Annotated in this window: 54 protein-coding genes, 1 pseudogene and 1 riboswitch (2 of these 56 running past the window's edge); of the genes and pseudogenes, 45 read left to right on the top strand and 10 right to left on the bottom strand. The window is 45.3% G+C overall.

Annotated elements, in window-relative coordinates; all coding sequences use genetic code 11:
* The 3 genes from AB1I50_RS11025 to gpmI form a co-directional block, all read left to right on the top strand.
* Nucleotides 1-131 carry the final stretch of a phosphoglycerate kinase gene (locus AB1I50_RS11025; RefSeq protein ID WP_407724047.1) on the top strand. The gene continues 1,078 nt to the left of window position 1, outside the view, so the window shows 131 of its 1,209 coding nt (coding positions 1,079-1,209); the start codon falls outside the window, past its left edge; the stop codon is at nt 129-131.
* Nucleotides 132-305: 174 nt separating this feature from the next.
* Nucleotides 306-1,073 (top strand): triose-phosphate isomerase, encoded by a 768-nt coding sequence (gene tpiA, locus AB1I50_RS11020; RefSeq protein ID WP_407724046.1) that lies wholly within the window; start codon nt 306-308, stop codon nt 1,071-1,073.
* Between the two features lie 135 nt (nt 1,074-1,208).
* Nucleotides 1,209-2,729 carry a 2,3-bisphosphoglycerate-independent phosphoglycerate mutase gene (gpmI, locus tag AB1I50_RS11015; protein ID WP_407724045.1) on the top strand — a complete coding sequence of 507 codons (1,521 nt, stop codon included), beginning with the start codon at nt 1,209-1,211 and terminating at the stop codon, nt 2,727-2,729.
* Nucleotides 2,730-3,291: 562 nt separating this feature from the next.
* Here the strand turns inward: gpmI and AB1I50_RS11010 are convergent.
* Nucleotides 3,292-3,870 (bottom strand): helix-turn-helix domain-containing protein, encoded by a 579-nt coding sequence (locus AB1I50_RS11010; protein ID WP_407724044.1) that lies wholly within the window; start codon nt 3,868-3,870, stop codon nt 3,292-3,294.
* Nucleotides 3,871-4,024: 154 nt separating this feature from the next.
* On the opposite strand from AB1I50_RS11010, the gene AB1I50_RS11005 reads away from it, so the two are divergent.
* The 23 genes and pseudogenes from AB1I50_RS11005 (at nt 4,025) to AB1I50_RS10895 (ending at nt 27,720) form a co-directional block, all read left to right on the top strand.
* The gene (locus tag AB1I50_RS11005; RefSeq protein WP_407724043.1) at nt 4,025-5,758 is read left to right on the top strand and encodes an ABC transporter ATP-binding protein; all 1,734 of its coding nucleotides are present in this window, start codon (nt 4,025-4,027) and stop codon (nt 5,756-5,758) included.
* Nucleotides 5,758-7,497: an ABC transporter ATP-binding protein gene (locus AB1I50_RS11000; protein ID WP_407725344.1), complete on the top strand. Its 1,740-nt coding sequence runs from the start codon at nt 5,758-5,760 to the stop codon at nt 7,495-7,497. Before AB1I50_RS11005 ends, AB1I50_RS11000 begins: the two co-directional genes overlap by 1 nt.
* Nucleotides 7,498-7,545: 48 nt before the next feature.
* Nucleotides 7,546-8,352, top strand: coding sequence for a hypothetical protein (locus AB1I50_RS10995; RefSeq protein WP_407724042.1), 807 nt, complete (start codon nt 7,546-7,548; stop codon nt 8,350-8,352).
* A gap of 297 nt (nt 8,353-8,649) precedes the next feature.
* Nucleotides 8,650-9,132 (top strand): transcription elongation factor GreA, encoded by a 483-nt coding sequence (gene greA, locus AB1I50_RS10990; protein WP_407724041.1) that lies wholly within the window; start codon nt 8,650-8,652, stop codon nt 9,130-9,132.
* A gap of 30 nt (nt 9,133-9,162) precedes the next feature.
* A complete protein-coding gene (gene lysS / locus AB1I50_RS10985; protein WP_407724040.1) occupies nt 9,163-10,647 on the top strand; it encodes a lysine--tRNA ligase in 1,485 nt (494 codons plus the stop codon).
* A 250-nt stretch (nt 10,648-10,897) separates the two neighbouring features.
* A complete protein-coding gene (locus tag AB1I50_RS10980; protein ID WP_201427068.1) occupies nt 10,898-11,644 on the top strand; it encodes an alpha/beta fold hydrolase in 747 nt (248 codons plus the stop codon).
* 266 nt (nt 11,645-11,910) lie between these two features.
* A complete protein-coding gene (locus AB1I50_RS10975) occupies nt 11,911-12,477 on the top strand; it encodes a GrpB family protein (RefSeq protein ID WP_407724039.1) in 567 nt (188 codons plus the stop codon).
* A 25-nt stretch (nt 12,478-12,502) separates the two neighbouring features.
* A pseudogene (locus AB1I50_RS10970) lies at nt 12,503-12,589 on the top strand (adenylate kinase); the annotation flags it as partial.
* A 12-nt stretch (nt 12,590-12,601) separates the two neighbouring features.
* Complete coding sequence (locus AB1I50_RS10965) at nt 12,602-13,366, top strand: MBL fold metallo-hydrolase (RefSeq protein WP_407724038.1); 765 nt, start codon at nt 12,602-12,604, stop codon at nt 13,364-13,366.
* Between the two features lie 47 nt (nt 13,367-13,413).
* Nucleotides 13,414-14,055 carry a CatB-related O-acetyltransferase gene (locus AB1I50_RS10960; RefSeq protein ID WP_407724037.1) on the top strand — a complete coding sequence of 214 codons (642 nt, stop codon included), beginning with the start codon at nt 13,414-13,416 and terminating at the stop codon, nt 14,053-14,055.
* Between the two features lie 43 nt (nt 14,056-14,098).
* On the top strand, nt 14,099-14,533 hold the full coding sequence (locus AB1I50_RS10955) for a C-GCAxxG-C-C family protein (RefSeq protein ID WP_407724036.1): 435 nt from the start codon (nt 14,099-14,101) through the stop codon (nt 14,531-14,533).
* A 401-nt stretch (nt 14,534-14,934) separates the two neighbouring features.
* Nucleotides 14,935-15,810 carry an AraC family transcriptional regulator gene (locus AB1I50_RS10950; RefSeq protein WP_407724035.1) on the top strand — a complete coding sequence of 292 codons (876 nt, stop codon included), beginning with the start codon at nt 14,935-14,937 and terminating at the stop codon, nt 15,808-15,810.
* 509 nt (nt 15,811-16,319) lie between these two features.
* Complete coding sequence (locus AB1I50_RS10945) at nt 16,320-16,457, top strand: hypothetical protein (protein WP_407724034.1); 138 nt, start codon at nt 16,320-16,322, stop codon at nt 16,455-16,457.
* A gap of 43 nt (nt 16,458-16,500) precedes the next feature.
* Entirely contained in the window at nt 16,501-17,115 is a 615-nt protein-coding gene (locus AB1I50_RS10940; protein ID WP_407724033.1) for a class I SAM-dependent methyltransferase, read from the top strand.
* 352 nt (nt 17,116-17,467) lie between these two features.
* Complete coding sequence (locus AB1I50_RS10935) at nt 17,468-18,676, top strand: zinc-ribbon domain-containing protein (protein ID WP_407724032.1); 1,209 nt, start codon at nt 17,468-17,470, stop codon at nt 18,674-18,676.
* Nucleotides 18,677-18,689: 13 nt separating this feature from the next.
* Nucleotides 18,690-18,869 carry a hypothetical protein gene (locus AB1I50_RS10930; protein ID WP_201428413.1) on the top strand — a complete coding sequence of 60 codons (180 nt, stop codon included), beginning with the start codon at nt 18,690-18,692 and terminating at the stop codon, nt 18,867-18,869.
* A 530-nt stretch (nt 18,870-19,399) separates the two neighbouring features.
* On the top strand, nt 19,400-20,224 hold the full coding sequence (locus AB1I50_RS10925) for a ParA family protein (protein WP_186833873.1): 825 nt from the start codon (nt 19,400-19,402) through the stop codon (nt 20,222-20,224).
* Nucleotides 20,181-21,125, top strand: a complete 945-nt coding sequence (locus AB1I50_RS10920; RefSeq protein WP_407724031.1) for a ParB/RepB/Spo0J family partition protein — start codon at nt 20,181-20,183, stop codon at nt 21,123-21,125. Before AB1I50_RS10925 ends, AB1I50_RS10920 begins: the two co-directional genes overlap by 44 nt.
* A gap of 196 nt (nt 21,126-21,321) precedes the next feature.
* Entirely contained in the window at nt 21,322-25,521 is a 4,200-nt protein-coding gene (locus AB1I50_RS10915; protein WP_407724030.1) for a SpaA isopeptide-forming pilin-related protein, read from the top strand.
* Nucleotides 25,522-25,664: 143 nt separating this feature from the next.
* Nucleotides 25,665-25,988 (top strand): hypothetical protein, encoded by a 324-nt coding sequence (locus tag AB1I50_RS10910; RefSeq protein ID WP_407724029.1) that lies wholly within the window; start codon nt 25,665-25,667, stop codon nt 25,986-25,988.
* A complete protein-coding gene (locus tag AB1I50_RS10905) occupies nt 25,988-26,224 on the top strand; it encodes a hypothetical protein (RefSeq protein ID WP_407724028.1) in 237 nt (78 codons plus the stop codon). The genes AB1I50_RS10910 and AB1I50_RS10905 overlap by 1 nt, the downstream gene beginning before the upstream one ends.
* Nucleotides 26,205-26,774, top strand: coding sequence for a hypothetical protein (locus AB1I50_RS10900; RefSeq protein WP_407724027.1), 570 nt, complete (start codon nt 26,205-26,207; stop codon nt 26,772-26,774). Before AB1I50_RS10905 ends, AB1I50_RS10900 begins: the two co-directional genes overlap by 20 nt.
* Entirely contained in the window at nt 26,764-27,720 is a 957-nt protein-coding gene (locus tag AB1I50_RS10895; protein WP_407724026.1) for a hypothetical protein, read from the top strand. Before AB1I50_RS10900 ends, AB1I50_RS10895 begins: the two co-directional genes overlap by 11 nt.
* A 531-nt stretch (nt 27,721-28,251) precedes the next feature.
* On the opposite strand, the gene AB1I50_RS10890 is transcribed toward AB1I50_RS10895, so the two are convergent.
* Nucleotides 28,252-28,488, bottom strand: coding sequence for a hypothetical protein (locus AB1I50_RS10890; RefSeq protein WP_407724025.1), 237 nt, complete (start codon nt 28,486-28,488; stop codon nt 28,252-28,254).
* Nucleotides 28,489-28,558: 70 nt separating this feature from the next.
* Between AB1I50_RS10890 and AB1I50_RS10885 the strand changes: the two genes are divergently transcribed.
* The 19 genes from AB1I50_RS10885 (at nt 28,559) to AB1I50_RS10795 (ending at nt 52,138) form a co-directional block, all read left to right on the top strand.
* Entirely contained in the window at nt 28,559-28,912 is a 354-nt protein-coding gene (locus AB1I50_RS10885; protein ID WP_186833881.1) for a TnpV protein, read from the top strand.
* Complete coding sequence (locus tag AB1I50_RS10880; RefSeq protein WP_407724024.1) at nt 28,840-36,642, top strand: helicase-like domain-containing protein; 7,803 nt, start codon at nt 28,840-28,842, stop codon at nt 36,640-36,642. The genes AB1I50_RS10885 and AB1I50_RS10880 overlap by 73 nt, the downstream gene beginning before the upstream one ends.
* 16 nt (nt 36,643-36,658) lie before the next feature.
* Nucleotides 36,659-36,994, top strand: a complete 336-nt coding sequence (locus AB1I50_RS10875) for a DUF3848 domain-containing protein (RefSeq protein ID WP_186833912.1) — start codon at nt 36,659-36,661, stop codon at nt 36,992-36,994.
* A gap of 5 nt (nt 36,995-36,999) precedes the next feature.
* Nucleotides 37,000-37,962, top strand: a complete 963-nt coding sequence (locus AB1I50_RS10870; RefSeq protein ID WP_407724023.1) for a DUF3991 domain-containing protein — start codon at nt 37,000-37,002, stop codon at nt 37,960-37,962.
* The gene (locus AB1I50_RS10865) at nt 37,963-38,706 is read left to right on the top strand and encodes a DUF3846 domain-containing protein (protein WP_407724022.1); all 744 of its coding nucleotides are present in this window, start codon (nt 37,963-37,965) and stop codon (nt 38,704-38,706) included.
* Between the two features lie 136 nt (nt 38,707-38,842).
* Complete coding sequence (locus AB1I50_RS10860; RefSeq protein ID WP_407724021.1) at nt 38,843-38,989, top strand: DUF3789 domain-containing protein; 147 nt, start codon at nt 38,843-38,845, stop codon at nt 38,987-38,989.
* Nucleotides 38,973-39,311 carry a plasmid mobilization protein gene (locus AB1I50_RS10855; RefSeq protein WP_407724020.1) on the top strand — a complete coding sequence of 113 codons (339 nt, stop codon included), beginning with the start codon at nt 38,973-38,975 and terminating at the stop codon, nt 39,309-39,311. The genes AB1I50_RS10860 and AB1I50_RS10855 overlap by 17 nt, the downstream gene beginning before the upstream one ends.
* Nucleotides 39,302-40,678: a relaxase/mobilization nuclease domain-containing protein gene (locus AB1I50_RS10850; protein ID WP_407724019.1), complete on the top strand. Its 1,377-nt coding sequence runs from the start codon at nt 39,302-39,304 to the stop codon at nt 40,676-40,678. The genes AB1I50_RS10855 and AB1I50_RS10850 overlap by 10 nt, the downstream gene beginning before the upstream one ends.
* Nucleotides 40,662-41,477: a PcfB family protein gene (locus AB1I50_RS10845; protein ID WP_407724018.1), complete on the top strand. Its 816-nt coding sequence runs from the start codon at nt 40,662-40,664 to the stop codon at nt 41,475-41,477. Before AB1I50_RS10850 ends, AB1I50_RS10845 begins: the two co-directional genes overlap by 17 nt.
* A 5-nt stretch (nt 41,478-41,482) precedes the next feature.
* Nucleotides 41,483-42,373, top strand: coding sequence for an LtrC-like protein (locus AB1I50_RS10840; RefSeq protein WP_407724017.1), 891 nt, complete (start codon nt 41,483-41,485; stop codon nt 42,371-42,373).
* 16 nt (nt 42,374-42,389) lie between these two features.
* Nucleotides 42,390-42,587 (top strand): hypothetical protein, encoded by a 198-nt coding sequence (locus AB1I50_RS10835; RefSeq protein WP_407724016.1) that lies wholly within the window; start codon nt 42,390-42,392, stop codon nt 42,585-42,587.
* Nucleotides 42,577-44,418: a VirD4-like conjugal transfer protein, CD1115 family gene (locus AB1I50_RS10830; RefSeq protein WP_407725343.1), complete on the top strand. Its 1,842-nt coding sequence runs from the start codon at nt 42,577-42,579 to the stop codon at nt 44,416-44,418. Before AB1I50_RS10835 ends, AB1I50_RS10830 begins: the two co-directional genes overlap by 11 nt.
* Complete coding sequence (locus AB1I50_RS10825; RefSeq protein WP_407724015.1) at nt 44,387-44,749, top strand: glutamyl-tRNA amidotransferase; 363 nt, start codon at nt 44,387-44,389, stop codon at nt 44,747-44,749. The genes AB1I50_RS10830 and AB1I50_RS10825 overlap by 32 nt, the downstream gene beginning before the upstream one ends.
* Before the next feature lie 62 nt (nt 44,750-44,811).
* Nucleotides 44,812-45,648 carry a VirB6/TrbL-like conjugal transfer protein, CD1112 family gene (locus AB1I50_RS10820; protein ID WP_186833921.1) on the top strand — a complete coding sequence of 279 codons (837 nt, stop codon included), beginning with the start codon at nt 44,812-44,814 and terminating at the stop codon, nt 45,646-45,648.
* Nucleotides 45,649-45,834: 186 nt separating this feature from the next.
* The gene (locus AB1I50_RS10815) at nt 45,835-46,200 is read left to right on the top strand and encodes a PrgI family protein (RefSeq protein ID WP_407724014.1); all 366 of its coding nucleotides are present in this window, start codon (nt 45,835-45,837) and stop codon (nt 46,198-46,200) included.
* On the top strand, nt 46,193-48,523 hold the full coding sequence (locus AB1I50_RS10810) for a VirB4-like conjugal transfer ATPase, CD1110 family (protein ID WP_407724013.1): 2,331 nt from the start codon (nt 46,193-46,195) through the stop codon (nt 48,521-48,523). The genes AB1I50_RS10815 and AB1I50_RS10810 overlap by 8 nt, the downstream gene beginning before the upstream one ends.
* Nucleotides 48,524-48,539: 16 nt before the next feature.
* A complete protein-coding gene (locus AB1I50_RS10805) occupies nt 48,540-49,379 on the top strand; it encodes a class B sortase (protein WP_407724012.1) in 840 nt (279 codons plus the stop codon).
* A 12-nt stretch (nt 49,380-49,391) separates the two neighbouring features.
* A complete protein-coding gene (locus tag AB1I50_RS10800) occupies nt 49,392-49,760 on the top strand; it encodes a cysteine-rich VLP domain-containing protein (RefSeq protein WP_407724011.1) in 369 nt (122 codons plus the stop codon).
* Nucleotides 49,761-49,879: 119 nt separating this feature from the next.
* The gene (locus AB1I50_RS10795) at nt 49,880-52,138 is read left to right on the top strand and encodes a phage tail tip lysozyme (RefSeq protein ID WP_407724010.1); all 2,259 of its coding nucleotides are present in this window, start codon (nt 49,880-49,882) and stop codon (nt 52,136-52,138) included.
* A 352-nt stretch (nt 52,139-52,490) separates the two neighbouring features.
* On the opposite strand, the gene AB1I50_RS10790 is transcribed toward AB1I50_RS10795, so the two are convergent.
* The 8 genes from AB1I50_RS10790 to AB1I50_RS10755 form a co-directional block, all read right to left on the bottom strand.
* The gene (locus AB1I50_RS10790) at nt 52,491-52,556 is read right to left on the bottom strand and encodes a hypothetical protein (RefSeq protein WP_407725342.1); all 66 of its coding nucleotides are present in this window, start codon (nt 52,554-52,556) and stop codon (nt 52,491-52,493) included.
* A gap of 164 nt (nt 52,557-52,720) precedes the next feature.
* Nucleotides 52,721-53,146, bottom strand: a complete 426-nt coding sequence (locus AB1I50_RS10785; protein ID WP_407724009.1) for a very short patch repair endonuclease — start codon at nt 53,144-53,146, stop codon at nt 52,721-52,723.
* 10 nt (nt 53,147-53,156) lie between these two features.
* Nucleotides 53,157-54,116 (bottom strand): DNA cytosine methyltransferase, encoded by a 960-nt coding sequence (locus tag AB1I50_RS10780; RefSeq protein WP_407724008.1) that lies wholly within the window; start codon nt 54,114-54,116, stop codon nt 53,157-53,159.
* An 11-nt stretch (nt 54,117-54,127) separates the two neighbouring features.
* Nucleotides 54,128-55,543: a protein NO VEIN domain-containing protein gene (locus tag AB1I50_RS10775; protein WP_407724007.1), complete on the bottom strand. Its 1,416-nt coding sequence runs from the start codon at nt 55,541-55,543 to the stop codon at nt 54,128-54,130.
* Between the two features lie 2 nt (nt 55,544-55,545).
* Nucleotides 55,546-56,637, bottom strand: coding sequence for a DNA cytosine methyltransferase (locus tag AB1I50_RS10770; protein WP_407724006.1), 1,092 nt, complete (start codon nt 56,635-56,637; stop codon nt 55,546-55,548).
* Nucleotides 56,624-56,812 (bottom strand): DNA-binding protein, encoded by a 189-nt coding sequence (locus AB1I50_RS10765; protein WP_407724005.1) that lies wholly within the window; start codon nt 56,810-56,812, stop codon nt 56,624-56,626. Before AB1I50_RS10765 ends, AB1I50_RS10770 begins: the two co-directional genes overlap by 14 nt.
* An 86-nt stretch (nt 56,813-56,898) precedes the next feature.
* Nucleotides 56,899-57,198 carry a hypothetical protein gene (locus AB1I50_RS10760; protein ID WP_407724004.1) on the bottom strand — a complete coding sequence of 100 codons (300 nt, stop codon included), beginning with the start codon at nt 57,196-57,198 and terminating at the stop codon, nt 56,899-56,901.
* A gap of 85 nt (nt 57,199-57,283) precedes the next feature.
* Nucleotides 57,284-57,370, bottom strand: a riboswitch (SAM riboswitch).
* Between the two features lie 32 nt (nt 57,371-57,402).
* A protein-coding gene (locus AB1I50_RS10755) for a hypothetical protein (RefSeq protein WP_407724003.1) crosses the window boundary here: on the bottom strand, nt 57,403-57,671 show its 3' end. 835 nt of this gene lie beyond the right edge of the window; 269 of the gene's 1,104 nt are visible here — the last part of the coding sequence; the start codon falls outside the window, past its right edge; it ends in the stop codon at nt 57,403-57,405.

Below are 57,671 nucleotides of genomic sequence, written 5' to 3'. Positions count from 1 at the left end.
ACTCCGCTGCGGCTGTTATTCAGCTCGGCTTCGCTGACAAGATGAGCCACATCTCAACAGGCGGCGGCGCTTCTCTCGAATACCTCGAGGGCAAAACCCTCCCGGGTATCGCGGTTATCGCTGACAAATAAGCAACGGCGGGTCATAACATTGTATTGAATTACACAATCGTAGGGGCGGACCCATGTGTCCGCCCTTATGAGCAAAACGTTATATAAACCGGGCGGACGCATAGGTTCGCCTTACATAATCATTAACAACGCATAATGCCAACAACATTATTATTCGAGAAAGGAATTATAATTATGGATAAAGCAAAAAGAAAAGCTATCATCGCCGGCAACTGGAAGATGAACAAAACTCCTTCCGAGGCTACAGCACTTCTTAACGAGATCACTCCCCTTGTAAAGGACGCTGACTGCGAGGTTATCGCATGCGTTCCTTACGTTGACATTGCCGCTGCAGTTGAGGCTGCAAAGGGCACAAACGTTAAAATCGGCGCAGAGAACTGCCACTGGGCAGAGAGCGGCGCTTTCACCGGCGAAATTTCAACCGGTATGCTCAAGGAAATCGGCGTTGAGTACGTAGTTCTCGGTCACTCCGAGAGACGTCAGTACTTCGGTGAGACCGATGAGACCGTTAACAAGAGAACAAAGGCTGCTCTTGCTGCAGGCTTAAAGCCCATCGTTTGCGTAGGCGAGCTGCTTTGGGAGCGCGAGTGCGACATCACTGAGGAAGTTATCGCGCGTCAGATCAAGCTTGACCTTTGGGATGTTACCGAGGACGAGCTCAAGAACGTTGTTATCGCTTACGAGCCTGTTTGGGCTATCGGCACAGGCAAAACCGCTACATCAGACCAGGCTGAGGAAGTTTGCGCATTTATCCGCGCTCAGCTTGCTAAGCTCTACAACCAGGCTGCCGCGGACGCTGTTACAATTCAGTACGGCGGTTCTATGAACGACGGCAACGCCGACGAGCTTCTCTCAAAGACAAACGTTGACGGCGGACTTATCGGCGGCGCTTCGCTCGTAGCCGAGAAATTCGCGGCTATCGTTAAGGCGGCTTCTAAGTAAAACTTTTAATAACAATGTAGGGGCGGACCTATGTGTCCGCCCGTTCAGCACCGGCGTTTTATTTTTCGGGCGGACACACAGGTCCGCCCCTACAAGAACACCATACTTTGTGTTGAAAACGGAAAGGAAATTCCAATGAAAAAACCTATGCTACTTATGATTCTTGACGGCTTCGGCGTGGGCAAAAAGGGCGAGGAAAAGGCTAACGCCATTCTTGCCGCAAACACCCCGAATATCGACAAGCTCTTTGCCGAGAATCCGCTCACCCAGATCGGCGCTTCGGGTATGGACGTTGGTCTGCCCGACGGTCAGATGGGTAACAGCGAGGTCGGTCACACCAACATCGGCGCAGGCAGAATCGTTTATCAGGAGCTCACAAGAATTACCAAAACAATAAACGAGGACAAGCTTAAGGACAACGAGGCTATCGTTGCCGCTATTGACAACGCCCTGAACAAGGGCACGGCGCTCCACCTTATGGGCTTGCTCTCCCCCGGCGGCGTTCACAGCCATATGACTCACCTCTACGGCATCTTGGAACTCGCCAAAAAGAAAGGTCTTAAGGACGTTTATATTCACGCTTTCCTCGACGGACGTGACGTTCCGCCCTCATCGGCGGCTGGCTACATCGAGGAATGTATGGCCAAGCTCGACGAAATCGGCGTGGGCAAAATCGCTACCGTTATGGGACGTTACTACGCGATGGACAGAGACAACCGCTGGGAGCGCGTAGAAAAGGCGTATGCCGCTATCGTTTACCGCGAGGGCGTGGAGGCTGAGTGCCCCGTTTGCGCGGTTAAAAAGAGCTACGAGGACGGCGTTACCGACGAGTTTGTAATTCCTGCCGTTATCAAGGGCGGCAAGGCGCTCGAGGCTGACGACAGCGTTATTTTCTACAACTTCCGCCCCGACAGAGCGCGTGAAATCACCAGAACTCTTGTTGACCCCGACTTTAACGGCTTCGAGAGAAGAAACGGTATGTTCCCCCTGTACTATGTATGTATGACGCAGTACGACGCTACAATGCCGAATGTTGAGGTTGCGTTTAAGCCGCAGACCTTGGTTAACACCATGGGCGAATACATCAGCTCGCTCGGTATGAAGCAGCTCAGAATTGCCGAAACCGAGAAGTACGCTCACGTAACCTTCTTCTTCAACGGCGGCGTTGAGAAGCAGTACGACGGCGAGGACAGAATTCTCGTTAAATCTCCCTCAGTCGCTACATACGATTTGCAGCCCGAGATGAGCGCTTATGAGGTTACCGACAAGCTCATTCCCGCGATTGAGAGCGGCAAGTACGATATGATAGTGCTCAACTTCGCAAACTGCGATATGGTAGGTCATACAGGTGTATTCGAGGCAGCTGTTAAGGCTGTTGAAGCGGTCGATACCTGCGTAGGCAAGGTTATTGACGCTGTGCTCGCTCAGGGCGGCGCGGCTATAATCACCGCTGACCACGGCAACGCCGACAAGATGATTGACGAGGACGGCGAGCCTTTCACGGCTCACACCACCAACCCCGTTCCCTTCTGCGTAATCGGTTACGACTGCAAGCTCCGCGAGGGCGGTGTTTTGGCTGATATCGCGCCGACAATGCTCAAGATTATGAACCTCGACCAACCCGAGGAAATGAGCGGAAAGTCGATTATAATTTAAGTTAAGTTAAGCTTTAGGGCGGACGGTTTGTCCGCCCTGTTTTGCTGTCAACGGAATTCAGGTGACTTGCGGTGAGTTTGCTTTTAAAAAGCCACCGTAAAAGTCACCACAAATGGCAATCATTGGCATATCAGCGTTATAAACCAAAATGCATACATATAATTTACACCGTAGGGGCGGACCCGTGTGAAATTCCCCTGTCAGGGGAAATGTCGCGTAGCGACAAAAGGGTTGCCGTCCGGCTACGGACGCCCGCAGGACAGGAACAAATCATTTAATTTTTAATGTGCTTTTGTGTGTTGAATTTTACGTTCGTTTATCGCGAATAAAACGGATTGTGTGATTAACACGGTTCACGTTTCCCGGGCGGACACACGGGTCCGCCCCTACGAATGTAACGGAAAGGTTGGCATTATCGGAAACGTCTGCCCCCTCCGTCATTTCGCAAAGCGAAATGACACCTTTTTCTGGCGAAAACGGCAACCTTAGCACGTCGGCAACCCTTTTGGGCTTCGCCCATTTCCCCTACGAGGGGAATCACCTTTTGTCGCTACGCGACATTTCACCTTTTTATTCCGAATGCCTTTTCCTCCCAGCCTTCTTCGTCCATAAAGTCCAAGGTATCAAACTTCATAACATCTTTCAAATCATAGCTGCAATTTCTTCTCGATTTCGATTCGCGACGATTATAATTATACTTGTTATTTTTGTTTTCTTTGTTTTTATTGTTATCTGTTGTCAACTGCCTGTCGTCAGATTGCTGTTCGTTTGCCGTGGGATTGTCAGTCTGCTTGTCGATTTGCTTGTCAATCAGCTTGTCATTTTGCTGTTCACTGTCATAGTTCAATACCGTTATTATGCGGTTTTTGCTGCTTGATTTATTCGACAGATAGCCTGTCTCGACAAGCTTGTCAATCGCGGTTCTGACCTGGCGAACGCTTAACCCTGTTTCCTCGGAAAGAGTATTAATGCTCGTCACAAACTGACCTCTTTTAAGCTCAATGCCTCTCCACTTTGTATCGGAGTAATTTGCCCTCAGGCGGCAATGGCGGTAAAGGTGCATTGTGTTCGGCTCGGTGTACCATTCGTTATTCATTATTTCTCGCGGCTCAATTACAAAGCCAATATTTTTTGTATTCATTTTATCTCCTTGGTTACATAAATTTAAAAGGCCTTTCACTTATGCTTCCAAATCGGGAAAAATTGCAGTGTTTTATGCAATTTTTAAAAAATAATTTAAAAATTTCTTTTTTTGATGTATAATAACCGTAGTAAAATTGTTTAGGAATGAAAAAATGTTTAAGCTCAGAAGATTTTTGGCTGACTATAAAAAAGAATGTATTATCGGTCCGTTGTGCAAGCTGTTCGAGGCTATACTCGAGCTGTTTGTTCCGCTGGTTATGGCGAACATTATTGACGTCGGGATAAATCAGCTGCACGACAAGGGCTATGTGATAAGGATGGGATTTGTACTTGTCGGGCTCGCCGCAACGGGACTGACAAGCGCTTTGTTCTGCCAGTATTTTGCGAGCAAGGCGTCCCAGGGCGCAGGCACAAAAATCCGCCGCGCGCTGTTTGAGCACATCAACTCGCTCTCCCACTCGGAAATTGACAGGCTGACAACCCCCTCGCTTATCACGAGAATTACGAACGACACAAACCGCGTTCAACAAAATATCGCAATGATTATCCGACTGCTCACGCGCGCGCCGTTTATTATTATCGGCTCGCTCGTTATGGCGATGACTATTAATCTAAAGCTTTCGCTTATCTTCTTCGGCGCGGCTGTGCTGATTGGTCTTACGCTGTACCTTGTGATGACAAAGACCATACCGATGTTCGGCGCAATTCAGAAAAAGCTCGACGGTATCGGTCTGCTCACGCGCGAGAATTTATCGGGCAACAGGGTTATCAGGGCGTTCTCGCGGCAGAAAAGCGAGTGTGAGCGCGTAGACATTGCCACCGAGGATTTGGCGAAGGCTTCAATCAGGGTGAGCAGGATTTCCGCGCTGCTCAACCCCGTCACCTACGCCGTCACTAATATCGCGATTATCCTGATTATCTGGTTCGGCGCGGTCAACGTAAATGTCGGTGAGATGAGCACCGGCGATATCGTGGCGCTCGTCAGCTATATGACGCAGATTTTGCTCGCAATGATTGTTGTCGCGAACCTTGTTTTGCTGATGACTCAGGGCAGCGCTTCGGCGGCGAGGATTAATGAGGTGCTCGAAACCGAGCCCTCGGTTAAGGAAAAGACAAAGGATTATATTTCTGTAAAAGAAAATAGCCCCAAAATAGAATTCAAAAATGTAAGCTTCAGCTATCCCGGCGGCGACGACGAGCTGACGGACATAAGCTTTAAGATTAAACGCGGTCAAACCGTGGGAATTATCGGCACGACAGGCTGCGGCAAAAGTACGCTTATCAGCCTTATTCCGAGGTTTTACGACGTTAAAAGCGGCGCGGTCGAACTTGACGGCGTTGACGTGCGCGAGTATCCGTTTGAACAGCTCAGGGAGCAAATCGGCATTGTTCCGCAAAAGAGTGTGCTGTTCAGCGGAACTATCCGCGACAACCTAAAGTGGCGCTCTCAGGGCGCTGACGATAATGAGCTTTGGGAAGCGCTTAAAACCGCTCAGGCGTATGATTTTGTCTCTAAGACCCCACAGGGACTTGACAGCAGGGTTGAGCAGGGCGGCAGGAATTTCAGCGGCGGTCAGCGCCAAAGGCTTTGCATTGCGAGGGCGATTGTCGGCAAGCCGAAGCTTTTGATTTTGGACGACAGCTTTTCGGCTCTCGACTTTGCGACCGACGCAGCTCTGCGGCAGGCTCTTGCACAGAGCAAGGGCGATTCTACAGTGTTGATTGTCACCCAGCGGTGCTCTACAATTAAAAACGCCGATTTAATTTTGGTGCTCAGCGACGGCGAACTGGCAGGCGCGGGAACTCACGACGAATTGTTCGAAAGCTGCCGCACCTACCGCGAGATTTACCTATCTCAGCAGCACGAAAAGGAGGCGCAAAAATGATGAAAAACGCTTCCTCTTTTATGAGAGTTATCCGCCGTATGCGACCATACTACGGCTTACTTTTGCTATCGCTTTTATTCGCGGTCATCAGTGTATCGCTCACGCTTTTGATACCCGTACTTGTCGGCAGCGCGATTGATAACATCATCGCAGAGGGCAACGTAAACTTTGCCGAAGTCGCAAAAACGATTGCGCTTATCGGCGCTTCGCTGCTCGGCGTGAGCGTGTTCCAATGGCTGATGACTCAGCTGATTAACACAATCAGTTTCCGCGCTGTCAGGGATTTGCGGCGCGATATTTTCAGAAAAATCAACTCCGTGCCCCTCTCCTACATCGACTCGAACCCTCACGGCGACCTTATCAGCCGTGTTATAAACGACATCGACGCTGTGGGCGACGGACTTACTCAGATATTTTTACAGCTCTTTTCGGGCGTTGTGACCATCATCGGAACGCTGATTTTCATGGTGAGCATTGACGCTTGGATTGCCCTTGCGGTTGTGGTTTTAACTCCGCTATCGCTGTTCGCGGCGACGTTTATCGGCAGGCTTATGCACCGCCGCTTTACCGAACAGCAGCTGCTAAACGGCGAGATTTCCGCCTACGTCAACGAGCACGTCGGCAATCAGCAGCTTGTAAAGGCTTTTTCGTACGAGGATGAAGCCTGCGAGGGCTTTGACAGGCTCAACAAAAAGCTCTTTGTGTCGGGCTTTAAGGCGCAGTTTGCAGGCGCTCTTGCCAACCCGACGACGAGGTTTGTAAACGCTATGGTTTACGCCGCGGTCGGAATTTTCGGCGCGGTTTCGGCAATCTCGGGCGGACTGACGGTCGGTCAGCTTTCGGCTTTTCTGACCTACGCCAACCAGTATACCAAGCCGTTTAACGAGGTCACGGGCGTGCTCACTCAGCTGCAAACCGCCTTTGCCGCCTCGGACAGAGTTTTTGAGGTGCTCGACGCGCAAAGCGAGCCCGACGACAGCAGGGCAAATTCCGCTCCCGAGCCGTGCAGGGGCAACGTTAAATTTGACGATATAAGCTTTTCATACACCCCCGACAAGCCGCTTATCAAAAACTTTTCACTCGATGTAAAAAGCGGCAGTCACGTGGCGGTTGTCGGCCCGACGGGTTGCGGAAAAACCACGCTTATCAACCTGCTTATGCGGTTTTACGATGTGAACAGCGGCAGGATTTTCCTCGACGGCGAGGATATCTCACTGATGAAGCGCGACGAGCTAAGAAGCTGCTTCGGTATGGTTTTGCAGGACAGCAAGCTGTTCAGCGGCACGATTATGGAAAACCTGCGTTACGGTGCGGAAAACGCGACCGACGAACAGGTAATTTCCGCGGCAAAATCCGCCCACGCACACAGCTTTATCCGCCGTATGCCGCAGGGCTACAACACTGTTATCGGTGAAGAAGGCAGCAACCTCAGCGTAGGTCAGCGCCAGCTTTTGTGTATTGCGAGGGCAATGCTGACTAACCCGAGCGTGCTGATTTTGGACGAGGCGACGAGCTCGATTGACACCCTGACCGAAATCCGCGTTCAAAAGGCGTTTGCCGAGATGATGAAGGGCAAGACGAGCTTTGTTGTCGCCCACCGCCTGTCCACAATCAAGGACAGCGACGTTATTTTGGTTATGCGCGACGGCAATATCGTCGAGCAGGGCAGGCACGACGAGCTGCTCGAAAAGGGCGGTTTTTACGCCGAGCTGTATAACAGTCAATTTGCCAAAGCTTAATTTCATAATTATAATCCCTCCCGTCATATCTATTACGGGAGGGATTTTTTGCTCACTTCACTAAACGTCATTCCGTTTGACAATAAAAATAAATTTATCAAAATCTTCAACAGTATCCGCGGAGATAAAGTAAAATCGGCTGTTGTCCGCGGCGGCGGTATCGCGGTAAATCAGCTTACATACTACAGCAGGAGCGGTAAAATCAAGCCCGGAAAGCTGTTACGCGCTCTCGGCGGAGAGAAGCTTATTCTCGCGGATGAAAACGTCGCCATGCCCGAGGGCTTGACGCGGTTTTGCTCGAACAATTTTTCAGAACGGCTTTGCGTGAATATGGCGCTCGGCGTGCTGAGGAAAATTAAAAATCCGCTTGACTTAAAGCTCGGGATTTTCGACCCCGAGGCGCACTCGCCCGACCTTTTGTTTGAGGCGCTTAAGCTCTGCCGAAATCCCGTTACCGTGACCTTCGACCTTCTCCCCTACGACAGAATTCGCAGGATGGCGCTTTCCGAGCTCGGCGCTTCGGCTGTAATCACGCGCAGGACAAGCGAGCTTTTGAACTGCGATTTTGTCATCGCCCCGACAAAAATCTGCGCTTATATTCCAATAAAGAAAAATGCTGTCCTGCTGACCGCAGGCAAGCCTTATGTTCGGCTGTTCGGGGAGATTTATCACAGCTACGCCGTAACCCTGCCCGAGGTATTTGAAAAGCTGAAGCCCGACGGACTGAGCGCGGAATACTTCGGCTCGGCGCTGTACACGCTCTGCGGCTTTTATCAGCTCGGAAGCCTTGTGCCGCTGAGCTGTTACGGAGAAACGGGCGGTCAAACGGTAGGCTCACTTGCGGAGAATATTTAAGTAATATGTAATAAGGAATAAGGAATAAGAAAATTTAGCGGAAATGTATGTTTATAATCGTAGGGGCGTTCTTAGCACAACGGCAACCCTTTTGTCACTTCGTGACATTTCCCCTGATAGGGGAATTTCCCGTTTTGACGGTGGAGGCTTTAAATGTGGGCAAACGTTTCCGATAAATATATTAAACTCTAAACTCTAAAACACTGTGCCAAAATCCTTGACATCAGCGCTAAAAAAGCCTATAATAATTAAGTATGCACAATAATCAATTACAAGAAAAATCAGGAGGAATTTACCATGGCACAAAAACCTACTATGCTTACTATTGAGAGCCATAAAAAGCTTGAGGACGAGCTTTCGGAGCTTATTAACGTTAAACGTAAAGAAATTGCCGAGAAAATCAAAGTTGCGCGTTCGTTCGGCGACCTCAGCGAGAACAGCGAGTATGACGACGCTAAAAATGAGCAGGCGATTTTGGAGGCGAGAATCACCACAATCGAGTCTATCCTTAAAACCGCCGTTATCATCGACGAGAGCGAGACCTCAACCGAGAACGTTCACCTCACATCTAAGGTTAAGATTGAAATGCTCGAGAGAGGCATGCAGGCTGAGTACACAATCGTAGGCTCGGGCTCTAACGAGGCTGACCCCGGTCAGGGCAAAATTTCGGACGAGTCACCCATCGGCGCGGCTCTTATGGGCAAAAGCGTTGGCGACGTTGCCGAGGTAGAAACTCCCGGCGGAGTGCTCACCGTAAAGGTTTTGGAAATCAGCAAGTAATTTACGAAAATCCCGAAAGGAAGTAATTTTATGGATAACAAGCCGAATCAGGCTAATACAAGCGACGTTATTCAGGTCAGATACGACAAGCTTAACGCGCTCCGCGAGGCAGGCAGAGATCCGTTTGTAATCACCACAAGCGACCGCGACTGCCTTACCGAAACTATCAAGAATAACTTTGAGGAATACGAGAACAAGGACGTTTGCGTTGCCGGCAGAATTATGTCTAAGCGCGGCAAGGGTAAGGTTTCGTTCCTCGATTTGCACGATAAGTCGGGCAAAATTCAGATTTTTGCCAAGTTTGACGACCTCGGTGAGGAGGAGTACGGCTTCCTCAAAAAGTGGGATATCGGTGATATCGTTGAGGTCAAGGGCTTTGTTTTCAAGACCAAGATGGGCGAAATCTCGGTTCACGCAACCGCTGTAAGGCTCCTTTCAAAGTCTCTTAAGCCCCTTCCCGAGAAGTATCACGGACTTACAAACACCGACCTCAGATACCGTCAGCGCTATGTTGATTTGATTATGAACCCCGAGGTTAAGGACACCTTTATCAAGCGTTCGCAGATTATCAGCTCAATCCGCCGCTACCTTGACGGTCAGGGCTTTATGGAGGTTGAAACCCCCATGCTCGTTTCAAACGCCGGCGGCGCCGCGGCAAGACCGTTTATGACGCACTTCAACGCGCTTGACGAGGACTTAAAGCTCAGAATTTCGCTGGAGCTTTACCTTAAAAGACTTATCGTCGGCGGACTTGAAAAGGTCTACGAAATCGGCAGAGTTTTCCGCAACGAGGGCGTTGACACCAGACACAACCCGGAGTTTACGCTGATGGAGCTTTATCAGGCGTACACCGACTACAACGGTATGATGGACTTGACCGAAAACCTTTTCCGCCACGTTGCACAGGAGGTGCTCGGCACCACTCTTATAACCTACAACGGAACCGAGATTGACCTCGGCAAGCCGTTTGAGCGCATTACAATGCTCGACGCGGTTAAAAAGTACGCAGGCGTTGACTTTAACGAAATTCACTCCGACGAGGAAGCAAAGGCTGTTGCCAAGGAGCACCACGTTGAGTTTGAGGACAGACACAAGAAGGGCGATATCCTCAGCCTGTTCTTTGAGGAATTTGCCGAGGAGCATATGATTCAGCCGACCTTTGTTATGGATCATCCGATTGAGATTTCTCCCCTGACAAAGAAAAAGCCCGACAATCCGGACTATGTTGAGCGCTTTGAAATGTTCATTAACGGCTGGGAGATGTGCAACGCTTACTCCGAGCTTAACGACCCGATCGACCAGCGCGAGAGATTTAAGGCGCAGGAGGAGGCTCTTGCCCAAGGCGACGAGGAAGCCAACACCACCGACGAGGACTTCCTTAACGCCCTCGAAATCGGTATGCCCCCCACAGGCGGCATAGGCTACGGAATCGACAGACTCACAATGCTGCTAACAGACTCCGCCGCTATCAGGGACGTATTGCTCTTCCCGACAATGAAATCCTTGGATAAGTAACACCCCAAAACCCCAGTGTTTATGCGGGTTTCGAGAGTTGCGATGTCTCGGATTTACGCCATTTACGCCAAACTTACGCCAAATGATGCAGAAAGTTGTGCAGAGCGTAATCAATCGCATATTTTAATGAATTTGACCTTGATGGATTCGTTTTCATCAAGGTCTTTTTTTGTTTGACGGATAGACAAAATCAGGCTGAAATGATATAATTATAGCAAGACAAATCGGAATAAACCGAGGTGCGAGAACCATGAAATTTCAGGAATATGGGCTGAAACATAAAGACGCGGTCATTCTGCTCCACGGAGGTGGATTATCATGGTGGAATTATCGGGAAGTGGCATTGCTTCTACAGGGGGAGTATCATGTCATCCTTCCGATTCTGGACGGACACGCCGGGAGTGATCACCCTTTTACTACGATTGAAGAAAATGCGTCCGAGATCATTGAATTCATTGATGAACAATTAGATGGCTCTGTATTACTGATAGGAGGTCTTTCTTTGGGCGGACAGATTCTGCTTGAAATGCTGTCACAACGCAAAGATATTTGCTCCTATGCTTTGGTTGAGAGTGCATCTGTCATTCCGTCAAAACTGACAAATGCGTTGGTTTCCCCGACATTCGGCAGCAGTTATTGGCTAATCAAGAAAAGAAGCTTTGCAAAGCTTCAGTTTCAATCTCTGCACATTAAGCCGGAACTCTTTGAGGACTATTACAGGGACACTTGCCGGATAAAAAAGCAGGATATGATTGCTTTTCTAAAAGCAAATACGTCCTACTCTCTGAAAGATGCTTTCAGAGAATCGTCTGCTGAAATTCACGTTTATGTTGGAGCAAAAGAAACAAGAGAAATACTGCGTTCGGCAGAAGTCATTTGTAAAATGCGCCCCTCCTGTAGAATGAACTGTTTAGACGGTCTTAAACACGGAGAGTATTCAATGAATCACGCAGCTCAATATGCAAATGCCATACGACAAATTGTTCAGGGCAGATAAAGTCTGATTTACAGCATTAATCTATACTATAGCAGGCAGCCTTATGTGAGGTTGCCTGATTTTTTATGCCCAAGAACGAATTGCAAACTTCGATTTTCTCCTGTTTCTCATATAATATAGGTAAGATAAACAATCGCATATTTTAATGAATTTGACCTTGATGGATTCGTTTTCATCAAGGTCTTTTTTGTTTGACGGATAGACAAATTCAGGCTGAAATGATATAATGATAGAAAGATAAATCGGAATTTATGGAGGCTTTTGGCATGGGAAAAGATTTATCTAAAATAACATTGGAAGAGTTATGGGCATTGTTTCCCATCTTTCTTGTGCCGCACGATGATCGGTGGAAAGATAGCTTCAATGAGATCAGGCAAACGCTGACCGGTCTTTTAGCTGCTCAGCCTGTTGTGCGGATCAGTCATATCGGAAGCACCGCCATTCAGGGAATATGGGCTAAAAATATTGTTGATGTGATGATTGAGATTCCTCAAAGCGCTGACATGAAAGATATAGCACAACTATTGGAACAGAGCGGTTTTACCGTCATGTACGCCGAGGCAAACCGGATTTCACTTAATAAGGGATATACTGAAAACGGATTTGCGGATAAAGTATATCATATCCATCTGCGGTACACCGGGGACAATGATGAACTGTACTTTCGTGATTATTTGAACGAGCATCCTGCCGTGGCAAAAGAATACGAAACCTTGAAGCTCCGGCTTTGGAAACAATATGAGCATGACCGGGATGCATATACAGATGCGAAGACGGATTTCATCTCCAAATGGACGGCAGAAGCACGAAAGGAATATGGAGACCGATACTGACATATTTAATCTTGACGAGAAAAAAATGATCATACTGATTACGGGTGCATCTCACACTGGAAAAACGCTTCTGGCACAAAAGATGCTCGAAAAATACAAATATCCGTATTTAGGAGACTGATTTATGAATGGCTGGTTTACCATTGAGAAAATCGACACACAAACATTTGCCATAAGCGAATATCAGCACTACGAAGAAACGCATTGCTACTTGCTTTGCGGTCAGAACAAGGCGGCGCTAATCGATACCGGTCTCGGCGTTTCAAACATCAAATGCGTTGTCAATCATCTGACGACGTTGCCTGTTACCGTATTTACCACCCACGTCCATTGGGATCACATCGGTGGGCACAAACACTTTGCCCGCATTGCAGTCCATGAGGCGGAAATAAACTGGATCGACGGTAGCTTCCCATTACCGTTGGAAGCAGTGAAGGCCCAACTGACAAAATTACCCTGTGCATTCCCGGAGGATTTCGATGTAGATGCATATCGGTTATTTCAAGGCACACCGCAGATTCTTTTGCATGACGGTGACTGTTTTGATTTGGGCGGACGAACGATCCGGGTGCTGCACACGCCGGGACACTCTCCCGGACACTGCTGTTTTTACGAGTTGGAGAAAAGGTACCTGTATTCCGGCGATCTGGTTTACAAAGGTTGTCTGGACGCCTTTTATCCAAGCACAGACCCGTTGCTTTTTTATCAGTCAGTAAAGCGTCTGTTGGAGCTTGATGTTAACCGCGTTTTCCCCGGTCATCATGACATGGAGATACCCGTTTCACTAATTGGTGAGATCAATGAATGTTTTTCGCAGATTGAGCAGAACGGGCAATTGAAACAAGGAAAGGGATTGTTTGATTTCGGTGACGTTAAAATCCATATCTGAGTGACAAACAACATCAATTAGATAAATCGGAATTTAGGAGTAATCAAATGAAAGACGGAAAAACACCAAATCCAAATGCCATTCACCCGATCAAGGGTTATGATAAAGAAATCTATATCAAACCGACAATCAAAAACCCCAACATTATTGTCGGGGACTTCTCCTATATCGCTGATTCGGATTTTGAAAGCCATGTTACACATCATTACGAATGGAACGGTGATAAACTCATTATAGGCAAGTTTTGTCAAATCGCATCGGGGGTTGAATTCGTTATGAATGGTGCAAATCATCAAATGAACTCTGTATCAACTTTTCCGTTCTATACACTGGAAGGCTGGGATATGAAACCGCCTGCAATAGCTGATATGCCGTTAAAAGGTGATACGGTTGTGGGTAATGATGTTTGGATAGGACAGAACGCAACGATATTGCCCGGTGTTAATATTGGTGACGGTGCTATCATTGGTGCAAACAGCGTTGTTGGAAACGATGTTGCTCCATATACGATAGTAGCAGGAAACCCGTCAAAGGTGCTTCGTAAACGATTTGACGATGAAATGATTGAATTGCTGCTCAAAGTCAAATGGTGGGATAAAAGCATTGAAGAAATTGATTCACTTATTCCTATTCTAACTTGCAGCGACATTGAGAAATCCAAAAGAAAAATCAAAGACTTGTTAGTATAAATTCTGATTTACAGCATTAATCTATACTAAGGAGAGGATTTAAATGACACACGAAGAAAAAGCGTTATCCTATTTCAAAGATAAATTTCATTGCTCACAGTCTGTTCTTGCCGCATATGCCGACGAGCTCGGATTAACGGAAGAACAAGCGTTGAAAATCGCCGCCTGCTTTAACGCAGGAATGAGAAAAGGCGAGGTGTGCGGAGCTTGTTCGGGAGCGTTGATGGTTCTCGGTATGATGTACGGTCAAGCCGATAAGGACGATCTCGACAGTCGAAACAAAACCAATCAGATGACTAACCGTTTTCTGGATCGCTTTAAGGAACTAAACGGAACATATATCTGCAATGAGATACTCGGCTGTGATATTACCACGCAGGAGGGAGTAGAATACGCTGTAAAGCACGAATTATTCACCACGACCTGCAGAGATATGGTAGCGCTTGCCGTTCAGGTTCTGGAGGAAATCATTGAATGAAAATGATATAATAATCAAAAGAAAAATCGGTATTTGTAGGAGAACCGGAATGGATACAATTAAGAAAATAGGACTAAACTCCAATCAATTATGATAAACCTGGTCATACAAATGTTATCGTGAAAGCTAAGTTCTATATAGTAAGAATGCTTCAGACGAGCCTCGGTAAACAGAATCCCGAATACACCGACTTTAAGTATTGGAATGAGAACGGCTGGATCGGTAAAGCAAGACCGTGGAAACAGGTCAAATCAGAAGTATCGTCTTCGACCGATAACATTTTATGAGGTATGCTCCTGCGTATTGCGGGCAGCATAAACTGACATTAGTCAGCATTCAGAGTCAGGAAGCTGCTGATTATCCCTGTTAGAATAGAGCCCGTAAGACAGGAGGGACTGGATTTGGACTGGATCAAAGGCATACAAAGAGCGCTCGATTATACGGAGGCACATCTGACAGAAGAAATCGACTATGACGCGGTGGCGAAAGAGGCCTATTCGTCTTCGTTTCACTTTCAGAGAGTATTCAGCATCATGTGTGGTTTTACCCTTGGCGACTATATCCGTATGAGACGTCTTTCGCTGGCAGCGGATGAGCTTGTTCACAGCGATGAGAAAGTGATCGATATTGCGCTCAAGTATGGGTATGAAACGCCAGAGAGCTTTACCCGCGCCTTTTCACGATTCCATGGCATTACACCGACTGAAGCCAGAAACGGCGGCACGGTCAAATCCTTTTCCAGACTGTCTGTAAAACTCATTCTGACAGGAGGAACTGAAATGGATTATCGAATTGAGAAACCGGGTGCGATTAAGGTGATCTGCAAAAGAGAAGCTGTTCACAAACCCGAAACCGGCGCAGGAACGCCTGACATTACAGGCTTCTGGACAAAGTGCGGACAGGACGGAACGATGCAGAAGATCTGCGGTTATATCCCTGAAAAGCCGAGACTGGCCGGGCTCCTCGGAATCTGCTTCTCGCTGGAAACGAACGGAGACGTGTTCCCGTATGGAATCGGTGCAGAGTATAATGGAGCACCGGTGGATGGAGATCTTGAGGTTATTGAGCTCCCGGAGTATACCTACGCGGTATTCCCGTTCAAGGGAAAAATGCCAGAAACCTTCATCGAGACATACAGGAAGATCGTCAGTGATTTCTTCCCAAGCAGCGACCGGTACGAATATGCCGCAGGTGTAGAGATCGAGGTATATCCGTCTGATAAAACGGATGATCCTAACTATGCGGGAGAAATCTGGATTGCTGTAAACGAAAAATAAGGTGTTCATGCAGAGAAAGGCCAAGGCTCCCACACTGCCATCACGGGCGGCGGGGAGCCTTGCTTTAAGCCTCGATATCGATTGTGAGACCGGACTTTGTGGTGCTGCTTGATGTAGCGTAAATGCCGTTTGCCCCATATTCCAATCTCAAGGCTGTTCGGGTAATCTCAGGTCGGGCAGAAGATAATCGCCCTGTTGTGTATAGCTAATTTCAAAATTGTGTTTCATTATAGAATCCTCCAAAAATATATTCATACATATATCACAGCACCTTGATTGCCACATTTTGTTATAGCTTATTATCAGTTTTTCTTTCCCTCATCTTTGCCCTTACGAGCCGTCGGGAACGATATAATAAAATGTGAAATCATATGTCCGCATAAGGTAAGCAAACTGCGATAAATCCACTGTTTATCAGGCTTTTGGAGGACTTTACTAACAACCTATGATATGCTATAATATCCATAGATTATTTCAAATTCAAATCGGAATTTAGAGGTGGAAAAATCATGATTGAATACTCTAATCTTAATGAAACGTTTATTACGTTTATTATAAAAAGATTTCCCGAATTAAAAGAGCAAGTTGAAGGGGAAATGAGTCGGTTAGGTGACTTTTTACCTCATGTCATTTTGGGAAATGTATGAAGATTTATCATCAAATGGATTAAAAGAAATGGTGGCGAATAAAATGAGTAAAATCGGTGATTATTTTGCTTCGCAATGTGGGAATCCGCACGGAGTTATCGGAAAGATCATGACATGGTCAATGAATCGTGCAAATAATGTTATGTACAAAGGCATTGTCGATGAACTGAAAATTTCGCCCAAAACGCAGATACTTGACGTAGGATTCGGCAACGGATACCTCGAAAAGCTGATAATTCAGAAATCGAGGTGTTTTATCACCGGAATTGATATATCTGAGGATATGGTCAACAAAGCAGCCGAAACCAACCGCAGATATATTGCTTCGGGGAATATGAAATTTCAGCTCGGTGACTGCTGTGATCTTTCTTTTAAAGACAAAACATTTGATGTGGTCACAACGATGAACACCATATACTTTTGGAACGATACCGCTAAGGGAATGTCTGAGATCAACAGAGTATTAAAGGACAATGGTATCTTCTACAATGCTGTTATATCAAAGGAAAACTTAGACAAGTTCTTCTATACGAAAAACGGGTTCAAGAAATTCACAAAAGACGAATATATAGAGCTTGGCAAAAAGGCAGGCTTTCGGAGAATACGAATCAAGAAATTGGGTAACAATTATGGTTTGCTTATCATTTATATGAAATGAACAGGAGAACGGCTGTATGAAAAAACAGAAACGCCAGACTTGTAGAGTTTGCCACGTTGTATTGTATCAGCTATGGCGACGATGAAACACAAAATCTTGTTCAAGTTACTTTGTTAGAGTATTTGTGGGACGAAAAAACAACTTATAATAGGTTATGGAACTATATTTGTAACTACCTTTACATTCCATAAAAATTATATTATACTGCTAAATTCTGATTTATCGCATTTACTATTATGGTAATCGCAGGCAGCCTTATATGAGGTTGCCTGTTTTTTATGCCCTGAAACGAATCGCAAACTACGATTTTCTCCTGTTTCTTATATAATATAGGTAAAGGAGAGGATACGGTATGAAAAGAATGTTAGCTGATGTTTGCCCTGAACTTATAAATGAATGGTCACAACGCAATTTACCTCTTACGCCGGACAGCGTAACGCACGGCTCTAATAAAATAGTATGGTGGAATGGCAAATGCGGACACGAATGGAGAGCTTCAGTAAAAAACAGAGTAATCGGCGGAAGTGGTTGTCCTTACTGTTCCCACAATGCGATATTAGAGGGCTTCAATGACCTCGCTTCTCAAAAGCCTGAGCTTGCCGCAGAGTGGTCAGGCAGAAACGCCCCTCTACTCCCCACACAAGTTACTGTTTTTGCTAATCGCAAGGCTTGGTGGAAATGCAGAGAGTGCGGCAATGAATGGGAAACACTCATTACTACACGTTCAGACGGAAGTAAATGCCCGTATTGTAGTGGATATATATTACTCAAGGGCTTTAATGATTTTGCAACGCTATATCCGCAGCTTGCCGAGGAATGGTCAGATCGAAACCTACCACTTACTCCTGATACCGTAAATGATAAATCCCGTAAAAATGTATGGTGGAAATGTCGGACTTGTGGCTATGAGTGGAAATCGGTTATACATTCAAGAGCTAAAGGCGCAATGTGTCCCGTTTGCGCTGACAGAGCCGTCTTGACAGGATATAATGACTTGGCTACAACAGATCCACATCTTCTTGATGAATGGGACTTTGATAAGAACACCGACTTTTCACCGGAACACATTTCAAAACACTCAATGTACAGCGTTTGGTGGAAATGTCCTCTCAACCATTCATATAAAGCTGCTATATCAGGCAGAGCAAGCGGAATGGGCTGCAAGGTGTGCGATAAGGAGTACAAGAGCGTGCTTCCCAAATTGGCGATTATGGTATATGCCGGAATGAAAAAAATGTCTGCTAAGTTTGATGATGACAGCATTATCGGTATCCCATTAGAATCATATATATCCGAAGAAAAGCTCGCTATTGAAACTTCTAAGCCTAACGAAAACGAATATAGAATAAAACAGCACCTTTGTAAAAAGCGGAATATCAAGCTCGTGTATGTTCCATACGGACGTACCGATGAAATATCCCTATTGGAAAAGATAAAACAGGCGTTTCGCTCTGTTCATATCTATATAAACTCAGATACAGAAAAAGACGCAGAGATTATTAGACAGCGCTTTTACGATTGGAGATTCAGACAATCTCAATCTGTTATAGCCCAAAAGTGAGGAGGAATTTATAATGAAAAACCCGAAATACCACGTTTACCTAACGAACGAAGAACGCTCAGAGGTTTTGAAATCACTGATTGACCTCAAGAATGATATGATCGCACGAGGAAAATATACGGATGTAATAGATGAGGTTATCACCAAACTTTATAATGCCCGCAAAAAGAATATAAAGGTAATATACAATTAAATATAGCTTAAGAGCCGTCTGTTCCGTAATTGGAGCAGGCGGCTTTTTTGCGTTATATCAACTTTTTTTGAAAAAAATAAAAAAATTTTTAAAAATGGGGTAACAAATCGCCTCTCCCAGTGGGTAATAGTGAGAGGGTTAATTCCGAGCAATCGGAAAAGACCTTTTCACAGACCTTTGAAAACTGAATATCATTTCTTCAAGTACGCTACTTGTGTAAGCAGAAACGCAAAGCTACCTCAGCGGTACGCCACGACCTCCTTTCAGGAGCGAGCGCTAATTCCGTCTGTGAGTATCGGGCTGCTCCCGATATGGCGACGACCTACACAAGCGATAATGATACTTCTCTACGGAGCTGGCGGAGAACCCGGCAGAGGTGAGATTCCTATGAGCCTGATAGCAGTCAGGCGCTTGAAGAACTTCCCATATAGATTTATCTATCCGCTGGGGTGTCGAGGACAAATAAGCGGAAAAGTTACATAGCTGTTTTTGCAGGACAGCTATAAAACTATTTGAAAGGAGGAAAACGAATGCCAAACTGCAAAACTATTGCTATATGCAATCAGAAGGGCGGCGTTGGAAAAACGACTACCACAATGAACTTGGGCATTGGCTTGGCGAATAAAGGTAAACGTGTACTCGTTGTTGACTCTGATCCGCAGGGCGATTTGACGACCTGTTTAGGCTGGCAGCGTGTTGACGAGATACCCGTTACCCTCGCTACGAAAATGCACGAGATTATCAGAGATAACGAAACCAACCCCGAAAGCGGCATACTCCATCATAACGAAGGAGTTGACCTTATTCCGTCCAACACGGATTTGGAGGGCTTGGAGATGTACCTTGTGACGGCTATGAGCCGTGAGAACATCTTAAAGAGTTATCTTAATATGGTTAAGTCAAATTACGACTACATCCTGATTGATTGCAGACCATCACTCGGTATGTTGACCTTGAATGCTTTGACGGCGGCAGACAGCGTGATTATCCCTGTTCAGGCTCAGTATTTGCCTGCAAGGGCTATGACACAGCTTCTTCGGACTGTTTCAAAGGTAAAGGCACATACAAATCCTAATTTGGCGATTGACGGCATTTTGCTGACGCTCGTCGATAACAGGACAAACCTTGCTAAAAGCACTGTGGACGCAATACGGAACAACTTTGGAAGCGTTGTTAAAATCTACAAAGCAAAAATCCCGATAGCGGTCAAAGCCGCCGAGGTAACTTCCAAAGGCAAAAGTATTTACGCCTACGAGCCTAACAGCAAGGTAGCACAGGCATACGCTGATTTCACAAAGGAGGTGTTGTCAGGTGGCAGACAGAAAGAGCGACTTCGCTCTGCCGACGCTCGATGACCTTTTCTCCACACAGGATGAACGGGACGACGCAAGGCTCGAAAAAATCAGGGATATTCCGCTTGACTTGATTGATGACTTTCCCGATCACCCTTTCCACGTCAGAGATGATGAGGATATGGTTCAGCTTGTCGAGAGTATCAAGACAAACGGCGTTTTAACGCCTGCCGTTCTCCGTCAGAAAGAGGACGGACGATATGAGGTTGTCAGCGGACACCGCAGAAAGCGAGCTTGTGAGCTTGCCGGGCTTTCCACCCTCAGAAGTGAGATTAAGGACTTAACCCGTGACGAAGCAGTTGTATATATGGTTGAGAGCAATTTTCAGCGTACAACAATCCTTCCCAGCGAGAAAGCCTTTGCTTACAAAATGAGGTTAGAAGCTATGAAAAGGCAAGGAAAACGAACAGATTTAACTTCGTCGCCAGTGGCGACTAAGTTAGGTGGCGGACGTTCTGATGTAGAACTCAGCGAACAGGTTGGAGAAAGCAAAGACCAAATAAGACGATATATCCGCTTAACTAACCTTGTCCCCGAACTTTTGGAGCTTGTGGACGAGGGCAGAATCAAAATGCGTCCTGCCGTTGAGTTGTCCTATCTTGACGAGGATAGTCAGCGTGACGTTGTAGAGCAGATTGACATTAACGACTGCACACCGTCGCACGACCAGACAATCCGAATGAGGAAAATGTTTGAAAGCGGCAAACTGACGGCGGAAGCTGTTGAAGCGATTATGTCGGAAGAAAAACCCAACCAGCGTGAGCGCATTGTGCTGCGTGGTGACAGAGTACGAAGCCTGATCCCGAAGAATGTTCAGTTGAAGGACACGGAGGACTATGTGTGCAAGGCTCTGGAGCACTACGCCAAGTATCTGCGCCACCGTTCAGAGCGTGACAGCAGGTAGGAAATGCAAAACATATTTTTTTGACTTCCCCCTTCCTCACACTCTAACCCCTAAGACTACCTGTACTATCCGAAAAGAAAGATATAATACTATCTCTTATTATAACTCTATCTCTTAATTATATATCTTTCTCTAATAGGGCAGGCAAGTCAATCAAACACACAATTTCAATTCAAAAAATTATGGAGGTAAACCAATGACAAAAGTATTCAACAAGAGGAACGCCAAGCGTATTACGGCAATTCTTTTAGCCGTTATCGCTGTCGTTTCCTCAATCTTAATCATCCCCGCCAATGCCGCAGGCAAAGAGGTGACCATCACCTTTGACTACTGCTATGACACAGGCGATAACATCATCACATTCGTGAAGTACACAGAACACGGCGGCTACACCGTCGGAACTGTCGGCGAGGAACTCTGCCGAATCTATGCAGACGGCAAGGACGCTTACTGTTTGGAGCCGGGACACTCGCTCTATTCAGGCAACACCCTGACAACAGATGCTTCGGCTGCGTGGAACGCACTCAGCAAAGCTCAGAAGAAAGCTATTAATCTTGCCCTTCTTTTCGGAAAGTCAGGAAACAGCTCCGGTCTTGTCGGAACAGACGGTCAGAAGTGGATCGCAACTCAGTTGGTTGTATGGGAATTCTGCACAGGCTGCCGTGACGCTTCTACGTTCAAGCTCAGCAATTCCAAGTTTATTGACGGTATCACCGCTGGCGACCACAATCCAAATGTAAAGACCAACTACAACAAGATTATTGCCAAGCTCAACAGCTATAACGTGATTCCGAGTTTTTCCTACGATACACAGGCAAAAGCAAAGAGCAACGTTAAGGAGCTGAAATACAGCGACGGTAAGTACAGCCTTACGCTGACTGACAGCAACAAAATCTTGTCCGATTACACCTTCAAGAAAACAGGCGACGTATCTGTTTCTGTTTCGGGCAACAGCATTACACTGACATCGACGAAGGCAATTCCTGATGAGCTTGTATTCAGCGCAACCAAGAATATGCCGAAGGTAACAACTACCCTTGTCGCTTGCGGCAGCTCTACAAAGCAGGACGTTGTAACAGGCGTTCAGTCCGACACAGAAACCAAGACAGCGTATTTCGCTGTTAAGACCTCGGCAGGCTCACTCAAAATCGTCAAGACCTCCGACGACGGAAAAATCGAAGGTATCAAGTTTAAGGTCACGGGCGCTGACAATTACAGCAAGACCGTTACCACCAACGCAAAGGGCGAATTTCAGATTGATGACCTCAAGGTTGGCACATATACCGTAACTGAGGTCACAGAGGAAAGATACGAGGATCAGAAAGCGCAGACCGTTAAGGTAGAAAGCGGCAAGACAGCCACCGTGAAATTCAGCAATATTCTGAAGCGTGGCGAACTTCAGGTCGTAAAGACCTCGGAGGATAATTTCAACGAGGGCGTAAAATTTCACCTTTACGGCACATCACTCTCAGGCGCAAAGGTTGACGAGTATGCTACCACTGACAAGAACGGCGTAGCCAGCTTTAAGAATATCCTTGTAAGCGGCGATAAGCCCTACACCCTTGAAGAAGTGGACACTGCAATTCGTTACGTTGTTCCGGAGTCACAGACTACACCCGTTGTTTGGGACAAGGCGACTAAACGTGAATTTACCAATGTTTTGAAGAAGTTTACCGTAACCGTAGAAAAGACCGACGCTGAAACAAAGAAGGCACAGGGCGACGCTACGCTTGCCGGAGCAAAGTACGGCATCTATGACGGCGATAAGCTGATTGATACCTACACCACCGACAAGGACGGCAAATTCACCACAAAGGAATATGTTTGCGGCGATAATTGGACTATCAGAGAGATTGAGCCTTCCGAGGGTTATCTTCTCAACGAAACAGTTTACAATGTCGGCGCAGAAGCGAAGAACTACACCGTTGAGCACAACCCCATTTCTGTCGGCGTTACCGAACAGATCATCAAGGGCGAGATTGAAATCGTTAAGCACACCGATCAGGGACAGACCAAAATCGAAACACCCGAAGAAGGAGCCACGTTTCAGCTCTTTCTCAAAAGCGCAGGCAGTTTTGACAAAGCAAAGGACAGTGAGCGTGATACCCTTATCTGCGACGAAAAGGGATATGCAAAATCAAAGAAGCTGCCTTATGGCACTTACACCGTCCATCAGACCTACGGCTGGGAAGGCAGACACTATGTTGACGACTTCGATGTATTCGTCTGCGACAACTCTAAGCCGTACAGCTTCATCATTAATAATGATATCTTCGAGTCCTATCTTAAGGTTGTTAAGGTGGATGCTGAATCAGGAAGAACCATCCCCTATGAGGGAGCGGGATTCCAGATTTATGCACCCGATAATACTCTGATAACGATGTCTGTACCGTACCCCTCTAACCTAACAATCGACACATTCTATACCAACAGCGAGGGCTATCTTATCACTCCCGAAATGCTCGTGTACGATAAGGGCTATAAGCTCGTAGAGGTTCAGGCTCCGCACGGCTATGTGCTTGACAGTACACCCATCACCTTTGACATCACAGAAGAAAACTCCACAGAGGAGGGCAGCATTGTTTTGACTAAGGTAAAGAAGCCAAACTACGCTCAGAAAGGCAAGATTACCATTGCCAAAGAGGGCGAAGTGTTCTACGGCGTAAATGTTAGCGGCGGTACTGATGATGAGGGTAACGAAATCCCGACCATTTACCAGCCTGTATATGAAACTGCCGGACTGAAAGGCGCTACCTATGAAATCCGTGCCGCAGAAGATATTATCACTCCCGATGGCACAGTCCGCAATCATAAGGGCGACCTTGTAGATACCGTTACAACAGGTAATGATGGCTTTGCAAAAAGCAAGGCACTCTATCTTGGCAAGTACGATATCAAAGAAATCCACGCTCCATACGGAATGGTACTCAGTGATGAAGTCCATAACGTAGAGCTTGCCTACGCCGATCAGACCGTAGAGATTACTGAAACCTCTACATCGTTCTACAATGAAAGGCAGAAAGTCAATGTAAACCTCGAAAAATGGCTTGAAACCAATGAGCCGTTTGACATCGGCACTAACGAGGAAATCAAGAACATTTCCTTTGGCTTATTCGCCACCGAGGAAATTGTATCTGCAAGCGGAACCACCATTCCCGCAGACGGCTTGATTGAGATCATCACGCTGGATGAAACCGGTAACGGCTTTGTCGGCACCGACCTTCCCTTTGGCAGTTACTACGTCAAGGAGCTTACAACTGACGAGCATTATATCTTGACCGACACCAAATTCCCCGTTGTATTTGAATACGAGGGTGAAAACACAAAGACCGTTGACCTCACCGTGAATGACGGTGAGCCTATTACCAATGAGCTGATTTACGGTACTGTTTCCGGCATAAAGATTGACGAGAACGGCGAAGCGCTTGGCGGCGCAGTTATCGGACTGTTTAAGAGCACAGACGCAGAGTTTACTGCGGAAAACGCAACCTTGACAACAGAATCAGCCGAGGACGGCAGCTTTACCTTTGGCGAGGATACTATCCCTTACGGCACTTGGTATATCAGAGAAATCGAACAGCCGACAGGCTTTGTACTAAATGATACCGTCTATCCCGTTACAATCGGCAAGGACGGCGATGTTGTTGAAATCGAGATTGTCAACGAGCATATTCGTGGCAATGTAAAGACTACGAAGGTTGACGCTGATTATCCCGACAATAAGCTGACAGGCGCAGTATTTGAAATCTATTCCGATACCAACGCTGACGGCAAGCTCGACAAGGACGACAAACTGCTCGGCGAAATCAAGGAAACCGACACGGGCATTTATGAGATGGACGACCTTGTTTACGGTCACTATCTTGTAAAAGAGAAGAAGGCTCCCGACGGCTTTGTCCTCGATGAAAACACCTATCCCGTCTTTATTGAAACTGACGGTAAGACCTACGATGTTGAGAACGACGCAGGCAAGGGCTTCCTGAATGAAGCTATGAAAGGCTCGCTCAAAATCATAAAGACTTCTTCCGATAATAAGGTTGAAGGCATCTCCTTCCGTGTAACAGGCGAGAATGGCTATGACAAGACCTTTAAGACCGATAAGAACGGCGAAATTCTCATTGATGGCTTACGCATTGGCAAGTATGTCGTATCTGAGGTGAACGATGACGCTTCCGCAGGATATATTCTTCCCGATGATGAGGTTGTCGAGATTGAGTATGGCAAGACCGCCAGCGTTAAAATGCACAACGAAAAAATCCACGTTCCGCAGACAGGCGATGACAGTGCTCCGGGCAGCCTATGGCTGATGATCGGTGGTATTTCGGCAGCCGGTATTGCGGCTTGCGTGACAGCTCTTGTAAGAAAGAGAAAGAAGCATAACAAGGAGGCAGCATAATGAAAGTGATTATTGCTATCGTTTTACTTGTTTTCATTATCGGTGGTTTTATCTTTCTTCAGATCAAAAACCGCAATAACAAGAAGTGATTATCAACACGACGGACGGCTCACAAGGCCGTCCGTCAGTTTTAGGAGGTACGAATGTATAAGTTACAAACTGTTGAGAATATGGTGTTAAACGTACTGATCTCAACTCCCGACGCTCGTGACGACGATATGAGATTATATTATTACGTTTGCCGTGATTGCATAAGTGAAACTCACGGTAACGCACACTTTTCATTTGAAGAAGTTATGACCAACTACAAAGAGCTGGGCTGTCCCGGTTTTGAGAGCGTTCGACGGACAAGACAAAAGATTCAGGCGATTTTGCCGGAGCTTGGCTGCTCGCCTGCTGCCCGCCGAAGAAGAAGTAAAGGCGTTGTCGCTTACACGAACTACGCTTTAGACAGGGAGGGCAATTAATGGCAGATAAAACCGTGATTACTCCCCAGCAACGATTTAAGGTGCTGACAAAACTTTTTGAAGCAGGCTTTAAGTCTGAAAAGGACTTGCAGAGTATCAACTTTCAGAATGTTTTTCGCATCGAAGGATTAACCGTGCAGGATATGAGTATCATATCCGAATTACAACAATACACAAAGAGCAACAAGCTCTATTCTTATCTTGGAGGTATGTTTGATGAACAACACAACGAATAACAAAAGAACCATTATCTGGACAAGTATCAATCCCGGCGCGCCGTGTTTTAAGGCAATGCTTAAAAAGGAAATGCCCGACATCGGCGAGGACGATATAAACGCCATTATTTATGGTTTCAATTACCACTATTTTAATGAATTGGTCAGTCATCTCAGCAAGGTAAGCATTGGTCAGCCGATTATTGCCTTAGCTTTGTTTGAGGGCTACGATGACGACGAGGACGACGGCTTTGGCATTCAGACAATCGACTCCGGCAATCTTAGCGAATGCTTTGATACAGACTACGACATTGCAGAATGGTACGTCGACAAAAGCGGCGATTTTCTGTCTTACCATATTGACCGTGATGGCGTTACTTATTGCAAGTATCTTGCTATCAAGAAGGACGCTCCGTTAAGCAAGGTGCAGCGCCTGTTCACCGAGATCGACAATGATGATTTTGATTTCAGTATTATCGGCGATGTAACCGAAAGCATCGGCGAAAAGGTGCTTGACGCTCTTGGTATTATGCACTTCTGTGATAAGGAAGGTGCATTTTGTGGAAAGTAATGCCGCACCGCTGAAAGGTAAGGAATGGCTGTACACCTATCGTAACAGTCAGCAAATCTCCTCTCAGACAGGCTTGATCGGTTATCTCCGTGCGGATATGGGTACGCTTGGAACGGAATTTTTCTCAACGTGGAACGGCTTTCGTGATGATTTGAATACGGACGATTTCAAGAAGGATATTGATACCGTCATCAACTCTTTCAGAGAGAAAGGCGGTTTTCTATCCAACCGTGATGAGCTTGAAACTTTCTGTATGAACAGCGACAATGTGTTTTCGTATAACACAGGCGTTGACTATGGCGTAAGGGTAAACACGAAGGACTACGCCTTCCTTATGCGTCTTAATCCGTATAAGGGCAACTACAATCTTTATTGCTACTGCTATAAAAAGGATTGGCTCGACAGTCATCTTGAAAAAGCAGAGCGTGGTATCCGCTTCATTGATTCTCATTACAACGAGAAATTCAGAATCGAGGACGGCGACGAAATCATCATCAATTCAACCGAGGAGAAAGATACCGTGCGTGACGCTCCCGCAAGATACGTTTGCCGATATATCGACGATTATCATTTTGAATACGGTATCAATTTACGCCATATCTGCGAATTTGCGGAGATTTGCGAAAGAACTGGCAATATCGTTATTCCTCTCCGTGCGTCCCTGCCCAATCAATGCTATGTTTTCGTACAATCCGAAAACAAGATTGGTATTATCAATAAGGGCGAAATGGGATATACCGATTCAAAATCAGGTAACGGCAGACCAAGTGAAAATCGCAGACTTGTTGACGAGATGAATCGTAATATCGGCGTATCGCCTGCTCAGTATGAAGCAATGAAGGCAGGCTCTATGTTCGGCTGGCATACTCCGGCAGCCGATCCGAAGAACTATACAGAGAAAGGGACACCTATCAAACCAAAGAACAGAAGCCACGACGCAAGATAAGGAGGTGCTTTTCCTATGGCGAGAAAGTTTGACCTTATCTCAAAACTGTATTTAGACACCTCAAAAGAGGTGTTGTCGCCTGATAAATGGGCGGCATTTTTACGCACAGCCTGTTACAATTACAGACTGCGATTTGACGAACAGCTCCTTATTTATGCTCAAAAGCCGGAAGCGACCGCCGTTCTCCAGATAGAGCGGTGGAACAGGACTTTCGGACGCTGGGTAAACCGAGGAGCAAAAGGCATTGCCGTCTTTGAAAGACACGACGGCGTTTCACAGAAATTAGTACACTACTTCGATATATCCGATACACACGCAGGCGAATACGCAAGAGCTGTCCCTATTTGGACTATGCAGCCCAAATATACAGAAGAAGTAATCACGACGCTTGAAAACACTTTCGGTGATCTCGAAGATAAGGGTAGCCTTGCGAAAGCGATAATGTCGGCGGCAAACAACGCCGTTGAGGATAACGCTCCTGATTATATCAGGGACTTGCTTCTCAGCACAAACGACACCTTCCTTGAAGATTTAGGCGAGGACAGCGTAACGGCTATGTATAAGGAACTTTTGACGAACAGCGTCGCCTATATGATGATGACAAGGCTTGGCGTCAATACCGAAATGTATTTTGACGATGATGATTTCCGTAACGTCGTCAATTTCAATTCTGATGACACCCTTAACGCCCTCGGTGTAGCTACCGGAGCGATCGCCGAGATGGGCTTGTCGGAGATTTCTAAGACTGTTTTGGCACTGAACCGTCAAAATCGCACATTTGCGGAAAACAGGCAACCCGAATATACTAATGACAGAAACAATGAAAGGAGTTTTGAAGATGGCAGAACTGACTTACACAATGCAGGGCGATTATCTGCTTCCCAACCTGACGCTTCCCGAACAGCCGAAGGTGGAGCTGGGACAGTACGCTCAGATGAGGAGAAAATATCTGTACCGTCAGCGCAGAATCCTCTATACCAATCTGCTGACGAAGGGCAAGCTGACCGAACACTTGGCGGAAACCGAACAGAGGGCGCTGGAGATGGAGGAACGCCTGCTCAAACAGATGGCAGCTCAGGAAGGCGTGACAGAGAAACTGAAAGCGGCAGATCCGTTGAAGTGGACACGCCTGATGAACAACCTCAGACACTCGGTGCAGGAGATCGTGCAGGCGGAAGTGATTTACGCTTAAATCCCGATGAACAGGCTCAGTCAAATGAGCCTGTTTCTTCTATCACCGACGATGACCGTTTTGTTAGAGGTGATACCAATTTTAACATCTTTGACGAAGAAGGCGAACGCAGGAAGCACCCGTTTTTCGGCGTCGATGAAGTTGTCAACGAAATCCTCGCTACTACACCCCACCTCAAGGCAAGCCTTGAAGAAATCAGAGGATATTTTGAAAGCTATTCAGATATTCAAAAGCGTACAGAGTATATCCGCAGCATATTCAACGATGATTTTACGGAGATTATCCTTGCTGATGATACCCGTGTAGGTTATAAAACCTACGAGAACGGTTTGCTCATTTGGAAAGGACGCTATCCCAGCCGTGAAGGACAGAGCTTTCATCGTTGGGACGCTGTTGCCGGACACTTTGAAGCTATGCGAATGCTCGATATGCTGCACAGCTCTATAAAACCCTTACCGTCACAGGACGGACAGCTACAACTCATTACAGAATCGGCAGGACGTAACAATCCTGCCTTTTCTTTTTCTCAGGAGCTTATCGACGCAGCGCTTACAAGAGGAAGCGGTGTATCCGAAGGTAAGCTGCGGATTTATGAGCAGTTTCAAAAGTCACTGTCAAAAGCTGAAAACATTTCATTTTTGAAAAGCGAATACGGCTGGGGCGGCTCGTCCAACGCAGTACCATACTCAGGCGTTGCAGAAATGCACGACGGTAAAGGTATCGAATTGAGTATCGGTTATGGTGAGAACGCTCCCAAACAAAAGCTCACCTGGAATTACGTTGAAAAACGTATAGGCGAGCTTATCAAACTTGACCGCTATCTTAATCCGAAAGAAAAGGAGTATTATCCGAAATGGCTTGAACGGCAAGAAGAACTACGGGCAGAGAGAGCCGCAGAACGTGAAATCCGTGAAGCGATGTACACGCCGCCGACAGAAAAGACTGCGCCTGCACCCACTGAATATGAGTACAGATATACTCTCGGTGCGTCGGTTTATATCGGCGCAAGCGAGTATGAGCTTATATCCCTTGACGACGACCGTGTAATGCTCTTTGATAAGAGTTTCCCGTTATTTAACAAGGAAATGCCGAGGGCTGAATTTGACGCAAAGGTCAAGGAAAACCCGATGAACGACCATTTGAAGGTCGCCATTCACCCCGAAAAAGAACAGGAAAGCACTGAGCGTGACTATTCAAAATACAATCCGCTTATGCAGGAGTATTTCAAATTGAAGGATGAAAACCCCGATTCCATCATTCTGTATAGAATTGGCGAGTTTTTGGAAGCTATGGGCGACGACGCAGAGATTGTATCTCAGGCGTTGGGGCTGCAATTAACAAGGCGCAGGATTTCTTCCGAAGAAGATATTAAGATGTGCGGATTTCCGGCAAGCAGGCTTGAAACCAATCTGAATATGCTCCTTGACAGAGGACATAAGGTCGGTATCTCGAATATTGACGAGAATCATAGCCGTAAGTTTTATCTTATGGAATCCGACAGAGCACACGAGCCAATTCAGTCCCAGCCTGTTGGCAGAATTGACTACCTCAATGCTTCCGGCGAGGTTGAGAACTCTATTGAGTACACCAATCCCACAATGCTTGAAAGGGACATCAAAGAGGAAAGCACCTTTGATGTGAAAATGGCGGTCTATTTATACAGGGATGCTGACGGTAATACAATGCCCCACGATTTTATCGACAGGCTGCCTAACCCGTTACAGCGTTTTGAAATCATCGACCAACCACTGCCGCAATCCGAGTATGATATTCTGATGAATCGGGCGTCAGAGCTTATACGAGGATATATTGAAAAAGAGTTTGGCGTAGAGGATGTTCCTGATTTACCTGATGATTTATCCTCTATTAACGTCGGTTACACAACAACAGAGGACGAGCAGCACGAAATCACAGCCAATGTAAATCTTGTCGATTATCGCATTGAAACTTGGGTTGATGACACCTTAGTCCGTACCGAGCAGTATGATTCCTTGCAGGATATTGTTGAGAACGGTTTGGACGGTATGGAGTTTTCCGACCTCATATATGTGTCCGATGAGGAACTTGCTCCGTTCTATGAACCCGATGACGATGTAGCCGAGGTAGTGCATACTCCGTATAGCAGTCCTCCCGGATCTTTTATTGACCACTATTATGTTGTCGATGATCTGAGAGCAGCACCGCTTAAGGTTACAGAGTATCAAAACCGAGATGAAGCGCTGTCGGCTTACTTTGAATTGCCTGCCGACAAATTGAAAGCCTTTGGTTTGATGAACACCAAAGAACTTCCCGGCAGTCTGGACTTTATTCAATGTATCGACGGTAAGGATACTTTCATTGAGGATTATATCAAGACAGATGATCCCTCTTGGCAAAATCCCGAGGTTGATGAGCTTGTCGAATATCTGAAACAACAGCTTGACGAGCATTCGTCTGTTCAGCAAGTAAACGATGTTCTTGATGATATAGATCCTGTCGTTATCCGTCAGCAGCTTGCGGACGCAGGGATAGTCAACGGTCAGCTTGTCGATGAAGATAAGCTGAACAATGATCCGTTTATTCAACAGGTATATGTAGACGCTAATGACGCTGCACGGGAACAGGAACAATCCGGGAATGAGCCGCAGCTTCGTTCTATCACTTTCGACTTGACTGCTCCTGAACAAGACGGAGCAAATCAGGATTTGATTGGCAAGCGAATACGGCTTGACGACCGTGAATTTGAAGTAATCAAAGTCAATATGTACGGAGATGTCAGCCTGCAAGACCTTACCTTTCAAAGTGATACAGGCTTCCCGATCGTAAGGGTTGAAAAAGTTGGTTTTGTTCGCCGTGCCATTGAAGAACAACAGGCACAGCAGGAAGAAATCACACCCGCTTGGGAGCGTCAGCCGAGAGCAAAGGCACAGACCTTTGACCTTCACCCTGACATTCCTATGGCAGACCGACACACCTTTGACCTAAAAGGTTTTGAGCTTGAGGAAGTTGGCAAAAAGGCACGTTTTCGCAGAAATGTTGAAGCAATCCGTGTCTTAAAAGAGTGTGAGTTTGATAACAGATTTGCCACACCCGAAGAACAACAAATCCTCGCTCAGTACGTCGGCTGGGGCGGTATTCCCGAAGCGTTTGACGAGAACAATTCAGCTTGGTCGGACGAGTTTACCGAGCTGTACGGCTTACTATCTCCCGAAGAATATAACTCCGCAAGAGAAAGCACGTTGACGGCTTTTTACACGCCGCCTGTTGTGATCGCCGCTATCTACAAGACGATGGCACAGATGGGCTTTAAGGAAGGCAATATCTTGGAGCCTTCCTGCGGTATCGGTAACTTTATCGGTATGCTGCCGCAGAGTATGGAGAACAGCCGTGTTTACGGCGTTGAGATTGATAAGATCTCCGCAGGTATCGCACAGCAGCTCTATCAGCGTTCCTCTATTGCGGCACAACCATTTGAGGAAGCAGAGATACCCGACAGCTTCTTTGACGGCGTTGTCGGTAATGTTCCGTTCGGCGATTTCAGCGTAGCCGACAAGCGTTACGATAAAAACCATTTTCTTATTCACGACTACTTCTTTGCAAAATCCCTCGACAAGCTCCGTCCGGGCGGCGTTATGGCGTTGGTAACTTCTAAAGGCACGATGGACAAAGAAAGTCCTGCTGTGCGTAAATACATTGCACAGCGAGCCGAGCTGCTCGGAGCAATCCGCTTACCGAATAACACCTTTAAGGGTAACGCAGGCACAGAGGTAGTATCGGATATTCTTATCCTTCAAAAGCGTGACCGTATCGTAGATATTGAACCTGATTGGGTACACCTTGATACCGATGAAAACGGTATCCGAATGAACAGCTATTTTGTTCAGCACCCCGAAATGATTCTCGGTGATATGCAAATGGTATCCGGGCGTTTCGGTCAGGAATCCACCTGCGTACCGTATGAAAACGCAGACCTTGAAAGCCTGCTCGATGAAGCCGTAGCCAATATTCACGGCGAGATTGACGAATATGAGCAGGACGAGGAGCTGGAGGAAGAAGACAATTCTATTCCCGCTGATCCGACTGTCAGGAACTTCTCATACACGCTGCTTGACGACGTAATCTACTTTAGAGAGAACAGCCGAATGTCGCCCGTCGATATGTCGGCGACGGCTGAAAACAGAATAAAGGGCTTAATTCAAATCCGCAATTCCGTCCGTCATCTGTTGGAATTACAGACGGAAGATTATCCCGACAGCGAGATAAAAGCGGAAATGGAACGCCTGAATACGCTGTATGACAGCTTCACAAAACAGTACGGACTGATCAGCAGCCGTGCCAATAATATGGCGTTCTCACGGGACAGCTCCTATTCGCTCCTGTCCTCATTAGAGGTACTTGATGATGAGGGCAACCTTGAACGCAAGGCGGATATTTTCTATAAGCGTACCGTCAGAGCATACAAACCCGTGACCTCGGTAGATACAGCTTCCGAAGCGCTCGCCGTTTCTATGGGAGAAAAAGCAGAGGTCGATATGGACTATATGCGTGAGCTGACAGGCAAATCCGAACAGGAGATTTACAACGAACTCAAAGGCGTAATCTATCTGAACCCGTTGCACGAGGGCAATCCGCATTATGAGGACAAATACCTGATAGCGGACGAGTATCTTTCCGGTAATGTCCGGGAAAAACTTGAAATTGCACGAGCTGCGGCGGCTAATAAGCCTGAATATTCTATCAATGTTCAGGCTCTTGAAAAGGTGCAGCCTGAGCCTTTGACGGCTTCCGAAATATCCGTCAGGCTCGGCGCTACTTGGATACCGCCTGAGATAGTGCAGCAGTTTATCTATGAGTTTCTTGATACGCCCCGTTACGCACAGTGGGATATAAAGCTCCATTATTCTCCCTATACCAGCGAGTGGAACATCGAGAAAAAGAGCTATGATCCTACGAATATCAAGGCGTACCGTACTTACGGTACAGACCGCATTAACGCCTACAAAATCATTGAAGAAACCCTCAATCTCCGTGACGTTCGTATCTTTGATTATGTAGAGGACGAGTTTGGTAAACGCAAACCTGTCCTGAATAAAAAGGAAACGACTATCGCTTTACAGAAGCAGGAGCTTATCAAAGAAGGCTTCAAGGAATGGATATGGCAAGATCCGCAGCGCCGTGAGCGGCTTTGTAAACTCTACAACGAAAAATTCAACAGTACCCGTCCCCGTGAGTACGACGGAAGTCACATTACCTTTAGCGGTATGAATCCCGAAATCGAACTCCGAGAACATCAAAAGAACGCCGTCGCCCACATTTTATACGGCGGCAATACGCTACTTGCACACGCAGTTGGGGCAGGAAAGACGTTTGAGATGACGGCGGCTGCTATGGAAAGCAAAAGGCTTGGATTATGCTCCAAGTCTTTATTTGTAGTACCGAATCACCTCACTGAACAATGGGCTGCGGAGTTTTTACAGCTCTACCCGGCGGCGAATATTCTGGTGGCGACAAAGAAAGATTTTGAAACCGCAAACCGTAAACGTTTCTGCGGCAGAATAGCCACGGGCGATTACGACGCTATCATAATCGGACACTCTCAGTTTGAGAAAATCCCGATGAGCATAGAGCGACAGCGAGCCTTAATCGAACAGCAGATTGATGACATTACCGATGGTATAGCGGAACTCAAAGCTAATAAAGGAGAAAACTTCTCCATCAAGCAGCTTGAAAAGAGCCGTAAATCACTGCAAACGAAGTTGAAAAAACTCAACGACCAAAGCCGTAAAGATGATGTTGTCACCTTTGAGGAACTTGGTGTAGACAGGCTCTTTATTGACGAGAGCCATTTCTATAAAAACCTTTTCCTCGCAACGAAAATGCGTAACGTCGGCGGCATCGCTCAAACAGAAGCGCAGAAAAGCTCAGATCTGTTTATGAAATGCAGATACCTTGATGAGCTGACAGGCGGTCGAGGAACCGTATTCGCTACGGGAACGCCGATAAGCAATTCTATGGTCGAGCTGTACACCATACAGCGCTATTTACAGTACAATACACTGTTAGAAAACGGCTTGCAGCACTTCGACGCTTGGGCTTCCACTTTCGGTGAAACCGTTACCGCTTATGAGTTGAAGCCCGAAGGCACGGGATACAGAACGAAAACCCGCTTTGCAAAGTTTTACAATCTTCCCGAACTTATGGCAATGTTCAAACAGGTGGCTGATATACGGACGGCAGACACTTTAAATCTGCCGACGCCTACTCCCCACTATCATAATGTTGCCGTGAAGCCGTCTGATTATCAGAAGGAAATGGTAGAGAGTTTTGCGGAGCGAGCCGATAAAGTCAGAGGTGGTAGCGTCGATCCGAGCGTAGATAATATGCTCAAGATCACGAATGATGGGCGAAAACTCGCTCTTGACCAGCGTATGATTAGTCCTATGCTCCCTGACTTTGAGGGAAGTAAAATCAATGCTTGCGTCAATAACATCTATCAGATATGGGAAGAAAACGCAGACAAGAAATCAGCGCAACTTGTGTTCTGTGACCTCTCTACGCCAAAGTCGGAAGATGAATTTTCCGTCTATACGGACATTCGCAAAAAGCTGATTGAGCGAGGTGTGCCGGAGAGCGAAATCTGCTTCATTCACGAAGCTAAAACCGAGGTGCAGAAGCAAGAGCTTTTCAAAAAAGTCCGTAAGGGCGAAGTCAGAGTTTTACTTGGTTCAACTCAAAAAATGGGTGCCGGAACCAATGTTCAGGATAAGCTCATAGCCTTGCACGATATTGATTGTCCGTGGCGACCGAGCGATCTTGAACAGCGTTCGGGACGTATTATCCGACAGGGTAACGAGAACACCGATGTTCACATTTACCGTTATGTTACGGAGCAGACTTTTGACGCATATATGTATCAGCTTGTCGAGGGCAAGCAAAAGTTTTCGGCGCAGATTATGACCTCAAAATCTCCTGTGCGTTCCGCTGAGGATATTGATGACACCGCACTTTCTTACGCCGAGATTAAGATGTTGGCGACAGGCAATCCGTACATCAAAGAGAAGATGGATTTGGATATTCAGGTAAACAAGCTGAAAATGCTTAAATCCTATTACCTCTCTCAGAAGTACGATCTTGAGGACAAGATAATCAAATTCTATCCGAAAGAAATCGCCTTGCAGACTGAAAAGATCAAGGGATTGAAAGCTGATTTGGAAACTCAGAAAGCTCACCCGAAAGAGGTCGATGATAAGTTTGTCGGTATGACGATCAATGGCGTTGAGTACGCTGATAAAGCCGAAGCAGGTAAAGCAATCATTGAGTTTTGCAAGGCGAAAATGAGTGCAGACAATGAACTGATGGGCTGCTACCGTGGCTTCAAAATGGACGTTTGTTTTGACAGCTTTGAGCGGGCTTATGTTGTAACGCTCAAAGGAGCAGCGTCACATCACGTTTCACTCGGCATTGATAATATCGGTAATATTACCCGACTGGATAACGCCATTGACGGTATCGAAAAACGCATTGTCAAAGCGGAGGAACAGCTTGAAAATCTGAAAACTCAGCTTGAAACCGCAAAGACAGAGGTTGAAAAACCGTTCGCCCAAGAGGACGAACTCAGACAGAAGATGGCTCGATTGACCGAGCTGAACGCCCTTCTCGATATGAACAAGGGCGATGTTCCTGTTGTCGGCGGCGAGCCTGACGAGGGCGATAACTCACCTGAAAAAAACAGGGACAACCGAAACAGATAAGGAGGATTTTACTACTATGACTGACAAAAACTATAACGAGCTTCTCAGAAAGAGAGTGCTTCAGGAGAACAGAGAATTTAACGAGGAGCTTGAAAAGCTCCCCGCTCACGAAGCATTGAGCCGTGCCTATGAAAAAGTTATCAAGGAGGATTTGGTGTGCAGCATCAGCGAAGGCAATCTCACCAATACGGAAGCAAGAGCGCTTCTGCGACTGAAACATCCGCTTGATGAACTTTACAGCGAATGGCTGCATAACGATATGAGCTACAACGATATGCTCCGTGCAACCATCAAAGACCGTGCGACTTCGGCGGTGCGTGAAATGAAAAGTCAGGCACTCGACGATAGATAACGGCTATGCCGTATGTTGACGCTCAGGCTGTCGCCCAAGCGAGAGAAATGGATTTGCTAACGTACTTGCAGAACTATGAGCCGCAGGAACTTGTGAAGATCTCCGGCGACAATTACTGCACCCGCAGCCACGACAGTTTGAAGATTTCCAACGGCAAATGGTATTGGTGGTCGAGAGGTTTCGGAGGTTATTCCGCTCTCGACTACCTTGTTAAAGTACGAGGTTTACGGTTTTCAAAAGCTGTTGAAACCATCGTAGGCAGATGTGCGGCAGAGCCGCCCGTGTATGCCGATAAGAAGAAAAACAACAAGCCGAAGCTCTTGCTTCTGCCCGATAAAAGTGCTTCCAACAGAGTGATTTTCAGGTATCTTTGCGGCAGAGGAATTGATCGGGAGCTTGTTGCAAAATGCGTATCTGAGGGTAAAGTTTTCGAGAGCCTTCCGTACCATAATGTTGTTTTTGTGGGCTTTGATAAGGAAAACAAACCGAGATACGCTTCATATCGGACAACGGGTAGAATGAGAATTTTGGGCGATTGTTCAGGCAGCGACAAGCACTATTCCTTTCGGATAGCAGATGGCAATAACGATACAGTCCACATTTTTGAATGTCCCATTGACCTTTTATCTTACGCAACATTATTGAAAATGAAGGGCTATGATTACCGTCAATATAACCTGCTATCTCTTGCGGGAATCTACTCTCCGAATAAGGATAAGGAGCTTGTAAAAGTGCCTGCTGCCCTTGTAAACTACTTGCAGGATCACCCAAACACAAAGCAAATCGCTATCCATTTTGATAACGATGAAAAAGGCAGAGAAGCCGCCGTTGCACTCAAAAACAGGCTTCAAAATGATTATAAGGTCGCCCTGTTACCACCCCCGCAGGGCAAGGATTTCAACGACTTTTTATGTTTGCAACTGAATATGCACAAGCATAAAAACAAAGAAAGGAACGATGAACGATAGATGAAGATTAACATTTATCAAATCAACCACGACCGTGATGATAAGCGGTTGATGTTCTTCGGATTGGACGAAGTACAAAAGCTCACAGGCAGTAAGATGGTCAAGGCTGAGATTTACGACAAGATTTTCAGTGGTGACGTTGACTGTCCTTCGCTTGAAGGCGTATTCCATAAATTCAACTACGACCACCCCGCAGGATATACAGGCAGATCACTTTCAGTGTCTGATGTTGTCGAGATTGTCGAGAGCAACAACACAGAAAAAGGCTTTTACTACTGCGATAGTTTCGGCTTTAAGAAGATAAGTTTTGAGCCTGAGAAGGCACAGGATACCATCGGTAAGAATCAGATCACCGTCCTTTATTTTCAGGTCGGCAAGCTCCCGAAAACGGTTTCCATAGACAGCTCTCTTGAAGCAATGCAGCAGCTTGTCGGCGGGTATATTGAGGAATATATGCCCTTTGAAGATGAGGTCGCTATCATCTGCAACGAGGAAGGAAAGGTGAACCGATTGCCCTTGAACAGAGCCGTCTATGACGAGCATAGCAAGGAAATGATCGAGATCATTGCCGGCGATTTCTTTATCGCCTATGCTCCGATAGAATCGGAAACTTTCAAGAGCCTTCCGAAAGATTTGGCGAAGAAATACTCCGAAAAATTCAAATATCCCGAACGGTTTTACAAGCAAAACGGACAGATTAAAGCCTATCCGGTTAAACCCAAAGAACACGATGTAGAGAGATAAATCTGATGATGTGGGCAGCCCCTATATGAGATGCACAATCTTAGCAAGCAGACTGTTTGTATCCACGAAGCGGATAAAACAGTAAAACGCTTGTTAGGGGCTGCCCCTAATACCCCGTGAAGAAAGGACTGACAATATGAACGGAATACTCTTATTCATACTCGGCTGTTTCGTCGGCGGATTTTTCGGAGTTATGGTGATGTGCCTGCTCCAGATTAACCGCCTGAATCATTACGAGATGAAGGAAAAAAAGGAAGATGATACAAATGAGGAGAAGTTATGATAAGCATATACGCCTGACAAAAGAGGAGCGTGAGGATTGGCAGCGCAAGGCGGCTATGACTTGTATGAACGAAAGCACTCTTATTCGCCTGCTTATGAAAGGCTACGCTCCGAAAGAGAAACCCGATGAGCGTTTTTTTGAAGCTATGCGTGAGTTGTCCGCTATCGGCAACAATGTCAATCAGCTTGCGGCAAAAGCAAACTCCCTCGGCTTTGTTGACGCTCCTATGCTTTACCGTGAAGCGGAGCGTTGGCACAAATTTCAAGCGGATATTGAGAGCGTATTCCTACGCCCTGACAAAACGGATTTGAAATGGCAGTAAGCAAGTTGTGGGAGGTCAAGTCAAATTTGGGAAAGGTAATTGATTACGCCAATAATCCAAAGAAAACTCGCAACCCGAAATATAATGAGCAAGAGTATCAGGCACTTGCCGATGTTCTCACTTACGCAAAAGATGAGGAAAAAACCGAGAAGCAGTTTTTTGTTGAGGGTATTAACTGCAATCCCTCAACTGCTCGTGACCAATTCATAACGACCAAAGAATATTTTGGCAAAACAGACGGCGTTCAAGCCTACCACGGATATATGAGTTTCAAAGAGCAAGACATTACCCCTGAGCTGGCGCAACAAGTGGGAATGGAATTTGCTAAACGAATGTGGGGCAACAGATTTCAGGTTGTAGTGACGTGTCATTTAAATACCCATCATCTACATTGTCATTTCGTGATAAATAGCGTTTCATTTGTTGATGGTAAAAGGTTGGTCGATAACGAAAAACGATGGTACTATTTTCGCCACGTTGCAGACGAGGTATGTAAAGAATATGGATTGTATTTCAATCCTAAACCAAAATTTGAGCGTCCCACCAATTACTACTACGATAAACTGGAAAAAGCAGGTATGCCCCATAGATACACGGTAATCAGAGAGGTAATCGACCACGCTCTTGAACACAGCAAAAATATGTTGGATTTTCAAGACGCTCTGAAAGATATGGGCTACGGCTACAACTTTAATCCGAGGATAAAGTATTGGACGGTCAAGCCGCCCGACTACACCAAATCAATCCGTTTGTATCGGCTCGGCAATGATTATACAAACGAAGCCATCACCCAACGCTTAGCAGAAAACCGTAACCGTGTCGGTATGCACAGATACACACGGCTCACGGTAGCCAGCCGACAGTACCGACTTCCTACACGGGGAGATAAGATACGGAAAATCGGCGGCTTATATGGTATGTATCTTTACTATTGTTACAGGCTCGGTAAGCTGCCGAGATACCGAAAACTAAACAGCGCTCAGATTCATTACTACTTCAAGGAAGAACTCTTGAAGCTCGATGAATTGAGCAAACAGACAAGGCTGCTCGGAAAGCACGGTATTCAGACCGACGAGCAGCTTTTTCAATATAAATCTTCTGTTGAGGACGAGATCAAATCCTTAACTGCCGACAGAACACACCTCCGAAAAATTACACGCAGAAAGATTGATGATGTTGAGCTGTCACAGGCAAAGGAAAAGATTTCTCAAATCACAGAGAAGCTCCGGTCACTTCGCAAGGAAGTGAAGCTCTGCGAGGGCATCGCCGAGAGGTCAGGCGTTATGAAGGACAATCTCGACAAGGTTCTTGCGGAGGAAGATAAAAACAGAAGAAAGGAGAGCCGAAAATATGAACAACGGCGGTGAAGCTGCCGAAATGATAGTCAGACTTTACCTTGAAGGCTTTGAGGAAGTTGTTAAGCTGACGGGTACGGGCATTAAGAATTTAGTCCCGTTACTCGCTACGACGCTGAAACAGGAATCCAAAACCAAAGGCAAAGAGCGACTGTCAAAGATGATTAAATCAGGCAGCCCCTTGAAGGTCTTTACCTTCAAGAATAAGGACTTGAAAAAGTTTACCGAACAGGCGAAGCGTTACGGCGTTCTATACACTGTTCTCCGTGATAAGAACAGCAACGATCCAAATGCTACGGTCGATGTAATCGCCCGTGCAGAGGACGCTTCAAAAATTCAACGTATCGCTGACCGCTTTGAATTCTCTACGGTTGACAAGGCTTCTATCGTTAAGGAAGTTGAGAAAAAGAAAGCCGACCGTGAGGAAGTACAGGTCGAAAAACCCGTCAAGTCCAAAGAAGATATTGTTGTCGAGGAAGCGATGGCACCTCCTCCCGAGAAGAAGGAGAATGCCCACGAAAACCCCGACGCCGCCAAGACGGACAAAAACCCTCCGTCAAGGCACAGCTCAGGCGCACACGATACGAAAGCTGATAAGGGTGATTCCAAGTCCGACGGCAAAAAGCCTTCCGTAAAGGAAAAGCTGGAACGCTATAAGGCTGAACACGCCGCAGGACAGAAGAAAGAAGCAGAACGCTATCAGCCTAAGCACACGCAGGAGAAGAAAACTCCTTCTAAAAACAGACAGACCAAACACAAACAGCCTAAGAAAAAACAAAAGGCTAAGCATTACAAATCGAAAGAGAGGTAAAATCTATGACCAATGATTTCAAGGCAAAGAGAAGCGGCGGCAACTATAATAAGCCGAAGCTCTCGCCTGAAGATTACAAGCAATTCAAGGCAGATGAAAAGAAAGGCGTATATCAGCTCATTGATTCTGCTGTTACTGACATCCTGAACACCCCTGCTGAAATGCAGAAGTATCTTGACACACAGGCTCGTATGGACAGATACTCGGCGGCTAACGCCCTGCTTATCTATAAGCAGTGTCCCGAAGCTACTCAGCTCAAGGACTTTGACGGTTGGCGTGATGATAACGTCCGTATCAAGAAAGGCGCAAAGAGCATTTCTATTCTTGAGCCTGTTGACTTCACCAGAGCTGACGGAACGCAGGGCGTTTCGTATAACGTCAAAAAGGTGTTTGACGTATCTCAGACCAACGGCAAGCGCCCGTCATCGCCTACGGTTAATCGTGATCCGCAGAATCTTATAAAGATTATGCTGCGTACTGCACCCGTCAATTTTGAAAGCGTAGACAATCTGACAGATCCTAACGCCGTTGCCTTTTACGACAACGACAGGAATACCCTTCTTGTAAAAAGACACGTTAATAACAGCGTTGCTCTCTTTCAGGGCGTTGCCCTGGAACTCGGCTACGCAGAGCTTTCAACTCGCAGCGAGAGCTTTAGCCGTAAGGATATGAGTTATCAGGCTGTATGCGTCGGCTATATGATTTGCAAGAAGTACGGCGTTGAAGCCAAGTCCTTTGCGATTGACCGTATTCCGGCACAGTGGAAGGATAAGGAGCCGAAGGAAGTCCGTGCTGAGTTGTCCAAGATGAGGACGGCTATGAGCGATATTCATTCCCGTGTTTCCGAGGAAATCTACCGCCAGCAGCAGGAACGCTCTGTTGACCGTTCGAGATAAGGACGGAGGTGTTGTTATGAAAGAGCCTATGTATCATATTGAGCTTGATGATAATCAACACAGCGCCGTCATTCAGTCCCTTAACGATTCCCGGAACGCTCGTATTGCCGAGGGTAAACCTACGGATATGTATGATGAGCTGATTCTTATAATCGGTAAAGCCCCTTACCGCAAAGGTAGAAGATATGAAAGGAACCGGGACGATGCGAGATAGCGACAGAAAGTCAGCTATCATTCTTTCTCTGATCGGTATTGTTCCTGTTGTGTGGCTTGCTTTGCTTATCGCTCCATTTGTTAAAGGCGGCTTAACGGAAATTGTGACAGGACTGATGAAGTCCTTTGAACACCCGTTCCAAATACAGCTTTGTGAGGACAGTGTAAAAATTGTCCTCTTTTTGCTTACCGCCTACGCAGTGGGTATAGGCATTTACTTTTCCACACGCAGGAACTACCGTCGCAGAGAAGAACACGGCTCCGCAAAATGGGGCAACGCAAAAGCCGTTGATAGAAAGTACCGTCAATCTCCGCCGTCTGATAATAAGCTGATGACGCAGAATGTCCGTATTGGTATCAACGCACAGAAGCACAGGCGCAACCTCAACACGTTGGTCTGCGGTGGATCGGGCGCTGGTAAAACCCGATTCTACTGTAAGCCAAACCTTATGCAATGCAATACGTCCTTTGTCATTCTCGATCCTAAAGGTGAGATACTCCGTGACACAGGCGGCTTGCTGGAAGCAAAAGGATACGAGGTGCGTGTGCTTGACCTGATTTCAATGGATAAAAGCCATTGCTATAACCCATTTGTTTATCTCCGTGATGACAACGATATTCAGCGTTTAGTTACAAACCTGTTTAAGTCCACCACGCCGAAAGGCTCGCAGTCCAATGATCCCTTTTGGGACACAGCTGCTTCAATGCTGCTTTTGGCTTTGGTGTTTTATCTTCATTACGAAGCCCCGGATGATGAACAGAATTTCGCTATGGTAATGGAAATGCTGAGAGCAGCAGAGATTGAGGACGAGGAAACTAACGCTCCGTCGGCACTCGACGATCTGTTCCGAGATTTGGAAAGCGTCAGTCCTGAACACATCGCCCTCAAATATTACCATTCGTATCACTCAGGATCAGCCAAAACATTAAAGTCTATTCAGATTACGCTTGCCGCACGGCTCGAAAAATTTAACCTTGAAAGCCTTGCGTCTATGACATCTACGGACGAGCTTGACTTACCCTCGCTTGGCGAGAAAAAGGTCGCCCTGTTTGCGCTGATACCCGATAACGATTCATCGTTCAATTTCTTGGTATCTATACTTTATACGCAGTTGTTTCAACAGCTATTCTATTCAGCCGACCACATACACGGCGGAGCGCTTCCGGTTCCCGTCCATTTTCTGATGGACGAGTTTGCGAATGTCTCGCTCCCCGATGATTTCGATAAGATACTATCGGTTATGCGTTCCCGTGCCGTTTCGGTCAGCATTATTCTACAGAACTTGGCACAGCTCAAGGCGCTGTTTGAAAAGCAATGGGAAAGCATTGTCGGCAACTGCGACGAGTTTCTTTACCTCGGCGGCAACGAACAGAGTACGCACAAGTATGTTTCTGAGCTGCTCGGCAAGGAAACGATAGATACCAACACCTATGGCAAATCCACAGGTCACAGCGGTAACTACTCAACGAATTATCAAATAAGCGGCAGAGAGCTTATGACACCTGATGAGGTCAGGTTACTTGATAATCAATACGCAATCCTCTTTATCAGAGGTGAGCGTCCGATAAAGGACTTCAAGTTTGACATCTTGAAGCATCCTAATGTCAGTTTGACGGCTGACGGTCACGCCGACGTTTACAGACACGGCGAAGTTAAAGACGATATTGCCACCATAGTTATTGATGGAAATGTCGAGGACGAGCAGATTTTGGATTTCGATTTATCCGAAACGAGCTATGAGTTATTGTCCGAGGAGGACTTACAAATCAAATTTAATCTTATACAGGAGGAAAAAAATAATGAGATTATTCAACAACCATTCATATACTAACAGACTGCCGATGAAGGGTAAGGTCAAGAAAGGTTTTCGCACCTACTGTGCCGTCGTGATTGCGGTTATGCTCATTGTGAGCTGTTTTACCGTAACGGCGTTTGCTGCGGACGGCAACAGCGCATTGTCCGCAGTCAACAACCTTTCCACCTTCATCTTCGGTCTTATCCGTGCGATCGGTCTTATTCTGACAGGCTTCGGCGTTGTTCAGATTGGTCTTTCGCTCAAATCACACGATCCGTCACAGAGAGCGAACGGTTTTTTAACCCTTGCGGGCGGTGTCATCATCACCTTTGCAAAGGAAATCCTCAACCTCATTATCGGCTCTTAACCAGAACGAGGGGTATGGCTGCTTTCACGGCCATACCCCGAATAAATTAAGGAGGTGCTTAAATGTCCGATAATTGGGTTGTAGGTAATCTACAGAACGCACTCGACACTTGGAATGGCAAAGTGACGGAGCTTTGGAACCTGATTCTGACCTCGCCGCAGAATTTCAAAGGCGGTGGTATCTGGACTGCAATTACCAACGTCAACACGGCTATGCAGGGTATCGGTACTGGCTTGCTTGTACTGTTCTTTGTTATCGGTGTGGTAAAGACCTGTGGCAGCTTCACGGACTTGAAGAAACCGGAACACGCCGTAAAGCTGTTTGTCCGATTCATCTTGGCAAAAGCTGTTGTTACGCAAGGTATGGAATTGATGACTACCTTGTTTGGCATTGTTCAGAGCGCTATATCTCAGATTATGACATCAGCAGGTGTTTCATCGGCAACAGATACTGTATTGCCGGACGAATTGGTATCCGCTATTGAAAACTGCGGCTTTTGGGAGAGCATACCGCTTTGGGCAGTAACGCTTATTGGTGGTCTGTTTATAACCGTAATGTCCTTCATTATGATTATGAGCGTGTACGGCAGATTCTTCAAGCTGTATATGTACACAGCTATTGCTCCCATTCCGTTATCCACCTTTGCCGGAGAACCGACGCAGAATGTCGGCAAGAGCTTTTTGAAAAGCTACTGTGCCGTCTGTTTAGAAGGTGCAGTTATCGTATTAGCCTGCATAATCTTCTCGCTGTTCGTTTCTTCGCCGCCTGTTGTTGCGAGCGACGCCGCTCCTGTCACGATGGTATGGGCGTACATTGGCGAACTGGTATTCAATATGCTTGTGCTTGTCGGCACGGTTAAGATGTCTGATCGTATTATCCGTGAGATGATGGGACTGTAAGCAAAATGAAGAACAACACTAAAATATATAACAAATTTGAGGGCTATACCCTTGAAGATTGTAATTGCAAATACTGTTTGTACTTCGGCGGCAGACGCAGAGGTAAAGTAAAATGCCTTGCGGAAGAATGTGTTTGCAAAGAAGAAATAGAAGATGCCCGCCGGAAAGAAAGGAGATTTACGCTTAATGGAAGTTAAGATAAACAGAGAAATCCGCAACTACACAGAAGCAGTATTCTTTGGTCTGTCGCTTAGACAGATCATTTTTTCTGCCTGTGCTTTAGCGGTGGCGGTTGCCGTATTCTTTCTGTTAAAGCCTACGCTGGGTACAGAAACCACGTCTTGGATTTGTATTCTCGCCGCAGCTCCGTTTGCAGCGCTGGGCTTTGTAAAGTACAACGGAATGACCGCCGAGAAATTCGTCATTGCTTGGGTAAAGTCTGAATTTCTTACCCCTAAAAAGCTGACGTTCAAATCCACAAATACCTACTACGAGCTGATGAAGCCCGTAATTGAACAAAAGGAAAAGGAGGCTATGAAAGCCAATGATTAAAACACTCAGACAAATTGGTAAACAGGACAGGCAGAAGTTTGTCGTGCCGAAGGGCGTTCAGGACGTTATCCCAATCACTGCTATTTACGACGACGGTATCTTCCAGATCGGCAAGGACAAGTTTACCAAGACTTTCAAATTTACCGATATTAACTACGCCGTCGCTTCCCGTGAGGATAAGGAAGAAATGTTCCTTGAATACTCCGAGTTGCTCAACAGCTTTGACAGCGGAGCGACGACCAAGATTACCATTAACAACCGCAGGCTTAACCGCCTTGACTTTGAGAAGTCAATCCTCATTCCGCTCAAGGGCGATTACCTTGACGAATATCGCAAGGAATACAATCAAATGCTGCTCGACAAGGCGACGGGCGCAAATTCGATGGTTCAGGACAAGTACATCACGGTATCTGTCTGCAAGAAGAATATCGAGGATGCCCGCACCTATTTCAGCCGTGTCGGTAATGATATGATTACCCATCTCAGTAAGCTCGGCAGTAAGTGTACGGAGCTTGATGTTGAGGAGCGCCTTCGTATCTTTCACGATTTCTATCGTGTCGGCGAGGAAAGCAGCTATCACTTTGACATCAAGGAAAACCGCAAGAAAGGACACAGCTTCAAGGACTATATCTGTCCCGATTCTATGGAGTTTGAAAAGGACTATTTCAAGATTGGCGACAGATACGGCAGAGTGCTCTTTATGCGTGAGTATGCGTCCTACATCAAGGACAGTATGATTTCCGAGATTACCGAGCTTAACCGTAATCTGATGTTGTCAATCGACGTTATCCCTGTTCCGACTGATGAAGCCGTGAGAGAAGCGGAGAGCCGCTTGCTCGGCGTTGAAACCAATATTACAAATTGGCAGCGCCGTCAGAACTCCAACAACAACTTCTCTGCTACCGTTCCCTATGATATGGAACAGCAGAAGAAGGAAATGAAAGAGTTTCTCGATGACCTGACTACCCGTGACCAGCGTATGATGTTCGCCGTGCTGACGATGGTACACACTGCGGATACAAAGGAACAGCTTGACAATGACACCGAAGCTATCCTGACTACGGCGAGAAAACACCTTTGTCAGTTTTCTACCCTGAAATTTCAGCAGATGGACGGTCTGAATACCGCAATGCCTTTCGGTGTTCGCAAGATCGACAGCTTCCGTACATTGACTACCGAATCGCTGTCCGTCCTAATGCCGTTCCGTGTGCAAGACGTATTCCACGAAAACGGTATCTATTACGGTCAGAACGTCATTTCAAAGAATATGATCATCGCTGACCGCAGACAACTCCTGAACGGCAACGCCTTCGTTCTCGGTGTATCCGGAGGTGGTAAATCGTTCTTTGCAAAGGGCGATATTGTAAATATCATTCTCGCAACGGGCGCTGATGTTATTATCGTAGATCCTGAGCGTGAGTACGGAGCACTTGTCAATGCTCTCGGCGGCGAGGTTATCAATATCTCAGCTACCTCTAAAAACCATATCAACGCTATGGATATGTCCGAGGAGTACGGCGACGGCGCTAACCCTGTCATTCTCAAATCCGAGTTTATTATGTCCCTCTGCGAACAGTTTGTCCCCCTCGGCGCAAAGGAGAAGTCCATTATTGACCGTTGCACCGCCAATGTGTACCGTGGCTATCAGCAGAGAAACTACACGGGAAAAGTGCCGACCTTAAAGGACTTCCGTGAAGAACTGCTCAGACAGGAGGAGCCGGAAGCACAGAGTATCGCCCTTGCGATTGAGCTGTTTACGGACGGTTCTCTTAACACCTTTGCCAAGCAGACAAACGTGGATACCGACAACCGCCTTATCTGCTACGATATTCTCGACCTCGGTAAGCAGCTTATGTCAATCGGTATGCTGGTCGTAATGGACAGCATTCTCAACCGTATCACGCAAAACAGGGCAAAAGGTAAGGCAACTTTCATCTTTATTGATGAAATCTACCTCCTGTTCCAGCACGAATATTCTGCAAACTTCCTGTTTACCCTTTGGAAGCGTGTTCGTAAGTACGGCGCATTTGCGACAGGTATCACTCAGAACGTCGATGACCTGCTCCAGAGCCATACAGCCCGTACAATGCTCGCAAACTCAGAGTTTATTGTAATGCTCAATCAGGCTTCCACCGACAGAGAGGAGCTTGCACGGCTGCTTAACATTTCCGATTTACAGCTTTCGTATATCACGAATGTTGACGCGGGACACGGCTTGATTAAGGTCGGCAGCTCCCTTGTACCGTTCGCAAATAAATTCCCCAAGAACACCAAGCTCTACAAGCTGATGACTACTAAGCCGGGTGAAGGCACGGCAGCATAAAGAAAGGACGACCGTTATGAGCAAGAAAATTCTTATTATCGGACTTGCAGTGCTGATCGCCGTCTGCGGTGTCAGCACCTATTTCCACATCAAGAACAAAGTGGAATCTGACAACAACAAGAAGATGTATGAAACCGTAGCCGAAGAAGTTTCGGCTACGGAGGAAAGCGAAACACCGACACCAACAAAAGCACCTGTCAATCCATACACAGATGATACTCCTGTCGGTGGCGGCGGAATCGGTGGCACAGGCGGGACAAGCGGAGGTAACTCACAGAGCTACACTACCACTATGAATCCAAGCGCTAACCCCGATATGGTAGGCTGGGTAAAGATTAATGATTCTGTCATTAACTATCCTGTAATGCAGACAAAGAAGCTCCCCGACTACTACCTCAACCACGATTTCTACAAAAATGAATCGGTGTACGGCTGTCCGTATGTTCAGGCGAATTGCGATGTTGACGCTCCCTCGGATAACGTAATCATCTACGCTCACCATATGAACGACGGCTCTATGTTTGCGGGACTTGAGAATTATCGCAGCAAGGATTATTGGTCGTCGCATAAAACGATCAGCTTTGATACGCTGAACAAGAAAGCAAGCTATGACATTCTCGCCGTGTTCGCTGTTCCTGTTGACGAGAGCGATAAGAACACGTTTAAGTTTTACGAGTTTGTCAATGCTTATGATGCCGAGCATTACAGCACCTTTATCAGCAAATGCAAGGCGTTGTCGTTCTACGAAACAGGCATTTCAGCTAAACAGGGTGACAAGCTCCTGACGCTCGCTACCTGCGAATACACAAATAACAACGGTAGGCTTGTTGTAGTAGCAAAACGGACGACAAGATAAGGCGGTGATATTATGCTACCACGAATGAACATTCAGCAACGTCGCCGAGCCAATAAGCTGCTAAAACATCTATGCGCTAACTATCAGGACGGAAACTGTCTGCTTCTCGACGACGATGATCCGTGTGTTTGCGTACAGAGTATTTCATACTCCCTGTGCTGCAACTATTTTCGGGTAGCAGTTTTACCAACTGAGCCGACGCTTGAAGCGGAGATACTTGATCCTAAAAAGATTAGTTACTGTAAGGATTGTAAGCTGCCGTTTGTAAAGCGGAGGTATAATCAGCTTTTTTGCGAGAAATGCGCCAAACTCAGGTATAAAAAGCAGCAGGCTGAATACGCACGAAAAAGGCGGCTGAATAGTCGAAAAAGTGATAGTTAGAAAGCCAGTGTTTATGCGGCTTTTTAGGCGCAGTATTTAAGGGGTAAGGGTAATTATACCTTTACCCCTGATTTTACTATATTTGCCCTTTACGGGCGTTTACGAAGGGAGGTTAAAAGTTGGCTGATATTAAGACAAGAGATACGGTCAAAGGAACAATCCGAACTCTTGATAAGGGTAGGATTGCCGCCAGCCGTATGAAACAAGCCTATATACAGACAAAGGACAAAGCGGAGCATTCCGTCGAGCCGGAGGAGCATAACGAAACGGAGTACGCTTCTGATCGTATGGAATCCGGTACAAAGCGAGTGGCGGAAGAAACTGTACATCAAACGAAGAAAGCCGTCAACAAAGGCGCTGAGAAGGTCAAAGACAAGGTTGAGCGAAAAATCGAGGACAGAGTTAAGAAGAAGGTTGAGAACAAGGCTGAGAATACCGCAAAGGATACGGTTAAAAACTCAGCCGAGCGAGCTTCTAAAAACGCCGCCAAGAAATCCGCAGAGAAATCTATCCGGGCAACCAACAGCGCAGGACGTAAAAGCATTCGCACCGTTGAAAAAACATCGGCAAAGACGGTTAAACAATCAGCCCGATCCACGGGCAAGGCAACCGTTAAGACGGCTCAGAAAGGCACAGTCAAAACCGTCAAGACTTCCGTTAAAACAGCAGAGAAAACATCGAAGGCAGCTATTAAGACTACGAAGCAAGCCGCAAAAGCCGCAGAGAAATCTGCAAAGGCGGCGGCAAAAGCGGCGCAGAAAGCCGCAAAAGCAGCTCAACAGGCGGCTAAGTTGGCAGCCAAAGCAGCGAAAGCGGCTATACAGCTCTTGATTAAGATTATCAAGGCTATTATAGCGGCTATGCAAAAACTGATTTCTGCAATCATCGCCGGAGGTTGGGTGTCACTGCTCGTGATCCTGATAATTTGTATGATCGCTCTTTTATGTTGGAGCGTGTACGGCTTATTCGCTTCCGCTAACGCAAATAATGGTGAATACACTATGCACAACATTATTACTCGTATCAATAATGAGTTTAACGATAAGATTACAGATATTAAGACCGATAACCCACACGATAAACTCGTTATGTCCGGCTCAAAAGCTGAGTGGAAGGAAGTCCTTGCTATTTACGCTGTTGCTTACAATATGACAGATACGCACCCTGCCAATCCTGATGAAGTACAGGTAGTAACCCTTGATGAAGGCAAGGAAGAATATATACGCAATCTCTTTTGGGAGATCAATAAGATTGACCACAGAATAGAAACGTACACCGAAACTGAACAGGTCGAGGAAAAACAAAAAGACGGCAAGGTTAAAAAGGTCAATAAGCAAGTCCAAAAGAAAGCCCTTTATATAACCGTTTCTCACGTTGACCTTGAAACGATGATGAACAATAAAGGGTTTACTGCGGAACAGAAGAAAATGTGTCGGCAGTTGTTATCTGATGAGAACAACGACCTATGGCGTGAACTTCTAAACGGAGTAACAAGCTCGAACAGCGATATTGTCCTGATTGCACAGGAGCAGCTTGGAAATGTCGGCGGAAAACCTTATTGGAGCTGGTACGGTTTCAGCTCTCGTGTTGAATGGTGTTGTTGCTTTGTTTCTTGGTGTGCGAATGAGTGCGGTTATATTGAGAGCGGTACTATTCCAAAGTATTCTGTTGTTGATGATGGAGTTGTATGGTTTAAGAACAAAGACCAATGGCTTGATGGCTCGGAAGAACCGGAACCGGGTATGATAATCTTCTTTGATTGGGCTGATGACGGACTTGATGGTGGTGGCGATCATACGGGTATCGTTGAAAAAGTCGAGGGCGGCACAGTTTACACAATCGAAGGCAATAGCGGTGATAAGGTGTGCGAGAATCAGTATAGTATCGGTAACAAAGAAATCTTAGGATATGGTTACTACTCAGGGAATAATACTGTTGCAACGGGTGATACAGCCCAGCAAGTGTGGACTTATCTTAAAAGCTACGGATATTCTGATAGCGTAGCCGCAGGCATTATCGGAAATATGATGAGAGAGTGCGGCGGCGATACACTTAATCTCGATTGGAACATTGTCGGACACTACAACGGTGATGAATTCTACGGCTTGTGTCAATGGTGTCTAAGATATACTCCTACGGGATTCAAAGGCTCTAATGTTAAAGAACAGTGTGAGTATCTGCAAAAGACGATAAAATCCGAGTTTGCAAACTACGGAGGGAACTATAACGGTATCACTTATAACGAATTTCTTAAAACCAATACCCGAACGGCGGCGATAGCCTTTGAGCGGGTATATGAGCGTTGCGGAGATTACTCGTTTGAGGATTCTCGCAGAGCAGATAATGCAGAAAAGGCATATAACAGATTCCATAAATAAGAACGGCGGCAGTCCATTATGGGCTGTCGCCTATTTTTTATGCAGACAAAAGTTATTATTTGTGTTATAATAATCAATAACAACCTTTGAGGTGTTTCAAAATGACAGAGAGAAACAAAACTTGCTGCTTTTTCGGTCACAGGGATATTCCCGGCAACATTAAAACAGAATTGGTTAATACTATAGAAAAACTGATAACAGAATATGGCGTAATTAATTTTTTGGTTGGCAATCAAGGTGGATTCGATTCATTAGTCTTATCGTCACTAAAGGAGCTATCTCCTCAACACCCAGAAATTAGTTATGCTTACTTGCCTGATGAAAAATCAAACCCAATAGATGCACCAACGCTCTATCCCGAAGGGATTGAAAATGTACCGAAGCGTTTCTGTATTTCTTGGAGGAATAATTGGTTGATTGAGCATTCGCAGTATGTGATCTGTTATATATCACATTTAACAGGTGGAGCCGGGCAATTCGTAGAGAAAGCAAAGAAAAAAGACAGAACAGTATTCAATATTTACAAGCAGTAGAAGCCTATGGAGTAATCCATAGGCTTCTTTTGTTATTAAGTATTCGCCGTTATTCTTTAATATTTCTGACAATGTTATAATATAAATACTCAAGAGATTTTTCTCTATGATTCTTCTTCAGCTGACATTCCCATATTGTTAAAACATTCCAGCCTAAATCTGCAAGCTTGTCATAAGCTTCATTATCTCTCATAATGGTTCGTGAAATCTTTTCCTGCCAGAATTCCACGTTTGATTTAGGCATAACGAAGTACTTACAATTGCTGTGTCCGTGCCAAAAACAGCCGTTGACAAAAACTACCGTCTTATACTTTCTCAGTACTATATCAGGTTTTCCGGGCAACGACCTGACATTTTTTCGGTAACGCAACCCTCTGGAGAATAAATACTTTCGCACCATTTCTTCGGGTTTTGTGCCGGTGCTTTTTATCATTGACATATTATAGCTTCTGGTTTCTTTAGAATGTTTATCCATTGGTTACATATTAGTCTAAATAAGGTAAAATACTACGAGCAATATACCAAAACATCACTGGAGGAATAGCGTTTCCAATTTGTCTATATGCATCTGTTTCAGAACCCGCAAACTGGAATGTATCAGGAAAGGACTGTATTCTAGCAGCTTCTCTTGGGGTGAACCTCCGATAGAGCTCTTTCTCTGGATTAACCAATAATACAGGATCACGAGAATTCAAACTTACTTTTGCTAAATGACTGGTTACAGTAAGAGAAGGCTCATTCAAGTTTTGGGCTAACCCACGTTTCATATTATTTTTGGCATTTTTCATACCCTGAACAGCTCTTTCTGAAAAATAATATTTTTTTTCCTCAATTGCTAATTTTGGAACTGCAACTGATAACGGAACCCAATTATCAATGTTAGGTGCTTCTGGGTATTCATATTCCATTTTGATGTCATTTCGAATTCCTACAATAATAACACGTTCTCTCTTTTGAGGAACACCGTAATCAGCACACCGTATTAATTGTTTATTAACCGTATATCCGGCATCTTCAAACGCCTTTATTATTCTAGAAATAATCTGACCTTTATGTAATGTGAGAAGACCCTTAACATTTTCAGCTATAAATACTTTAGGTTGTTTGTCTTTTGCGATTCTAACCATTTGTTTATACAAGTTTGCACGGTCATCGAAAGGGTCTTTTGTAGGATTAACCGTACTAAATGACTGACAGGGGAAACCGCCTATCAATACATCGTGATCTGGGATTTCCGAACTGTCAATATCACAAATATCACCACAAACGACATTACTGCAATTGAAGTTTAGTTTGTGTGTATTGAGCGCCTTCTGATCAATATCTATAGCATATTTAAGCTCAAACGGATTTGCTTCATACTTTTTGCCGTTAAATTCAAAATCTCCTATTATTCCCAAATCTGCGCCGCCGCAGCCGGAAAAAAGAGAAACTACTTTATACATATATATCTCCTTTATGACTGAGGAACAATCACACTGTCAACTGACGATTTATTGAAATCAACCCTGTACGTCATTGGGACAGCAGTCATTCGACCGTCGTTAAGCTTTTCTGCAACATTAGCTATTACAAACATAAAAATTCCATCACGAGTAAAATACACTCGAAAAATAGAATAGAACTTTCCGTGTTGCTGAGCTGCAATCCACTCATTTCTTGTTACATTCAATGTGTCTACCCACAAATCATCATTCATATCAGGACAAGTTAAGCGTTTTGTGGATTTTACTTCGATATACTTTACAAATTCCGCCATATCTCCCGGTTCAGCTATTACAGATTGAATGTCATATCCTATTCCTTTGGTCCTGCCAAGAGATAATACTTTATTGGCAAGGCGTGTATTAAATTCAGAAACTCTCTTTTTCTCATATTCATAAACGATACTTTCACCCTCATCACCAAAGGCAGTTAGATTCACTGCAGGCTTAGGCTTTCCTTCTGACTTTTGTTCGTCTTTTACTGTTCCGTCAAACAGTAAAGCTTCTGCAGATGTAGCGAATTGGTCTGAAACAGCAGAAATCTGTGAAAAATAATAGTCCCAATCCAACTGAAATACTTTTCTTCCGTCCAACGATGATAGATCATATGAATACACGTCAAATTCGGGCTTTTTATCGTAATCTGCAGCGAAAAGCTCGATGGTCTGTAATTCATTTAGATTAAGGACAACTCTCTTGTCATCAGTAAAACGAATAAGATTTGCCAATTCAAGATAATTAAGTTGTTCCTTGATATGCTGCCAATTATATGATGTCGCTTTTCCCGGTACTATGATGGTTCTTTCCGTTCCATCTTTTTGGTCTTTAACTATTTGTTCAAAGACTTCGTATGGGCTGGCATTACCCTGAAGAACATCAAGTGAATTCAAAATATAATAGCCAATCTCTCTTTTGGTAATAAAAACATTGGCTTGTTTAGCTATCAGTAAAACTTTTAAAACAAAAGCAATCGGACGAATACAAATACCGTCAGCAACTCTCTGCCTAACGGTTGTACCTACTTTTTGTGTACCATTAGGAAATTGCATTTTATAGCATATATCCTTAAAAAATGCAGGCTGATCGTTATCTTCCAAAAACTTTTGAGTTCTTTCTGATTCATAAACAATACCATCGTCTGCTCTGTAATACATACCAAATAATTTACCAGCAATTTCAGTTCTGTGATTATCCATAGTTTTCTTAATTCTATCAGATTCGGGAAGAAAACGGATAAATGCATTGTTAAATAAGCTTTCAAACTCAGATTCAGAACAAGGGCATATTTCATCTATAACCTTTGCATATACAGGCAAAAAATCATCCATTTCCTTTTTCGATTTTCCCCTGATAATAGTACATCTGTATTGTTTTGTATGATCGTACATAATTATCCTTTCTCCAAAACTGACTTAACCTGTTTGGCTATCGCTTCTGAAAGCAACGGCGGAACAGCATTTCCAACCTGACGAAGCTGACTGGTTTTTATTCCAATAAATTCAAAATTATCCGGGAACGACTGAATTCTTGCAGATTCTCTAACAGTTGGAACCCTGTTTTCTTTATAATGAAAATGATGATTGTGCCCTGTATCAATTGTGAAACAAGGTTTATTGCTGTTCATTCTAGTCCAAGCTATATGGACTTTTCTTGTGCTCCAAAGTTCTTGTGGCAAGTCTTTGTAGTTTCCTCCGTCTGGTACCATTGCAATTATGCTCTTAGTTTTAGCTGTATGAATAGTCGCAGAATGATTCATTATTTTTGAACTGTTTTTTCTCATTAGTACCTGATAATCACTTTGCGGCGATATTTCATAATCTATGCATTCACCTACTACTTTGTCATCAGGAATAAAATCCAAATCAGAAATAGCATCTTTGCAAGTGATTAGTGGTTTTTCTGTGCCTTCGCCGTGTGTAGAGCTAGGAAAACAAAAATGTTCGGTATTATGTATTTTTTCTTTATTTATTCCAACGAAGAAAACCCTTTTTCTTTGTTGAGGAACACCATAATTATCAGATGAAAGAATTTGCATTTGAACATCGTAGCCCAATTCTGAAAAATCATTAATCACAGAATCTTTTACCTTCCCATTAAACAACCTTACAAGTCCGGGGACATTCTCCATAACAAAAATTGGCGGCATCAAATCTGAAACTATATCAACAAAAGATTTATATAATTTGTTTCTCGGATCATCTAACAACCTTTTTCCAGATAGAGAGAAGCCCTGACAAGGGGGACCTCCAATAACAACATCAATCTCATTTTTTTTCAAGCCAGTAGCTTGTAAAATGCTGTCTCCTCTGACATCTGTTATGTCCTCGTTGCTTATTACTGCAGCTGGGAAATTATGTTTGTAGGTTACTGTTGCATCTATCCAGTTGTCTATTCCGTATGCTATATTAAATCCAGCTTGTTCAAAGCCTTTTGAAAAACCTCCGCATCCACAGAATAGATCAATTACATTAAGTTTTCTCACAATTCTTATTCTCCCTTCGCCTTTTATCGGTGGGTTTTTCAGCATTTTCAGGAATAGCCCAATTATCGCCAAGCTTAAATATACCATCAATTCGATGTTCTGAACATAATATTTGAACTCTTCTTTGTGAAATGTTCCATTTCTTCGCTGCCTGACTTGCAGTCATAAAGCCCATATTCTTCCTCCAATAAATAAACTATACTACATTATATTCCACGGGGCGAATAAAATCAAGAGATTAATTATAATTCATTGTCCTCTCTATGAATAGAATTCTGAAATATAATCTTCATACTCTATTCGGATTAACTTTTCATTGCCAATTCTTTTGACATTGCTACCGAAAGCGACGTGACCAACAGAGCCGACATAATTGATTGTAAAATCGTTGTTGACAGCGATAATATCACTTGTATGCCGTTCCGTAGGTTTAACTCCGTCTTGGAATGTGAAGCCTTCCTGCTCTGCTTGGGACAGGAACTGCTGACAAAGTGCTTCTGTCTTGAAAAAGACATATACTCTGCCGTCCATTTGAGAAAGTTGTTTAATTGTGTGTGACATAAGAAATCCTCCTGAGTAAATGTATATTCCTAAAAGAGAGCAAAGTACAGCGCCCATCGTCTGATAGGCGCATTTTTTATATTAGCACCTATCGCTCAAGCATTACCACCTTGCCTTTCGGTAGGTTGGTGTGCGGTCGTAGGGCTTGTCCCTCACGCACTCTATATAGGCTAAAGTATTAAGTTTGTACCTAAACACAATTAACTATTCGCATAAGTCATATTTGTGATTCAACGCATCCATAACCTCAGTCATAATATCAGACCTTACATCTTTCTTTTTGACTTCAAGTTGTTTTAACATATTCTTATTTTTCTTAATCGACTTTCTTAATAGTTTTTTATCTCTATCGTTTAGATCAATTTTATATAAGAGATTACATAAACATATTATTAGATTCTTGTTTTCTCCATCTTTTGATTCTTCTCTCCACGAAAGATACTCATTATAATCATCTTCCGTGTATTTCGGGA

Origin of the sequence: Ruminococcus sp. NATIVEDY161 (assembly GCF_045819895.1) — a bacterium.
Lineage (GTDB): Bacteria > Bacillota > Clostridia > Oscillospirales > Acutalibacteraceae > Ruminococcoides.
Note: the sequence above shows the minus strand (reverse complement) of the source record. Positions and strands in the feature narration are given on the sequence as shown.

Excerpts from the sequence above, each read along its gene's own strand:
- AB1I50_RS10825 (WP_407724015.1), top strand. The coding sequence starts at position 44,387 with ATGAGATTATTCAACAACCATTCATATACTAACAGACTGCCGATGAAG.
- AB1I50_RS10810 (WP_407724013.1), top strand. The coding sequence starts at position 46,193 with ATGATTAAAACACTCAGACAAATTGGTAAACAGGACAGGCAGAAGTTT.
- AB1I50_RS10940 (WP_407724033.1), top strand. The coding sequence starts at position 16,501 with ATGAGTAAAATCGGTGATTATTTTGCTTCGCAATGTGGGAATCCGCAC.
- AB1I50_RS10805 (WP_407724012.1), top strand. The coding sequence starts at position 48,540 with ATGAGCAAGAAAATTCTTATTATCGGACTTGCAGTGCTGATCGCCGTC.
- greA (WP_407724041.1), top strand. The coding sequence starts at position 8,650 with ATGGCACAAAAACCTACTATGCTTACTATTGAGAGCCATAAAAAGCTT.
- AB1I50_RS10760 (WP_407724004.1), bottom strand. The coding sequence starts at position 57,198 with ATGTCACACACAATTAAACAACTTTCTCAAATGGACGGCAGAGTATAT.
- AB1I50_RS10910 (WP_407724029.1), top strand. The coding sequence starts at position 25,665 with ATGTATAAGTTACAAACTGTTGAGAATATGGTGTTAAACGTACTGATC.
- AB1I50_RS10775 (WP_407724007.1), bottom strand. The coding sequence starts at position 55,543 with ATGTACGATCATACAAAACAATACAGATGTACTATTATCAGGGGAAAA.
- AB1I50_RS10875 (WP_186833912.1), top strand. The coding sequence starts at position 36,659 with ATGACTGACAAAAACTATAACGAGCTTCTCAGAAAGAGAGTGCTTCAG.
- AB1I50_RS10905 (WP_407724028.1), top strand. The coding sequence starts at position 25,988 with ATGGCAGATAAAACCGTGATTACTCCCCAGCAACGATTTAAGGTGCTG.
- gpmI (WP_407724045.1), top strand. The coding sequence starts at position 1,209 with ATGAAAAAACCTATGCTACTTATGATTCTTGACGGCTTCGGCGTGGGC.
- AB1I50_RS10765 (WP_407724005.1), bottom strand. The coding sequence starts at position 56,812 with ATGGGCTTTATGACTGCAAGTCAGGCAGCGAAGAAATGGAACATTTCA.
- AB1I50_RS10830 (WP_407725343.1), top strand. The coding sequence starts at position 42,577 with ATGCGAGATAGCGACAGAAAGTCAGCTATCATTCTTTCTCTGATCGGT.
- AB1I50_RS11005 (WP_407724043.1), top strand. The coding sequence starts at position 4,025 with ATGTTTAAGCTCAGAAGATTTTTGGCTGACTATAAAAAAGAATGTATT.
- AB1I50_RS10870 (WP_407724023.1), top strand. The coding sequence starts at position 37,000 with ATGCCGTATGTTGACGCTCAGGCTGTCGCCCAAGCGAGAGAAATGGAT.
- AB1I50_RS10930 (WP_201428413.1), top strand. The coding sequence starts at position 18,690 with ATGAAAAACCCGAAATACCACGTTTACCTAACGAACGAAGAACGCTCA.
- AB1I50_RS10785 (WP_407724009.1), bottom strand. The coding sequence starts at position 53,146 with ATGGATAAACATTCTAAAGAAACCAGAAGCTATAATATGTCAATGATA.
- AB1I50_RS10915 (WP_407724030.1), top strand. The coding sequence starts at position 21,322 with ATGACAAAAGTATTCAACAAGAGGAACGCCAAGCGTATTACGGCAATT.
- AB1I50_RS10945 (WP_407724034.1), top strand. The coding sequence starts at position 16,320 with ATGATTGAATACTCTAATCTTAATGAAACGTTTATTACGTTTATTATA.
- AB1I50_RS10975 (WP_407724039.1), top strand. The coding sequence starts at position 11,911 with ATGGGAAAAGATTTATCTAAAATAACATTGGAAGAGTTATGGGCATTG.
- AB1I50_RS10800 (WP_407724011.1), top strand. The coding sequence starts at position 49,392 with ATGCTACCACGAATGAACATTCAGCAACGTCGCCGAGCCAATAAGCTG.
- AB1I50_RS10960 (WP_407724037.1), top strand. The coding sequence starts at position 13,414 with ATGAAAGACGGAAAAACACCAAATCCAAATGCCATTCACCCGATCAAG.
- AB1I50_RS10980 (WP_201427068.1), top strand. The coding sequence starts at position 10,898 with ATGAAATTTCAGGAATATGGGCTGAAACATAAAGACGCGGTCATTCTG.
- AB1I50_RS10860 (WP_407724021.1), top strand. The coding sequence starts at position 38,843 with ATGAACGGAATACTCTTATTCATACTCGGCTGTTTCGTCGGCGGATTT.
- AB1I50_RS10855 (WP_407724020.1), top strand. The coding sequence starts at position 38,973 with ATGAGGAGAAGTTATGATAAGCATATACGCCTGACAAAAGAGGAGCGT.
- AB1I50_RS11010 (WP_407724044.1), bottom strand. The coding sequence starts at position 3,870 with ATGAATACAAAAAATATTGGCTTTGTAATTGAGCCGCGAGAAATAATG.
- AB1I50_RS10815 (WP_407724014.1), top strand. The coding sequence starts at position 45,835 with ATGGAAGTTAAGATAAACAGAGAAATCCGCAACTACACAGAAGCAGTA.
- AB1I50_RS10850 (WP_407724019.1), top strand. The coding sequence starts at position 39,302 with ATGGCAGTAAGCAAGTTGTGGGAGGTCAAGTCAAATTTGGGAAAGGTA.
- AB1I50_RS10845 (WP_407724018.1), top strand. The coding sequence starts at position 40,662 with ATGAACAACGGCGGTGAAGCTGCCGAAATGATAGTCAGACTTTACCTT.
- AB1I50_RS10955 (WP_407724036.1), top strand. The coding sequence starts at position 14,099 with ATGACACACGAAGAAAAAGCGTTATCCTATTTCAAAGATAAATTTCAT.
- tpiA (WP_407724046.1), top strand. The coding sequence starts at position 306 with ATGGATAAAGCAAAAAGAAAAGCTATCATCGCCGGCAACTGGAAGATG.
- AB1I50_RS10820 (WP_186833921.1), top strand. The coding sequence starts at position 44,812 with ATGTCCGATAATTGGGTTGTAGGTAATCTACAGAACGCACTCGACACT.
- AB1I50_RS10885 (WP_186833881.1), top strand. The coding sequence starts at position 28,559 with ATGGCAGAACTGACTTACACAATGCAGGGCGATTATCTGCTTCCCAAC.
- AB1I50_RS10965 (WP_407724038.1), top strand. The coding sequence starts at position 12,602 with ATGAATGGCTGGTTTACCATTGAGAAAATCGACACACAAACATTTGCC.
- AB1I50_RS10780 (WP_407724008.1), bottom strand. The coding sequence starts at position 54,116 with ATGTATAAAGTAGTTTCTCTTTTTTCCGGCTGCGGCGGCGCAGATTTG.
- AB1I50_RS10900 (WP_407724027.1), top strand. The coding sequence starts at position 26,205 with ATGAACAACACAACGAATAACAAAAGAACCATTATCTGGACAAGTATC.
- AB1I50_RS10865 (WP_407724022.1), top strand. The coding sequence starts at position 37,963 with ATGAAGATTAACATTTATCAAATCAACCACGACCGTGATGATAAGCGG.
- AB1I50_RS10935 (WP_407724032.1), top strand. The coding sequence starts at position 17,468 with ATGAAAAGAATGTTAGCTGATGTTTGCCCTGAACTTATAAATGAATGG.
- AB1I50_RS10925 (WP_186833873.1), top strand. The coding sequence starts at position 19,400 with ATGCCAAACTGCAAAACTATTGCTATATGCAATCAGAAGGGCGGCGTT.
- AB1I50_RS11000 (WP_407725344.1), top strand. The coding sequence starts at position 5,758 with ATGAAAAACGCTTCCTCTTTTATGAGAGTTATCCGCCGTATGCGACCA.
- lysS (WP_407724040.1), top strand. The coding sequence starts at position 9,163 with ATGGATAACAAGCCGAATCAGGCTAATACAAGCGACGTTATTCAGGTC.
- AB1I50_RS10835 (WP_407724016.1), top strand. The coding sequence starts at position 42,390 with ATGAAAGAGCCTATGTATCATATTGAGCTTGATGATAATCAACACAGC.
- AB1I50_RS10840 (WP_407724017.1), top strand. The coding sequence starts at position 41,483 with ATGACCAATGATTTCAAGGCAAAGAGAAGCGGCGGCAACTATAATAAG.